The sequence below is a fragment of the Pseudorhizobium xiangyangii genome (assembly GCF_020531965.1).
Lineage (GTDB): Bacteria > Pseudomonadota > Alphaproteobacteria > Rhizobiales > Rhizobiaceae > Neorhizobium > Neorhizobium xiangyangii.
In genome coordinates this window covers 57,672-115,342 of the sequence record NZ_JAJAWH010000015.1, presented here as the reverse complement: position 1 = coordinate 115,342, position 57,671 = coordinate 57,672, and the positions used below count along the sequence as shown (strand labels likewise).

52 protein-coding genes and 5 pseudogenes (1 of these 57 only partly in view) are annotated in these 57,671 nt (G+C 57.4%); 20 read left to right on the top strand and 37 right to left on the bottom strand.

What is annotated here, in order from left to right:
- From LH464_RS15140 to LH464_RS15130, 3 genes are all read right to left on the bottom strand, one after another.
- A protein-coding gene (locus tag LH464_RS15140; protein ID WP_226787232.1) for an SDR family oxidoreductase crosses the window boundary here: on the bottom strand, positions 1-572 show its 5' portion. 292 nt of this gene lie to the left of the window's left edge; only the first 572 of its 864 coding nucleotides appear in the window; it begins with the start codon at positions 570-572; the stop codon falls past the left edge of the window.
- A 1,379-nt stretch (positions 573-1,951) separates the two neighbouring features.
- Positions 1,952-3,025 carry an extracellular catalytic domain type 1 short-chain-length polyhydroxyalkanoate depolymerase gene (locus LH464_RS15135; RefSeq protein WP_226787231.1) on the bottom strand — a complete coding sequence of 358 codons (1,074 nt, stop codon included), beginning with the start codon at positions 3,023-3,025 and terminating at the stop codon, positions 1,952-1,954.
- Positions 3,026-3,393: 368 nt separating this feature from the next.
- Complete coding sequence (locus LH464_RS15130) at positions 3,394-3,768, bottom strand: BA14K family protein (RefSeq protein WP_226787230.1); 375 nt, start codon at positions 3,766-3,768, stop codon at positions 3,394-3,396.
- 393 nt (positions 3,769-4,161) lie between these two features.
- Here LH464_RS15130 and LH464_RS15125 point away from each other — a divergent pair, with 393 nt between their 5' ends.
- The 8 genes from LH464_RS15125 (at position 4,162) to LH464_RS15090 (ending at position 9,675) form a co-directional block, all read left to right on the top strand.
- Entirely contained in the window at positions 4,162-4,518 is a 357-nt protein-coding gene (locus LH464_RS15125) for a helix-turn-helix domain-containing protein (RefSeq protein ID WP_226787229.1), read from the top strand.
- 322 nt (positions 4,519-4,840) lie between these two features.
- The gene (locus tag LH464_RS15120) at positions 4,841-5,020 is read left to right on the top strand and encodes a hypothetical protein (RefSeq protein ID WP_226787228.1); all 180 of its coding nucleotides are present in this window, start codon (positions 4,841-4,843) and stop codon (positions 5,018-5,020) included.
- Positions 5,021-5,091: 71 nt separating this feature from the next.
- Positions 5,092-5,277 (top strand): hypothetical protein, encoded by a 186-nt coding sequence (locus LH464_RS15115; RefSeq protein WP_226787227.1) that lies wholly within the window; start codon positions 5,092-5,094, stop codon positions 5,275-5,277.
- A gap of 322 nt (positions 5,278-5,599) precedes the next feature.
- Positions 5,600-5,797: a hypothetical protein gene (locus LH464_RS15110; RefSeq protein ID WP_226787226.1), complete on the top strand. Its 198-nt coding sequence runs from the start codon at positions 5,600-5,602 to the stop codon at positions 5,795-5,797.
- Between the two features lie 485 nt (positions 5,798-6,282).
- On the top strand, positions 6,283-6,588 hold the full coding sequence (locus LH464_RS15105; RefSeq protein ID WP_226787225.1) for a DUF982 domain-containing protein: 306 nt from the start codon (positions 6,283-6,285) through the stop codon (positions 6,586-6,588).
- Between the two features lie 398 nt (positions 6,589-6,986).
- A complete protein-coding gene (locus LH464_RS15100; RefSeq protein WP_226787224.1) occupies positions 6,987-7,595 on the top strand; it encodes a DUF2026 family protein in 609 nt (202 codons plus the stop codon).
- Positions 7,596-7,613: 18 nt separating this feature from the next.
- Entirely contained in the window at positions 7,614-7,919 is a 306-nt protein-coding gene (locus LH464_RS15095) for a hypothetical protein (protein ID WP_226787223.1), read from the top strand.
- A 1,459-nt stretch (positions 7,920-9,378) separates the two neighbouring features.
- The gene (locus LH464_RS15090) at positions 9,379-9,675 is read left to right on the top strand and encodes a PRC-barrel domain-containing protein (RefSeq protein ID WP_226787222.1); all 297 of its coding nucleotides are present in this window, start codon (positions 9,379-9,381) and stop codon (positions 9,673-9,675) included.
- A gap of 440 nt (positions 9,676-10,115) precedes the next feature.
- Here LH464_RS15090 and paoC read toward each other — a convergent pair whose 3' ends face one another.
- The 5 genes from paoC to LH464_RS15065 form a co-directional block, all read right to left on the bottom strand.
- Positions 10,116-12,320: an aldehyde oxidoreductase molybdenum-binding subunit PaoC gene (gene paoC / locus LH464_RS15085; RefSeq protein ID WP_226787221.1), complete on the bottom strand. Its 2,205-nt coding sequence runs from the start codon at positions 12,318-12,320 to the stop codon at positions 10,116-10,118.
- Between the two features lie 3 nt (positions 12,321-12,323).
- On the bottom strand, positions 12,324-13,274 hold the full coding sequence (locus LH464_RS15080; protein WP_226787220.1) for an FAD binding domain-containing protein: 951 nt from the start codon (positions 13,272-13,274) through the stop codon (positions 12,324-12,326).
- The gene (gene paoA / locus LH464_RS15075) at positions 13,271-13,927 is read right to left on the bottom strand and encodes an aldehyde dehydrogenase iron-sulfur subunit PaoA (protein WP_226787219.1); all 657 of its coding nucleotides are present in this window, start codon (positions 13,925-13,927) and stop codon (positions 13,271-13,273) included. Before paoA ends, LH464_RS15080 begins: the two co-directional genes overlap by 4 nt.
- 606 nt (positions 13,928-14,533) lie before the next feature.
- Positions 14,534-14,758: a DUF378 domain-containing protein gene (locus LH464_RS15070; protein ID WP_226787218.1), complete on the bottom strand. Its 225-nt coding sequence runs from the start codon at positions 14,756-14,758 to the stop codon at positions 14,534-14,536.
- 65 nt (positions 14,759-14,823) lie between these two features.
- The gene (locus tag LH464_RS15065) at positions 14,824-15,303 is read right to left on the bottom strand and encodes a fasciclin domain-containing protein (protein WP_390624989.1); all 480 of its coding nucleotides are present in this window, start codon (positions 15,301-15,303) and stop codon (positions 14,824-14,826) included.
- Positions 15,304-15,475: 172 nt separating this feature from the next.
- Between LH464_RS15065 and LH464_RS15060 the strand changes: the two genes are divergently transcribed.
- From LH464_RS15060 to LH464_RS15045, 4 genes and pseudogenes are all read left to right on the top strand, one after another.
- Positions 15,476-16,054: a helix-turn-helix domain-containing protein gene (locus LH464_RS15060; protein ID WP_226787216.1), complete on the top strand. Its 579-nt coding sequence runs from the start codon at positions 15,476-15,478 to the stop codon at positions 16,052-16,054.
- A 604-nt stretch (positions 16,055-16,658) separates the two neighbouring features.
- Complete coding sequence (locus LH464_RS15055; RefSeq protein ID WP_226787252.1) at positions 16,659-19,793, top strand: response regulator; 3,135 nt, start codon at positions 16,659-16,661, stop codon at positions 19,791-19,793.
- A gap of 1,301 nt (positions 19,794-21,094) precedes the next feature.
- A pseudogene (locus tag LH464_RS15050) lies at positions 21,095-21,357 on the top strand (hypothetical protein).
- Positions 21,358-21,613: 256 nt separating this feature from the next.
- A complete protein-coding gene (locus LH464_RS15045) occupies positions 21,614-21,913 on the top strand; it encodes a DUF982 domain-containing protein (protein WP_226787215.1) in 300 nt (99 codons plus the stop codon).
- A 405-nt stretch (positions 21,914-22,318) separates the two neighbouring features.
- Here the strand turns inward: LH464_RS15045 and LH464_RS15040 are convergent, their stop codons facing one another.
- Genes LH464_RS15040 through LH464_RS15030 form a run of 3 tightly spaced genes read right to left on the bottom strand, consistent with a single transcriptional unit; the run spans position 22,319 to position 24,400 of the window.
- Positions 22,319-23,293 (bottom strand): DUF3618 domain-containing protein, encoded by a 975-nt coding sequence (locus LH464_RS15040; protein WP_226787214.1) that lies wholly within the window; start codon positions 23,291-23,293, stop codon positions 22,319-22,321.
- Positions 23,293-23,709: a phage holin family protein gene (locus LH464_RS15035; RefSeq protein ID WP_226787213.1), complete on the bottom strand. Its 417-nt coding sequence runs from the start codon at positions 23,707-23,709 to the stop codon at positions 23,293-23,295. Before LH464_RS15035 ends, LH464_RS15040 begins: the two co-directional genes overlap by 1 nt.
- Positions 23,702-24,400 carry a nutrient deprivation-induced protein gene (locus LH464_RS15030; RefSeq protein WP_226787212.1) on the bottom strand — a complete coding sequence of 233 codons (699 nt, stop codon included), beginning with the start codon at positions 24,398-24,400 and terminating at the stop codon, positions 23,702-23,704. The genes LH464_RS15035 and LH464_RS15030 overlap by 8 nt, the downstream gene beginning before the upstream one ends.
- 155 nt (positions 24,401-24,555) lie before the next feature.
- On the opposite strand from LH464_RS15030, the gene LH464_RS15025 reads away from it, so the two are divergent.
- Both LH464_RS15025 and LH464_RS15020 read left to right on the top strand, forming a co-directional pair.
- Positions 24,556-24,753, top strand: a complete 198-nt coding sequence (locus LH464_RS15025; RefSeq protein WP_226787211.1) for a hypothetical protein — start codon at positions 24,556-24,558, stop codon at positions 24,751-24,753.
- A gap of 230 nt (positions 24,754-24,983) precedes the next feature.
- Positions 24,984-25,793, top strand: a complete 810-nt coding sequence (locus tag LH464_RS15020; RefSeq protein ID WP_226787251.1) for a cyclase family protein — start codon at positions 24,984-24,986, stop codon at positions 25,791-25,793.
- Positions 25,794-25,998: 205 nt separating this feature from the next.
- On the opposite strand, the gene LH464_RS15015 is transcribed toward LH464_RS15020, so the two are convergent.
- The 13 genes and pseudogenes from LH464_RS15015 to LH464_RS14960 form a co-directional block, all read right to left on the bottom strand.
- Complete coding sequence (locus LH464_RS15015) at positions 25,999-26,193, bottom strand: hypothetical protein (RefSeq protein WP_226787210.1); 195 nt, start codon at positions 26,191-26,193, stop codon at positions 25,999-26,001.
- Positions 26,194-26,583: 390 nt separating this feature from the next.
- Positions 26,584-26,820, bottom strand: coding sequence for a DUF6894 family protein (locus LH464_RS15010; RefSeq protein ID WP_226787209.1), 237 nt, complete (start codon positions 26,818-26,820; stop codon positions 26,584-26,586).
- 941 nt (positions 26,821-27,761) lie between these two features.
- Positions 27,762-29,237, bottom strand: a complete 1,476-nt coding sequence (locus tag LH464_RS15005) for a tripartite tricarboxylate transporter permease (protein WP_226787208.1) — start codon at positions 29,235-29,237, stop codon at positions 27,762-27,764.
- Between the two features lie 4 nt (positions 29,238-29,241).
- Positions 29,242-29,703, bottom strand: a complete 462-nt coding sequence (locus LH464_RS15000; RefSeq protein WP_226787207.1) for a tripartite tricarboxylate transporter TctB family protein — start codon at positions 29,701-29,703, stop codon at positions 29,242-29,244.
- An 86-nt stretch (positions 29,704-29,789) separates the two neighbouring features.
- Entirely contained in the window at positions 29,790-30,746 is a 957-nt protein-coding gene (locus LH464_RS14995; RefSeq protein ID WP_226787206.1) for a Bug family tripartite tricarboxylate transporter substrate binding protein, read from the bottom strand.
- A 61-nt stretch (positions 30,747-30,807) separates the two neighbouring features.
- A complete protein-coding gene (locus tag LH464_RS14990; protein ID WP_226787205.1) occupies positions 30,808-31,749 on the bottom strand; it encodes an electron transfer flavoprotein subunit alpha/FixB family protein in 942 nt (313 codons plus the stop codon).
- Positions 31,750-31,774: 25 nt separating this feature from the next.
- Positions 31,775-32,524: an electron transfer flavoprotein subunit beta/FixA family protein gene (locus LH464_RS14985; RefSeq protein ID WP_226787204.1), complete on the bottom strand. Its 750-nt coding sequence runs from the start codon at positions 32,522-32,524 to the stop codon at positions 31,775-31,777.
- Positions 32,521-32,802, bottom strand: a complete 282-nt coding sequence (locus LH464_RS14980; protein WP_255648399.1) for a Zn-ribbon domain-containing OB-fold protein — start codon at positions 32,800-32,802, stop codon at positions 32,521-32,523. Before LH464_RS14980 ends, LH464_RS14985 begins: the two co-directional genes overlap by 4 nt.
- A 6-nt stretch (positions 32,803-32,808) precedes the next feature.
- Positions 32,809-32,940, bottom strand: a pseudogene (locus LH464_RS24865) (zinc ribbon domain-containing protein); the annotation flags it as partial.
- Positions 32,937-34,067: a thiolase family protein gene (locus LH464_RS14975; protein WP_226787202.1), complete on the bottom strand. Its 1,131-nt coding sequence runs from the start codon at positions 34,065-34,067 to the stop codon at positions 32,937-32,939. The gene LH464_RS14975 and the pseudogene LH464_RS24865, both read right to left, overlap by 4 nt.
- On the bottom strand, positions 34,067-35,278 hold the full coding sequence (locus tag LH464_RS14970; protein ID WP_226787201.1) for a CaiB/BaiF CoA transferase family protein: 1,212 nt from the start codon (positions 35,276-35,278) through the stop codon (positions 34,067-34,069). The genes LH464_RS14975 and LH464_RS14970 overlap by 1 nt, the downstream gene beginning before the upstream one ends.
- Before the next feature lies 1 nt (position 35,279).
- Entirely contained in the window at positions 35,280-36,053 is a 774-nt protein-coding gene (locus LH464_RS14965) for an enoyl-CoA hydratase/isomerase family protein (RefSeq protein WP_226787200.1), read from the bottom strand.
- 3 nt (positions 36,054-36,056) lie between these two features.
- Positions 36,057-37,196, bottom strand: coding sequence for an acyl-CoA dehydrogenase family protein (locus LH464_RS14960; protein WP_255648409.1), 1,140 nt, complete (start codon positions 37,194-37,196; stop codon positions 36,057-36,059).
- 162 nt (positions 37,197-37,358) lie between these two features.
- Here LH464_RS14960 and LH464_RS14955 point away from each other — a divergent pair, with 162 nt between their 5' ends.
- Positions 37,359-38,138, top strand: coding sequence for an IclR family transcriptional regulator (locus tag LH464_RS14955; RefSeq protein ID WP_226787199.1), 780 nt, complete (start codon positions 37,359-37,361; stop codon positions 38,136-38,138).
- Here the strand turns inward: LH464_RS14955 and LH464_RS14950 are convergent.
- Positions 38,135-38,542: a PaaI family thioesterase gene (locus LH464_RS14950; protein ID WP_226787198.1), complete on the bottom strand. Its 408-nt coding sequence runs from the start codon at positions 38,540-38,542 to the stop codon at positions 38,135-38,137. The two genes, LH464_RS14955 and LH464_RS14950, sit on opposite strands and share 4 nt — an antisense overlap.
- Before the next feature lie 580 nt (positions 38,543-39,122).
- Here LH464_RS14950 and LH464_RS14945 point away from each other — a divergent pair.
- Together LH464_RS14945 and LH464_RS14940 are read left to right on the top strand one after the other, a co-directional pair.
- Complete coding sequence (locus LH464_RS14945; RefSeq protein ID WP_226787197.1) at positions 39,123-39,560, top strand: hypothetical protein; 438 nt, start codon at positions 39,123-39,125, stop codon at positions 39,558-39,560.
- Positions 39,561-39,568: 8 nt separating this feature from the next.
- Positions 39,569-40,084 (top strand): hypothetical protein, encoded by a 516-nt coding sequence (locus LH464_RS14940; RefSeq protein ID WP_226787196.1) that lies wholly within the window; start codon positions 39,569-39,571, stop codon positions 40,082-40,084.
- A 296-nt stretch (positions 40,085-40,380) separates the two neighbouring features.
- On the opposite strand, the pseudogene LH464_RS14935 reads toward LH464_RS14940, so the two are convergent.
- The 4 genes and pseudogenes from LH464_RS14935 to LH464_RS24860 form a co-directional block, all read right to left on the bottom strand.
- Positions 40,381-40,533 (bottom strand): annotated as a pseudogene (locus LH464_RS14935) (VapC toxin family PIN domain ribonuclease); the annotation flags it as partial.
- On the bottom strand, positions 40,533-40,763 hold the full coding sequence (gene vapB, locus LH464_RS14930) for a type II toxin-antitoxin system VapB family antitoxin (protein ID WP_226787249.1): 231 nt from the start codon (positions 40,761-40,763) through the stop codon (positions 40,533-40,535). The pseudogene LH464_RS14935 and the gene vapB, both read right to left, overlap by 1 nt.
- Before the next feature lie 129 nt (positions 40,764-40,892).
- Positions 40,893-41,356 (bottom strand): annotated as a pseudogene (locus tag LH464_RS14925) (TenA family protein); the annotation flags it as partial.
- Between the two features lies 1 nt (position 41,357).
- A pseudogene (locus tag LH464_RS24860) lies at positions 41,358-41,470 on the bottom strand (BtpA/SgcQ family protein); the annotation flags it as partial.
- Between the two features lie 123 nt (positions 41,471-41,593).
- Here LH464_RS24860 and LH464_RS14920 point away from each other — a divergent pair.
- The 3 genes from LH464_RS14920 to LH464_RS14910 all read left to right on the top strand — a co-directional run bounded on the left by LH464_RS14920 (position 41,594) and on the right by LH464_RS14910 (position 44,082).
- Positions 41,594-41,779, top strand: a complete 186-nt coding sequence (locus LH464_RS14920; RefSeq protein ID WP_226787195.1) for a hypothetical protein — start codon at positions 41,594-41,596, stop codon at positions 41,777-41,779.
- Positions 41,780-41,827: 48 nt separating this feature from the next.
- Positions 41,828-42,850: a ribosome small subunit-dependent GTPase A gene (rsgA, locus tag LH464_RS14915; RefSeq protein WP_226787194.1), complete on the top strand. Its 1,023-nt coding sequence runs from the start codon at positions 41,828-41,830 to the stop codon at positions 42,848-42,850.
- Between the two features lie 749 nt (positions 42,851-43,599).
- The gene (locus LH464_RS14910; protein WP_226787193.1) at positions 43,600-44,082 is read left to right on the top strand and encodes a pyridoxamine 5'-phosphate oxidase family protein; all 483 of its coding nucleotides are present in this window, start codon (positions 43,600-43,602) and stop codon (positions 44,080-44,082) included.
- Positions 44,083-44,259: 177 nt separating this feature from the next.
- Here the strand turns inward: LH464_RS14910 and LH464_RS14905 are convergent, their stop codons facing one another.
- The 8 genes from LH464_RS14905 to LH464_RS14870 all read right to left on the bottom strand — a co-directional run bounded on the left by LH464_RS14905 (position 44,260) and on the right by LH464_RS14870 (position 57,393).
- On the bottom strand, positions 44,260-44,481 hold the full coding sequence (locus LH464_RS14905; RefSeq protein WP_226787192.1) for a hypothetical protein: 222 nt from the start codon (positions 44,479-44,481) through the stop codon (positions 44,260-44,262).
- Between the two features lie 1,056 nt (positions 44,482-45,537).
- A complete protein-coding gene (locus LH464_RS14900) occupies positions 45,538-47,067 on the bottom strand; it encodes a SpoVR family protein (protein ID WP_226787191.1) in 1,530 nt (509 codons plus the stop codon).
- A 3-nt stretch (positions 47,068-47,070) separates the two neighbouring features.
- Complete coding sequence (locus LH464_RS14895; RefSeq protein WP_226787190.1) at positions 47,071-48,396, bottom strand: YeaH/YhbH family protein; 1,326 nt, start codon at positions 48,394-48,396, stop codon at positions 47,071-47,073.
- Positions 48,397-48,419: 23 nt separating this feature from the next.
- Complete coding sequence (locus LH464_RS14890) at positions 48,420-50,369, bottom strand: PrkA family serine protein kinase (RefSeq protein WP_226787189.1); 1,950 nt, start codon at positions 50,367-50,369, stop codon at positions 48,420-48,422.
- A gap of 1,036 nt (positions 50,370-51,405) precedes the next feature.
- On the bottom strand, positions 51,406-51,870 hold the full coding sequence (locus LH464_RS24855) for a GNAT family N-acetyltransferase (protein WP_226787188.1): 465 nt from the start codon (positions 51,868-51,870) through the stop codon (positions 51,406-51,408).
- Positions 51,871-51,948: 78 nt separating this feature from the next.
- The gene (locus LH464_RS14880; protein WP_226787187.1) at positions 51,949-55,206 is read right to left on the bottom strand and encodes an error-prone DNA polymerase; all 3,258 of its coding nucleotides are present in this window, start codon (positions 55,204-55,206) and stop codon (positions 51,949-51,951) included.
- Complete coding sequence (locus tag LH464_RS14875) at positions 55,203-56,717, bottom strand: Y-family DNA polymerase (RefSeq protein ID WP_226787186.1); 1,515 nt, start codon at positions 56,715-56,717, stop codon at positions 55,203-55,205. The genes LH464_RS14880 and LH464_RS14875 overlap by 4 nt, the downstream gene beginning before the upstream one ends.
- On the bottom strand, positions 56,635-57,393 hold the full coding sequence (locus LH464_RS14870; protein WP_226787185.1) for an ImuA family protein: 759 nt from the start codon (positions 57,391-57,393) through the stop codon (positions 56,635-56,637). Before LH464_RS14870 ends, LH464_RS14875 begins: the two co-directional genes overlap by 83 nt.
- Between the last annotated feature and the right edge of the window lie 278 nt (positions 57,394-57,671).

The window sequence follows — 57,671 nt, the reverse complement described above, 5'->3', positions numbered from 1 at the left end:
AGAAGCTGCGGCGAAGGTTGCCGTGACTGGATCGAGGTAGTGTTGATGATAGAGCTACCGGCCTTCATGTGCGGAGCCGCGGCCTTTGAAAGGAAGAACGGTGCGTATATGTTGGTGCGGAAGGTCTCGTCCCACTCGTCGGCAGTGATATCGCTGATATCCGCGTAGGTACGTTGGAAAGCAGCGTTGTTCACGAGGATGTCAATGCCACCGAACTCGTCTACTGTGCGCTGCACAATAGTCTTGCAATGATCCTCCGACTTGATATCGCCAGGCACTACCATGGCCTTGCGGCCGGCCTCTTCAACCCACTTGGCGGTATCGCGCGCGTCCTCGTCCTCATTCAGATAAGAAATGACGATGTCGGCCCCTTCTCGCGCGAAGGCGATAGCGACCGCTTTTCCAATACCGGAATCAGCTCCCGTAATAAGGGCGACTTTGCCCTCCAGCTTGCGATCGCCCTTGTACGAGTTCTCGCCGTGATCCGGAACTGGTTGCATCAACGCTGTTTTGCCCGGCGGTTCCTGTTGCTGTTCCGGCTGCGGGGGCTCAGGGCGGCGGATCTTGGTCATAGTCTATCTTCTCCCATTCCGTGGTAGCATGCTAACCACCCCAGCGCAGGGAGAGTTCCGACAGCTCGGATGATTTTCGCGCGAACCCCTACATCAACGGCGCCGCCGCAATTTCCGTCACACTCGGCACCACTACAGGCATCATCTGCCCTGCGGGAGGCTGGCGAGTGCTTTAAGGATAATCAAGGCGTTATCCGTCCGTTGGTCATCCAAAATAAAAGGGCGTTGCCCCGACCGGTCATGAATGCGCCTTTGCCTCACAAAATTCGGTTGTTATGGAGTATCCGAAACTCGGCCCCGCCTAACCGGCTCGCCGAGCTTTTTGATTGCTGCTCCAGGGGTTTCGCCCATCGCAATAGTCGTGCCAAGCGGATTTTAACAGCTCCGAGTTTGTAGGACAAAAGGAGCTTGCGTACCTGGAAGCTGGAAGTCGCGGACTGACCATATGCGCGGCAATCCGCGCATGTGTGAGCCGACAAGTGGCTGGACCAGATTTCGCCTCATACTGCTCTGAAGCGACTCAGATAGCCCGGCCCTCAGCACTTCTGGGCAACAGCACCGGCTGTCTTCTCGCCCTGCTGCTGTGCTTCAGCGTCCTGGCCAGACGTGGCAAGATCGGGGGTTTCCCCCAAGGGCATGTTACTACCATCCTTTTGGGGTGATTTATCCGCTGTATCTGAGCTCGTGGTCGTGGTTCCTGTCGCCGGCCCCGGTTGCGCCTGGGTTTCGGCCTTACCTTCCATGGGAGCATGACTCCCGTCTTTTGATATCCCGGTTTTATCGACGGACGTAGTGACATCCACACAGTCGGCATTGCTAGGGGGCGGGGTAAGAAGAACTAGACCAACGGCCATCGCAAATGCATGAATCGCCTTCATCGCTTTTCCTCCTGAAAACCACCGAACTGCTCGCTCCTACTTATGTTCCTCGATTGCCCGGGAGCTATCCTAAAGGCGCGATCTGAATGCATGCTCTCTCAACACATAAGCGGAAATGGAAGTGGACGGTTCGACCGGACCATTCGGGACAACCAACTGATGGTGATCAATGGGTGCCCACCTGTGACTTAGCTGTTCAAGCCGTATGAACATCGAGGATTCCTTCAGATCCGAACCGAAGGCGACCTTAAGTTCCATATGTAATCCTAACGAAGGCCTCATTCCGACGTTGACGACGGCTCACACCCTCCTTGGAAAGGAATTCCTCGGAAAACAGCTGAACCATGTCTAGTTCCACCGGCTGGATGTGCAGGCGGGCGCTTGCTGGCTACGGTTCATCGTGGGCGACGGCATTCCGCTCTTCAGCGTCGATACAATGAAACCGAGAAAAGGCAGATTAGAAGCCAACCCGAGGGGTGCCGCATTTCTCACCACCCTGAATCACCTCATCAGGCCGGCGGTGCGTAACGCGTCTTCTATGATATTCTGAATCCCACCTTTGTCGGCGGGACGGGCTCGGTCGGGGCCACGTGTGCCGATACTAGGCGACTTCGCCTTTCGGGCGAACGAGGGCGTCAAGCCCCATCCACGGGCGATGTGTTCCGTCGAGGATATGCCAACGTCCAACATATGCGGTGCAGCCTGCCCGTATCCGCTCGTTGCATCAAGGGGTGTCCCGTGGCCTAGTCCGGTCACGCAGTATAACTCGATGACATCGCGGCCCGAGCCATCCGTCCACACGGAATGTTCCAGCCCATCGAGATAATTAGTCTGGTTCGGCCTTTTGCCAACACCGTGCACCTCGCTCCATTGACTGACGATCGCCTGCGCATTGGCTTTGTCGACCGTCTTGTCTTCTGTTCCATGCCAAACGGAAACCAAAGGCCATGGGCCGGTGTGGGGGGATGCGGTGCGAAGCTTTTCCTGAAGGGATCTCCCAGACGGTAGCGCGTGGCCCCGCATCCGGTCAAACGCCTGCGGGATAGTCGAGGCTGCGCCGTAGGGGAGGCCCGCAATGATCGCTCCGCCGGCAAACACCTCAGGGTAAACGACGAGCATGGCGTTTGCCATGGCGCCGCCCGCCGACAATCCCGTTACGAAGATCCGCTTGGGATCAATACCGTGATTGGAAACCATGGTGCCAATCATTTCGCGGATGGATAGGACTTCGCCCTGATCACGCTCGATGTCGCCATCGTAGAACCAATTGAAGCAGAGGTTCGGGTTATTCTGTCGTGACTGCTCGGGAAAGAGAACGGCGAACCCAAAATCCTTAGCCAGTGCCGACCACCCCGACCCATAGTCATAATCTGAAGCGGTCTGAGTGCATCCATGCAAAACCACCACAAGAGCAGGTGAGGAGTCCAGGTTGTCAGGGATGTAATGCCAGCCCGTCAGTTCGCCGGGATTGCAACCCAGGCTTTGTAGCTCCATAAGCCTGCCTCTCGGTGAGCCGTTATGAAAGAAGCTCTGGTGACGCGAGAGGCGTTTAATCGTGTCTGAAATTCTTCTCATATCGATTCCTCGGCGGGTCACGGAAAGCCGGCCGACTCCCGAGTGGAGAAGATAATGCTGCAGCGCACAATTTCAAGTAACCAAGCATGTCTTGCCACGCTTCGCATCACGAGCACATGGGAAGCACGGGATCCACCCTCCAAAAAGGCTCCTCTTATACGCCGGCGGGGGGGACAGTTTCTTCACTAGAGAAGCAGCCTCAAAGCGAGTGACAGATATCAGCCCTGGACAGTTTTAAACGAGCTCATCGCATACTCAGGGCCCTCTTTAGAAAGCTGGGCACGGACCTCCCCTTGGCCCCGCCTCACGGTGGCGGGGCCATTTTTAAGGTCTAAAATGTAGAAAAAACACGTGACGCCATTTTACGTCTAGTTACGCGAGTAGGGCGAGGAACACTGAGCCCTTTCACCCGCCCGTGGCACGTAGGTGTTATCCAATGCGCGATAGGTACGATAGCGATCCATGCACCATTCTACGTGGCGACTGGACGAGGCCTGGCCTGGTCGAGGCTGGTTCGAGATGGCGCCGCCAATGATTGCGCCAGCCCCGAAAGCCGCCAGCGGATACCACCAGCCATCACTGTGGCGTCTATAACCCCTACGATATTCCCGCGAACCGCGGTGGCCCCGATAACTTCCGCCCCGGTCGTCACGGTCTCTGTCGAAGCGGCTGCGGTCGCGGTTATCTCCTCGAAACTGTATCTGTTCCACGGGCGCTGCCTGTGGAACCTGAGCCTGGGGCATACCGAAAGCGCCGGCTGGATTAGTGCCAATGGAAGCGGAGAAAATAAGGGCACTCACAGCTGCCGCGGTGATAGACTTTAGGTATGTTTGCAATTCTAGATTCCTTTTCTGCAGAGAATTTAGAACGTTAGGAAATGATTTCGGTTCCGAGTTACGAAACGTATGGAGCGAGATCACGGCGAGCGATGGGCCACGAGCTCCTTGACAAATACGAACAGAGTTCGTACCTCGTAACCACAATGCATTCAAGTCTACAGGACCAGGTGAGCGCACGGTCAACCTCCAAGTCTGGTTCGGCAGGGGGATTGACACTCTTCATAGCCTCGTCACTGGCGGCCCGGGGGAGTGCAACTCTCTCCAGTCCTAAGATCATACCCCTGGAAGGTTAAATCGATGGAATCCGAAGAAGCTTCGATCAACATGACTGCTGCAGAACTCGCTCATCTACGTAGAATGTCTAAGATGACGCAGGCCCACATGGCGGAGGCTCTTGGTATCACTGTTCGCGGGTATCAAAAGCTTGAAGGGGGCGAGAGCCCGATCAAGCACCACTATTCGAGAGCAGCCCAGTTCACTGTCATTGAGCGCATCGCTGCGGGTTTTCCCAGCGACGATGCCGCGATCAACGATCTAGTACTTAGGGCATGGAAAGCTCTCGAAGCGAGCAAGCCAAACCCGGCAGCACCAGGGACAGCTTCCAGCGCACCGTTGGGGTGTGAAGCAGTCTTGATTGGTACTGTAAGGACATAGGTTATTTATAACTAGATCCGCCCTTCCATCATCGATCGGCGGGTCACACCTCCTTCCCAATAGTCGGGGCTCTCACCCCGTGACCACCGATCCACAGCCTTGGCCTCTTGAATTGGCTCCGCGAGGAACTTTGATCTCCCTCCGCTGTTAGCTCAAATATGAATAACTCAGACCGTGACACCAGGGTGGGTATGGCTAGGCTCGTCCTGACAGTGCTAGGGCTCGCCGCCATTTTCGCTGTCGCCTACCTCGTGTTTCTCAATCCGGGAGAACCTGAGCTAAGTCAGGCATCGCCGCATGCGATAGATTAAGAGAGCCAGTGATGGAAACGAAGGATAAAAGAACCCCGACAGGGTTGTCACCATCCGCAGATTCGCCCGAAAAAAAGAAGCGAAAGATTGTTGCTGGACGCGGCCTTGCGCTATTCATCGCAGGCTTCGGCCTAATGGCGTTTGCCTTATACCTCTTCATCGTCGTCTACGGTGTAACGACCAGCGAGTAGGTACTTGCCGACTTTCCCGGTTGTGGTCTAGGTAGAGCTCGACTACAGTCTCCCCAACAAGGGAAACAGTTATGCCGGACACCAACAAGACGCTGTGCGTCGTCGTACGTTCAGATGATCACGGCCACTGGGTGGAATGGAGCAACGATGGCGATACAGGATCGCTCGGGCCTTACCAAGATGCCGAAATGGCCAAGAAGGTGAGGACCGCCAAAGAGCGGGAATTTGCTGTTAATCAGACTCGCACCATTCAGTGAACAAGGCCCACGTCAGCCTTTTGCGGCATCCAGCGCGCTCTTACTAGGACCTCGTGGGCATCGCCTCGCTTATCGTCCGGCCATCGTCGAGGACGTCAAAGACGTCTTCAGACTGGCTCGCCCTTAAATATCGTGAGCCTCCCTCACGAACAGACGTCTTTCAAACAGGGTGTTCGCCGGTAACCTCCTTCCTTCAGAGCGCTTTGGCAAGTATTTGGGGAGGCCTGGCTTTGAAAGCTCTTGATGAGAAGCTTTGACATGGAACCGAGGAACCAAAATCGTTGTTAGGAATTATATCCCGCGAAAAATCGTGGAGGTGCCAATGCCCGAGACACGCGCATCGACATCAAAGCCCAGGTTTACAGCGATCGAATACGGCCTCGAAGAGTTTCGTGCCGCTTATGATTTACCTCGTGAGAAGGCTCAAGACCTTTTCGATCGGTTCGGTCCGTCTAAAGCCGAACTGGACGCCATGATGAAAGCCATCATCAACCGCGGCTCGGTCAAGTATTGGCTATAACGACGAGCGAGGAGGACATTATGAAGATTGCGCTGATTTCGACATCTTTGATTGTGTTCCTAGCCGCTTTGGGAGCAACGCAGTTACTTCCCACAAACAAGGAACGCACCTACGCCCTTAGTGACGCTGCCACTTTGACGCGATAGCCGCGGGAAACCTCGGGCCCAACTGGTATGTTTGCTACAGCCCATGGCTAGGATCGCCCCCATATACCAAGGAAGGGCAGATCTCGCCATGAGTGGTAACCTGGCGCAGTGCGGATAGTAAATGTGTCCGGGAGCTGGCCAGACATGGTTCGTCACCCTTGTCATTCTTACTGTCTGTCTGTTTGGGATGTCGCTGCTCTCAAGGGCGGGTGACCGGTGTTTGAAACACAAATAACACGTCGTCACGCGCCTTCCACACATCGTTAAAGATACCAGGGAACCAGCGCGGCCTAATCTGAGTTTTGCTTAAACAAAGATCGGCGTGATTGGAGAGGAGATATGACTAGTCCTAAGGCGTATTGGAGTGCCTCAGTCGACATCGACTTTGTCTCGACGGGGCGTCAGGAAGTTCGCGGACCTTTCGAGGCACTCGTTTGGCTCACCGATCACTGGCCATACCGTCAGGGTATTCGGTTTGTCAGAGCGAGAAGCGCTTGCCGCGGAGCCCTGGCAGGACACACTTCCTTAGAAGAAGCTAGGGCCGCCTTTGCCGTGGCTGTTGAGGAAGCACAAGATCACATGAACCAACCGCGGCCACTTGGACGGAAGCATGTATTCGGTACGCCGATAGTTCCGAGGGTTTGAGTTCATTCCGCCTGGCCCACATCGGATAGGCTTCATAGCGTGTCTGGCAGGTTGCCGGCAGAGGATGGAATACGTGGGTCATCAGCCAAGCTATCAATGGCTGAAATCCACGGCTACTATCGCGACGGCTGGCCTCACCCGCCGAACCTTCCCGAAGCCTCACCCGCCGAACCTTCCCGAAAGAGCGTGAAGCAAGTGGCAAAACCGGACGTTTGACGTGGCGTGGAAAATCATCACTTTCCCTTCAAATTACCGCATACCAGCTGGCGACATAAGGCAAACTCCTCGCGGACCTAAATACTGATCTGCAGATCGCAGTCTGCAGTCGTATCGTTTACATCCTGCGGGCCATCGCCTATTGGACGGCGCAGACGCATCCGAACCAAAAGCACAGACCCATGTTGATCAAGCAGAGCGACTATCACCGGATCTACAGGGTCATCAACAGCCTGCTCGTCAACGAGAGCGCAGACCCGGCCACGGCGTCCATGTTCTTCAGTACATTCGGCGCCTTCATCCTCAACCAGCACTTCAATTGCGGAGCTGCGCCAAGAGGTGGTCTGGCCTCATACAATCTAGGAGGCACGGTCATCCTGTTCGCGGATCATCGCGAAGACGGCTTTGTCACAGGAACCGGCGAAAACTTCCATTGCTGGGTCGAAACCGACAGCTGGGCGCTCGACTTCATGGCGCCGGCCTTCCCGCAGAGCACGCAAGAACTGTCGATGCCTGCACGTATGTTCCAGAAGCCGCTATCCGCGATGGCGGCATCGATCAACGATCTGAGCCAATCAGGGGAATTCTTCTTGCGCCACGAGCAAGACGCAACGGCGCGCCGCTTTGCCGACTGGCAGAAGCACGCAGCTCTCGGTGATCTTGCAGCCGTTGCTGCGAAATGGTTTCGCAAGTCTCCAAAGCAGATGCCGGCGTCGCTTTCAGTCGAACGACAGAATGGTGGGGTGACTATCGTACCGCTTGCGGGCAATATGCTGTCCGGGGCCTGGTAATAACAAGGTGGAGTTTCGGTGTCCCAGGCGACGGACTGCATCGCGGAACTTGGTCGTGCGGCCAACACGCTCGATGCCGTGACACCATTTGAGCGTGGGCGTCTTCTAGACAGGGGCATTAGTATCGTCCGGGCGCAGCGGGAACTGCTGCAACTTCAGGGGAACATCGTGCCCGTGAGGCCGGGCTTCATGCAGGACATGGGAACCTTGGCCGAGATGGCCGGCCGGGAAGACGGGATCGATGTCTTGATCGGCGCCGGCATGCTCATGCTGGCCGACGAGATCCAGCGGCTTAGGATGCTTTGCCGCGACCGCGATCTCTGAACCCCTCCCCTTTAAAGACCGCCCCTTGCGGCACGACTACCGACGGTCGGGAAATCGCGCATCTGCAATCTACACCGCGTGGAAGCCATTCGATGCCTGAGCAAGGTGCGCACCCTAGCCCTATCGCATTGAAAGCGCTGGTCTGGCGTCAAATGCCGGAACCCTCCGCCCCGTCACCAATTCCGCCGAGCTCCCGTAAAAATCCGGGTTGCTGACGGCAACGTGGCGAATGCCTGGCTAGCGCGGGAGGGAGAGAAGCCTCGCTGATGTCCTTTGCCGGGCCAGTCGCGGTGGACCCGCGTGCGAAAAGTGAAGGAGCCCAACATAAGCGTTCTTGACGACGGATCCGCCGGCGCTGTGAAGCCAATTCACACAAAGCTGCTGCCAGTGCTGTCAAAATCCAGGGAGGAGACCGAAGTCTGGACGCAGGCGCTTTGGGAGGATGCGAATGATCTGCCCCGTGGCCTATACACTAATAGTCGCGCGAGCCCTATGGAACAATTGTCATCTCGACAGTCGGCGAACCTGTGAAGGGCACAGACACTGCTCCATTTTCTTCAACAGTCCGTATACTTCTACCACGGGACAGCCGGAAACGAAAAAGCCTGCCGCGGGAGGAGGTGCGGCAGGCTTTTCGAAAGGACTGAACAGCGGCTGGGAGGAGGAGTGCCGTTGTTCCTCAGGCGTCCCTTGGGAGGAGGAGTGGGTCGCCTGAAACTCGAAGCTCTGCGGGAGGAGGTGCATTGCTTCGATGGGATAAACCTACCAGCTGGGCTTCGGACCACCAGCGTTCAAATCGCAGCTCAGCCATGCGTATGTTGCAATGCCGGATGAGACGAATGCTCATGTTTCCGCCACTGTGCTCACACCACCATCAGGATCGAACAAGCAGCACAGACTCAAAGCCGAGGGCCAATCGCTCGCCTTCGCAGATGAGCTGGACCAGCCACAAACAACTTGTAGATTTAAAGCTGAAGGATATCCGAGCCTCCAAGGGCCTCCGAGAAAAGCCATGTTCGCTCGCCATCCGGCGACCGCTGATGGTCACGCTCAAGGGAAGAAAGTGACCTTCGTTAGGCGTCACGAAGCTCGGCAAGAACTTGCTCGAACGTCGAGGAGCCCAGCGATCATGGGGCCAAGCACTCGTCACAAATTCCGCAACCATCATCATCCATGCTGGACGCGGGTCGCACCTTGCGACAGCACGGGCACGTGATCGCATCCACTGAGGACGCGCTTTCGCGCACGGGCTGAAGTATCTCTATTTTGCGTTCGGACAGCAAGTCGGCCGTGCGTCGGTCCATTGCAATGCTCCTTGTGGGATTAACCAGAGATAAGAAGCCTCAAATGCTGCGCAAGACGGCAAGCCGCAAGGATCCCTGCTGGAGAGCAGATTTGTCATGGAACAGGTGGCCTGTAACCGTGTCTCTCTGTCTCCATCAGAAGAGAAGGAACGACTATGGATCACAGCAATCACGTCCGTCTCACCACGACCGAATTAACGGCCTCCATTTTAGAAGGCGCGACTGTTTACGGCGCCGATGACCATAAGGTCGGCAAGGTAGATTACATTCACGGTGCAGGCGCTGGAAGCCAGGCCATTGTCGATGTCGGTGGATTTCTCGGCATCGGTGCCAAGCCGGTGGCCGTTCCCCTCACTGACCTCGATTTCATGCGTGATGAGGACGGCGACGTCCATGCCGTCACGTCCTGGACGAAGGATCAACTCATGAGCATGCCTGAGCATAGCCACTAGAGCGATGCAAAAGCCCGGCCATCGGGTCGGGCTTCTTCTTTTCCGGAAGCAGCAAAGAACCGGACAATTCCCCCCTAATGTCTTCCGGAATTATTGCGACGTCTAACCTGCGTTTGGACCAATCGGACGCGCGTAGACCTTTAGGCACGGACACTTACCTCGCCCAAAGGGCCGGCTCTTTCCGAGACTGCCAATCAGGATAACGGAAAATCGCGGCCACCAGCGATGCACCGACACGTGTCCAGTATTCTGACAGCGCCGACAACAGTTTGGGATCGTCCGGCGCGTACGTCATACCGATCTCCTTGGCTACACCCTCGACGAGAGTATGACTTTTCAACGCACAGTAGCGCTCTACGACGACGACCGGACCGGCGTCGGCATCGATACTTCATCCCTAAAAGCGCGATAAAGTTCACCTGTGGCCGTGATCTTCCCATTTATGCAACCTCCGGGAGATCTCCGATTACCTTGTCGAGCGTGATCGGATAATCCCTGACGCGCACACCGGTTGCGTTGTAAATCGCGTTGGCAATCGCAGCAGACACGCCGCATAGCCCCAGTTCACCGACACCCTTGGCCTTCATCGGGGAGGACATCGGATCCGTCTCATCCAGAAAAATCACCTCCTGATATGGAATGTCGGCATGAACGGGCACTTCATAGCTGGCCAGATCATGGTTGACGAAAAAGCCGCGGCGCGTGTCTACTGCCAGCTCTTCGAAAAGAGCGAGACCCACGCCCATCGTCATCGCACCGATCACCTGGCTGCGCGCCGTGATCGGATTGATGATGCGCCCTGCTGCGCAGACGGCCAGCATGCGCCGAACACGCGTTTCCCCGGTTGCGAGATCGACACCAACTTCAACGAAATGAGCGCCGAAGGTCGACTGCTGATGGGTATCGGTGAGATCACCCCATTCCATCGTATCCTCGCCGACGAGACCCTCGGCGCCGGCCGCTGCAGCCAGAGGAACAGACCGGTTGCCCGATCGTACCTCACCGTTTTCGAACACCACATCATCGGAGTTGAAGCCCAGCCTCATCGCGACCGCCTCCCGCAGCTTGACGCATGCAGCATAGACACCCGATGTCGCTGAATTGGCACCGAACTGGCCGCCAGAGCCTGCTGAAATCGGAAAGCGGGAATCGCCAAGATGCACGCCGACCTTATCCACGGCCACACCCATCATCTCTGCCGCCGTCTGCGCTATGATCGTGTAGCTGCCTGTCCCGATATCCGTCATATCGGTCTCAACGTTCACGACGCCGTCATTTCCAAGGCGAACACGGGCACCCGACGGCATGACGAGGTTGTTGCGAAAGCCGGCCGCCACACCCAGACCAATCAACCAGTTGCCCTCGCGACGTGCTCCGGGCTTTTTACGGTCGTTCCAGCCGAAACGTTCTGCACCAAGCTTGAGACAGCCGACAAGATTGCGGTGCGAGAACGGACGCTCCGGCTTTTCCGGGTCGACCTGGGTATCGTTGAGTATTCGAAATTCGATCGGATCGAGCCCGAGCTTTTCAGCCATTTCGTCAATTGCAATTTCCAGCGCCATCAGGCCCGGCGCTTCTCCGGGAGCGCGCATTGCATTGCCTTCGGGAAGGTTAAGCTCAGCCAGGCGCATGGCCGTCATACGGTTCTCGCCTGCGTAGAGCAGTCGGGTTTGCATCACAGCCGTCTCAGGGCCGCCCCCTGGCAGATCACCGGACCAGCTTTCGTGTCCGATTGCTGTGATCATCCCGCTCTTATCGGCGCCGATGCGGATCCGCTGGATGGTTGCCGGGCGATGGGTGGTATTGTTGACGAGGAGGGGCCGTGGCAGCGCCACCTTGACCGGACGGCCGGTTGCCTTGGCAGCAATTGCTGCGAGCACCGCGTCGGATCGCAAAAAGAGTTTGCCACCGAAGCCGCCGCCGATGAAGGGCGACATCATATGGATCTTTTCCTTGTCAATTCCCAAAGTGGTCGCGAGATCCGAACGCCACCAATCGATCATCTGGCTTGACGTCCACACTGTCAGTTCATCGCCGTGCCACAACGCAATCGAGGCGTGAGGCTCCATCATCGAATGCGACTGGTCTGGCGTCGTGTAGGTTTCATCCATCGAAACGGCCGCCGCGTAGAAGGCACCATCGAAGTCGCCGACCGCAGTATCCGGCGGGGCGCCATCGGTATCCTTCGGCTTGACGGCGCTCATCTTGGCTTCCGCCAGATCGAAAGTGCCGCTCTCTTCCTGGTACTCAACCTTGATCAGACTTGCTGCAGCACGAGCCTGCTCGAACGTTTCGGCAACGACGACGGCGATCGCCTGATGATAGTGCTGGATCTCATCGCCGCCGAAGAGCTTTGCCGTGTTGAGCTTGCCTTTGCCCAATTCGCCAACGGACAGAGTTGTCACGACCGACATAACCCCAGGTGCTGCTTCAGCAGCTGCCACATCCATCGACTTGATCCGCCCTTTCGCGATAGACGAACCAAGTGGATAGCCGTAGGCATAGTGTAGGTTCGGGTCATGCCACTCATACGCGTACATTGCCCTGCCCGTCGTCTTCAGTTCGCCGTCAATGCGGTGAATAGGCTGGCCAACAACTTTGAGATTATCGATCGGATTCGTTTTTGCTGGGGTCTCGAACTTCATAGCTCAACCTCTTGCTTCGGAGATCACGGCGCCGAGCGTGCGCTCGACGAGATCGATCTTGAACTTGTTTTGTTCGGTTGGACGTGAACCGGCAAGAAGCGCGCCGCTCGCAGCCTTTGCCCCCTTGGGTAGCTCCACATCCGCAGCCTCGAGACGCCAAGGCTTATGGGCGACACCGCCGACCGCCACGCGTCCCTTCCCATCCGACTGGATGATGGCGCCAACGGAAACGAGCGCGAAGGCATAGGATGCTCGGTCGCGGACCTTTCGATAGATGTGCCGACCACCGACCGGCGGCGGTAACGAGACAGCCGTGATGAATTCGCCTCGCTCCAGCACCGTCTCGATATGGGGAGTGTCACCCGGGAGGCGGTGAAAGTCCTCGATCTTGACCGACCTGATGGTCCCATCCGGTTTCACTGTCTCAACAACCGCATCGAGCGCCCGCATGGCGACTGCCATATCGCTTGGATGTGTAGCGATGCAGGCCTCGCTGACCCCCATCACACCGAGTTGACGGCTGATGCCACCAAGGGCGGAGCAGCCGCTGCCTGGCTGACGCTTGTTACACGGCTGATTGGTGTCATAGAAATAAGGACATCGCGTGCGCTGCAAAAGATTGCCGGATGTCGTCGCCTTGTTGCGCAGCTGTCCGGAGGCGCCCGCGACCAGTGCGCGCGAAAGCAGACCGTAGTCACGCCGCACCGTTTCATGGGCGGCAAGATCAGTATTGCGGACCAGCGCACCGATGCGAAGTCCGCCATCGGTGGTAGCCTCGATCTTGTCCAGTCCGAGGCCGTTCACGTCTATCAGGTGCGTCGGGGTCTCGATTTCGAGCTTCATCAGGTCCAAAAGGTTTGTGCCGCCGGCGATGAACCTAGCATCGGGATTGGACGCGACCGACTTGGCGGCCGCTTCAACCGAGGAAGCGCGTTCAAAGGTGAAGGCTCTCATGCTCGTGTCCCCGCAGCTTCAACAATGGCTTCAACGATGTTGGAATAGGCGCCGCAACGACAGATGTTGCCGCTCATGCGCTCGCGGATTTCCGCCTCTGAAATCCGCGTCCGTTCGGTCAGACTGACTGTGACGTGGCTCGGGAGGTTAGCCTTGATTTCCTCGAGAACGGCGACAGAGGAACAGATCTGTCCAGGCGTGCAATAACCGCATTGAAATCCGTCGTGCTTGACGAAAGCCGCCTGCATCGGATGCAAGTTATCCGGCTGTCCAAGACCCTCAATTGTCGTCACCTCGTCGCCATCGTGCATGACGGCGAGCGTCAGACAGGAATTGATACGAACCCCATTGACCAGCACCGTGCAAGCGCCGCATTGGCCATGGTCACAACCTTTCTTGGTGCCGGTGAGATGCAAATGCTCGCGAAGAGCGTCAAGGAGGCTCGTTCGATTGTCGACCTCAAGATCCCTGCGCTCGCCATTGACCTTCATCGATACGGTGGATGCATACGTCATTGAACTACTCGCAGTCCTTGCTGCCGCGACACCAGACGCGGCTCCTGTCACCGCAACTGTCGCGGCAGGCGAGATAAGCAAGCCTCTCCTGGAGATTTCGGGTTGATTGTTGGTAGGGCTTGTAGTGATCGGCAGCATCTGACCAATCGGGATTTCGCCCTATGTCGGATGTTTATGCTGCCAGCGTTCACCGGTGTGCGGTCGATCTGTCGCGACAATGCGGAAGCGGAGATCGATGCCGCACATATCGACCACGGCGTCTGTTAGACCCGGATGAAAAAATCCAGGAAGCGTAGATGCGCGCTCGCACCCCGAATGGGAGCATGGGAGCTGTCGATCGAAGCGAGTTCAGGCTAACGCTCCCTCCCCTCCCCCCATCTGACGCGCAGGCCTTCCCCTTGGATCGCCGGCCGAGATCCAGGCTCAGTCAATGAACAATATCGGGGAAACCAACATAGGGGCGGCAAGGGGCGCGGTTTCGGGAATTCTCGTCGCGTCAATCGTAGAAGATGGACAGCCGCAGGAGGTTCAGCATAGCGCCGGGCTAAAGTCCGGGAAGCGGGCCCGACTGTCCCTGCGAGGGACGTCCGCTTGAATGCGCGTTGGCGTTCCTTTCGACAATCATCCGCTCCCGCGGAGATCGTCCACCCCTCAGCCCGGCCTGAGGGGTGACAGATGCGTTGCTGCGGGACCAAGTGCAGCTCCAATCAGAGATCTTCGCCGCCAAGCGGCCGATAGCATGCTCTAGTGTCCGCTCTGATAGGTGACTTTACTGGAGTTCAGGGCGGCAACCAGCGGCATGATCTGCAGAGCGGCGGCAATACCTACCAGAATGTAGACAGTGCGGGACAACATCGATCCCGAACCAAAAATTGCCGCAACCAGATCGAAGCTGAAGAGACCCACCAAGCCCCAGTTCAGACCCCCGATTATGACGAGGACCAGTGTAACGACGTTAAGCGTCTTCATAACGTTCTCCTATGAATAGGCATTGGGAGCCCGCGCCTGCTTGGCGCGGGCCCCTGTCGACTGCCTCAACCTTCCGGGGGCATAATAACCTGATCAATCACGTGGATGACGCCGTTGCTGGCGGCCACGTCGGTAGCTGTGACGTTGGCTTCATTGACTTTGACAGCCCCGCCATCGACCTGGACATCAATCATCTTGCCGTTGACAGTCTTTGCCTCGTCGAGAGCCACCACGTCCGTTGCCATCACCTTTCCAGGGACAACGTGGTAGGTGAGGATATCGACCAATTGCTGCTTGTTCTCGGGCTTCAACAAATTATCGACCGTACCAGTAGGAAGCTTGGCGAAGGCTGCGTCCGTCGGAGCAAATACAGTGAACGGCCCATCGCCCTTCAGCGTGGATACGAGGTCTGCTGCCTCGAGCGCTGCGGCCAGTGTGGCGAAGTTACCGGCTCCAACCGCCGTGTCGACGATGTCCTTGTCGGCTGCGTGAGCCGGAAGAGCGGAAGCTATGCCCATCAGGGCGGCAGCGACGATGTGGTTCATCTTCATTTCCAAGAACTCCTTGTTTTGAACTATCCCTCATGCGAGCGGATGCGTTTTCATATGGAGCGAATGTTTTTTCATTCCAATCAAGTTTTCGTCATGGGAAACATGTTTATCTTGACATGACAATTACGTTCTGTTCCTTTTCCTAACGTGAAAAGGATGTTTGGATGTGACTTCGGAAACCCTGACGACGGAGCTCGAGAGGTACAGAATTGGACCTCGCATCAAGGCTCTGAGGCTGAAAAAGAAGCTGGGCCTTGTTCAGCTTAGCCAACATACGGGGCTCTCCACGGCCATGCTGTCGAAGATCGAGCGGGGGCAACTTTTCCCAACGCTTCCGACCTTGCTCAGGATAGCGCTGGTCTTCGGCGTCGATCTCGATCACTTCTTCAACAAAGGTGGGCCGCGCATTGCGGTAACGCGAAAGAGCGAGCGGGTGCGGCTGCCGATACCCGCCGGCACGACGCCCCCTTCCTACGTTTTCGAAAGCCTCGACTACCCCTTGCCGGAACGCAAGATGGAGGGATTTCTGGCGGATTTCCCTGAGGGCGCATCGTCCTCGGAGCCGCACCAGCATGGTGTGGAAGAGATTGTCTACGTACTTGTCGGAACGTTGTGTGTGACCGTCGACGGCGAGGTCACGACCCTACAGGAAGGCGACGCCATTTCATTCGACTCAGGCGCGGTGCACAGCTACGAGCGAGAGGGCGAAGGGCCCTGCAAGGCAATCGTGGTGACTGTTAGCTAATCGGCTTTTCACCCACCGTTTTAAAGACCGATGGCGTGAAGGGCCTGGCGCAGAGACCCACCTTGAGAATGATCGCCCGCAGCCCAAAGGAATGCGACACCGAGGCTCTGTTTCGGTATCGCCAGAGGCGGGTTGACACGATGGATGACAGCGTGTGCACCCGTAGCAACGTCATCCTCCAGATATCATCGATCGCCATTCGAGCTTACGGAAAAGGCAAGCGTTCCTGCTGGGTGGATCGCTCCTCAGTCCTGGGAAAGCCCATTCGCTACTATCCGGCATCTCTCCAGGTGGCCAATCGCCGGTTTGTTGATCGCCGGGTCCCCGCAATGGTGGGCGGTCTGCGATGTGGCGCACAGCTGTTTGCCGATCGAAGATCGCGCATCAGCGGCCCCAGACACGGGGGGCTGAGAACTGAGTGGATGTTTTTCAGTCCCTCTCGGCAGCAGGGCAAGCTCGGTCGTAGGTAAATGCTGCAATCCCTGTGACAAGGGGTGGACTTGGAAATTTCAAAGCCTATGTGAGGCCCGCTGAAATTGGTGGGAATGTCATGGGCACAGCAGCTTCCGAACGATATCAAGAGATCTTCATCGGGGATGGCGAAATGGCGCAGATGATGCGTCAGCACGACTGGTCAAATACCAGCCTCGGCATGCCCGAAGTCTGGCCGGTCTCTCTCAAAGTCGCCCTACGGCTGCTGTTAACCTCCCGCTTCGAAATGTGGCTCGGGTGGGGTCCGGATATCAATTTCTTTTACAATGACGCTTATCGTCCGACCCTAGGGAGTAAGCATCCCAACGCTCTGGCCGTCCCGACAGAAGTGCTCTGGGCGGAGATCTGGAATGACATCCGGGAGCGTCTTACCACGGTCTACGAGACTGGCCAGGCCACCTGGGACCGAGCGCTCCTTCTGCTGCTTGAGCGCGACGGTTATCCGGAGGAAACCTACCACACCTTTTCCTACAGCCCGCTGATCGGCGACAGCGGCAAAGTCGAGGGCGTTTTTTGCGCTGTGTCCGAGGAAACGGAAAGGGTCATCAGTGAACGGCGCATGGATACGATGCGCCAACTCGCGTCGGCGCTTTCAGCTTCGGACTGCACCGCAGAAGTCTACGAGGCCTCACAGGCCGTTTTAGGCGCTTGCCAGCGGGATGTCCCGTTCAGCTTGCTCTACATTTTCAACGAGGATGGCAGCGCCAGACGGGTGTGGGAAAATGGCATCCCGGGAAACCATCCCCTTGCGCCGACAACAATCGAAACCTCTGATGCACTGTGGAACCTAAGCAGCATTTGGAACCGTCAGGCACCCGAGCTGATCGATATAAGCGACCGCAGCGATCTTCCAACGGGCGCATGGCAGAGGGCTGCCAAGCAAGCGGCAGTCTTACCGGTCGTTGGTCAGGGGCGCGAAAGGCCGATCGGAGCTATCATCTGCGGGCTGAATCCTCACCGACGTGCCAGCGATGACTATCTGGACTTCCTCAAACTGATCGCCGGGCAAATCGCGTCACGACTCGCAAGCGCCGAAGCGTTTGAGACCGAGCGGCGGCGGGGCGCAGCGTTAGCAGAGGCCGCCCAATTGAGGGAAGCAGCAGCCCTCGCGCTTGAGCAACTCAATCGCCAGCTCGTTAGCGAAGTCGAAAAACGCACAGCCGAACGCGACCGCATGCGCGAGCTGTTTCAGCAGGCTCCCAGTTTCATGTGTATCCTGCGCGGGCCGCAGCACGTCTTCGAACTAACCAACGACGCATATTTGCAGCTCGTTGGACACCGGGAATTGCAGGGCATGACCGTTAAGGATGCTCTGCCCGACATCGCTGGTCAGGGCTTTTTCGAGCTGCTCGACGAGGTTTATCGATCTGGGAAAGCATATATTGGGCGGAATCTGCCGGTGTCGCTTCAGCGAACGCTTGAAGGCACCGCAGAAGAGCGGTTCGTTAATTTGATTTATCAGCCCATCTTCGATGGGGATGGACAAATCACTGGGATCTTCGTTGATGGTTTCGACGTGACTGACCAAAAACGTGCTGAGGACCAGTTGCAAGCTTTGAACCATACTCTTGAGCACAGGGTAGACCAGCGGACTGGCGAGCTGCGCGCGGCACTGCTGCAGCTGGAAAGAGAGTCGATTGATCGCGAGGCCGCACAGCTCGCACTCCGTCAGGCTCAAAAGATGGAGGCGCTTGGAAAACTGACTGGCGGCGTTGCGCACGATTTCAACAACCTTCTGCAGGTCGTCAGCGGCAATCTTCAGCTTCTGTCGAAGGACGTTACAGGCAACGCCCGGGCGGAGAATCGTGTCAAGAATGCGCTCGCTGGAGTATCACGCGGTTCGAAGCTCGCTTCCCAACTTCTGGCGTTCGGGCGCCGACAGCCACTCGAGCCCAAAGTCATCAATGTGCGCAAGCTCATCCAGAATATGGATGACATGCTCCGTCGGGCACTTGGGGAGGAGATCGAGCTCGAGACTGTCATTTCAGGCGGTTTGTGGAACACATTGATTGATCCGAGCCAGCTCGAAAATGCCATTCTTAATCTTGCAATAAATGCAAGAGATGCGATGGAGGGTATCGGTCGGCTCACGATCGAAACCGGCAACGCGGTGCTCGACGATGATTACGCTCGCTCTCACGACGATGTGCGGCCCGGGCAATACGTCATGGTCGCGGTCACGGACACCGGATCCGGCATAGCGGCCGAGATTGTCGAACACGTCCTTGAGCCGTTTTTCAGCACTAAAGGGGAAGGCAAAGGGAGCGGCCTTGGGCTCTCGATGGTTTATGGCTTCCTGAAGCAGTCAGGTGGACATCTCAAGATCTACACCGAAGTCGGCCTAGGAACGACGATGAAGCTTTACCTTCCTCGCACCACGCAGGTGGAGGACGCTTTGGTCGATCTAAACACGGTGCCGGCGAAAGGGGGTACCGAAACCGTTCTGGTGGTTGAGGACGACGATGGCGTCCGGGAGACATCCGTCGCGCTGCTGACCGATCTCGGATATCGGGTACTGAAAGCAGGGGATGCCCTCTCTGCCTTTGCGATTATAGAGAGCGGGGCACAAATCGACCTTCTCTTCACAGACGTGGTGATGCCGGGACCGATGCGCAGTACCGAGCTTTCCCGCAACGCAAAAGCTCTCTTTCCCGATATGGGCATCCTGTTCACCTCGGGTTATACGGAAAATTCGATTGTACATGGTGGTCGGCTGGATACTGGCGTGGAACTGCTTTCCAAGCCGTATACGCGCGAGGCACTTGCCCGAAAGGTTCGTCACGTACTGGGAAACGCGGCGCAACAGAAACTGGCTAAGGAGCGTACTGCGGCAAAACACCGCTCACCAGGCCAGACCTCCCGGGGGGATGTGCCAGTTCGGATTCTCGTGGTCGAAGATGAGCCTCTCATTTTGATGTCCACCGCCGACATGCTCGACGAACTTGGCCACTTAGTCCTTGAAGCCGGTTCTGCCGAGGATGCTCTTCTTGTGCTCAGCCGGGAACCGGCTGACGTGCTGCTGACAGACGTCAGCCTTCCCGGGATGTCAGGAACTGAGCTCGCCAACCAGGTGAGGGATCGGTGGCCGGCTATCACGATCGTCTTTGCAAGCGGTGACGACACCGCGCGAGCCCAATCCGGTATTGCGGACGCGCTTCACCTATCCAAGCCGTTTAACCAAAAGGACCTCGCGTCAGTGATGCTTCAAGCAATGGCCCACCTCGTTCCTAACTTCGGGGGCGCATAAACCGTGCCGTCGGAGCATTCGTGCCGACAGCTCCCGTTTCTCGAATGCGATCGTGACCTCCAACCCTGCTGGGGCGTGGATTCGATGTCGGGATTATTTTTTGCTGGTAAGCACCCTCTTGGACAAGTCTCCTCCAGGGCCAGTCAGCCTCGCGCAAGGCTCGCGGAGGATTGGATCGTCGCTACTTTTACCCGCCGCTTTGTGAGGCGGCTCGATCATGAGGATCATGCGATGCAGTACGATTGGACCGGGGTTAGAACTCGCAGGTATCAAAGGATGAGGGCGACCATGTACCTGGTGGGAGGTATGGTTGCCTTCGTGGGCCCGATCTTCCTTTTGCCGGGCATCGATCTCGATCCGCTTCTGAAATTTGTACGGTGAGGCTTCGACGGCACCGCGTGCTGGACTTCGCATTTGAACACGAACGCCACCAAAAGAGACAAGTATCCGATTCGGCTCCCCCGTCGTTTCCCGCCCCCGAGGGGATAATTCAGTCAGAGCCTCAGCAAGGGTGCAGCGATGAAGTCCTCCATCTCGAGCGTTCCAAGGGATTTCCACCCAGACAGGCGTGACTGGAGCGAGGTCGCCGCAATGGGAGCATCAGCCGCGATCCACCGGACTGACCCCGTGCCCAACTGAACGCCTCTGGCGCGACCGCTCCAAGCCACGTCCGGCCTTACCGCCAAGTCGGCAGGGCCGGGGCCATTGCACCGAGCGGCATCAGCCTTCCAGCGACGCGCCGCCCATATTGTCGATATTACGGCCCCAACAGAACAACACCGCCCCCGTCGGAACTATCCTGACTCATTGGGGTTATTGGCGCAGTCTTTTGGAGAAAAATGATGAGTGATCGCAAGGTAGTGGAGACGGCCACCGATGCCAGGCAGGGCCGCCGCGGTGGTCCCGTGCTATTGGTCCTGGTTGGTGGCTTGGCCTTGGCAGTTATTGCTTGGGTCGGTGCTGAAATTTGGGGCGAGTCGAGTGACGCTCCTGCCGAGCAGACCGCGACTCCACCCACTCAAGGTAATTCTCCTGCGACGCCGGCCCACCCAAGCAGCGACGTCTCCGCCTCTGCTCCGACCAATCAGACGCCACATGCGGATGGTGGAACCGGTGGCCAATCCCAGACAAATCAGCCAGCCGGCAGTACGAACCGGCCCTAGTGCCTGTCATTGCTTGTTGGGAAGCATACCAACCCCGCCCCGACGAAAATCTGCGGATGTCTGTACTCACCAGGCTAGCAAAATTGGCGTGATCTTCATTTCAAACTTCAGGCAAGCACGACGGCATGGCAGATCACGATGCAGGAGATGCTCCGCATGGTCGTCCACGACCTCTATCAATCCCAAGGAGAAGTCGAGAAGTCGCCTTCAAGACACATATCAGGCGCATCGAGGAGGGTGCGGTAGACAGCATCTACAGCGACCTAAGGCTGAGAGGAACGAATGAATGGACCGAAACTCTGGTGAAGGAAAAGGCGACAAATATTGTCACAACACTGCTGACGTCTTTCCTTTGGAGCAATCTGACCCGCGACCACATTCACTCTCGCGCGACACATTAGAGGTGACGGCCCAACCCTGCTGACGGGCGGTCGCGGCATATCATAGGTCCATGTCGCACAACCCTACTGGGTTGTGTGGGGCTAAATAGCGTAGCACCCGTCGAAAATTCAGCCGGTTTGATCAGTCCATCCCTCGCACAAAGCGGGAAACGCGCGCCGGCGCTTCTCCCTCGAGTTCGCACTTCTTGACACGTCCACCGTGAATTCTAATATTGTTGGCTGTCTCTTTTGTCTGATTGTCAGGAAGGAGGTAGCCATGAACAATCAGGATTTGCCTTGGAGAGCCCCAGTCAAAGTCCGCCTGCAAAGCGGTCTGGAGCGCATTTTTCTAACCGTCCCTGACGCACTAGATTTTCTGGAACATGAATGGCCTCTTAGACGAGGGCAGCGATATGAGCGCGCACTTCGGAAATGCCGCGCAGCCCTCAACTTCATGACGCCCACGGAGGTTGCTCGTGAAGCCTTCATCGCAGCCTGTCTCGAGGCCGGCATGCCCATGGTTATGACTGGGTCCATAAGCTTTTCCACTCAAAAGCCAGCATCAGCGGTGGCGTAGCCTACGGATCATCCCCGCCACCGGGGCGCTGCCGTCGGCGAGAAGTTTCCCTCCAAATTGACCGGCCTTCGGGCCGGCTTTTTCCCGTCCCCAGGAACACTTTTGCGCATCGGATCTAATGACGCCCTTCCCGTCTGCGCAAAGGTGCGACCACTCCATCGTCCCTCTATCCCAACAGAATAACCCCACATTCCGTTTAGGCCTTAAGCGCCAGCGCTCTGCCCGTATCAAGTCGATCTGCTCATCTGTGAGGCCAGCCCCGCGGTCCCACCTGCGCAACGAACAGCTGGTCTCGCTCGAGCATTATCGTTCGAACGACATTCGATCGGGTGCTTTTGAAAGCCATAATGACGCAGAGGTCAGAACCAGTATGCCGATCCTGGTGTCGGCATCTGCCCACGTGACTTACGAGCGTCGACCAAGGTTAGTGCCGCTTTCGTCCTTGAGCGCACTCGCTTCTTCGACAACGCGGTCACGGGCAGTGTTGAGCACATCCGCAGCAACCGTCGTAGCTTTCCCGTATATGTCAAATGCAACACCTTCGGCCTTATCGACGCTTTTCAAGACCTCGTTTGAGACCTTCGACTTTAAATCGTCAGACGCTTCTCCGAGCGCTTCATCTTCCACTTGGGTATGCGGCAGGGCCGCTCCTATGGCGGCGCCGACGGCAAAAGCGAGTGCACCACCCACCAGAGGCTGATCCTTGAAATGCTTAAGGATCGTATTGTTCAACTGGGAGCCAACATCGATCGCACTACGGCCGGCGCTGGTGACCTGCATTCCAGCATTTCCGGCAGAGCGGGTCATATCTCGCCATGTTTTGGAAACCCAGCCCGACGCATCGTCAAACAATTTGCCTGCTTCATCTCGGATATCGTGAATCTGCTTTCCAGAAGCGTCAGCAAATCCGCGGAACGTCTTTCCGCTTTCGTCGATGAAATGCCCGGCGCGGCGGCCCGTCTCGTCCGTCAGCGCCTTGAAGCGGCCGCCCTCGCCGTCACTGAAATGAGTATAGCGGCGGCCGCCATCGATCTGTACCGGTCCGGTGCGCCGAAGCCCCCCTTTAATTTGAGCAAGTGGATACTCCTCCTCTGTCTTCTCCAGGGCTGACGATGTCCGAGCCTTCGACCCGGCCATCATCCATGCGACGCTGACGCCCATTAGCGCCATCGGGATAGGATTGTTCCTAACCGCCGCTCCCAGGTTGGACGCGTACTCGCCGCCGCCCGTGGATTTGGCATAGGCCAACACCTCGTCCACTAACTCTCCGGGAGACATGCGTTGCTGGATGGCGTCCAGACGCTCTTCGATGCGACGTCGATCGTCAGAAATCTCGCGTTCGATTTCCGCGGATCTCGGGTTATCGCTAGTATAGGCCATCACGTTCTATCCTTTATAACCTGCGCATCACGCTGCAACGAGGCTGAAGTGCGGTCGAGCTTGAGATTTTCGCCTTTAAGAGCCGTGAGACCACGGGAAATCAATCCCCAGGCAAAAAGGGCCACCGCAACGCCGACGACGACGGACGACAAGGCTCCCGCGCTTGGCTCAGTCATCCCTTGAGTTATAAGAAATGCAGCAAGTCCCTTCACCAAGGCAGCAAGAAGCACGCCCACTGCACAGATTGCCAAAACAATCCCCGCGGCGAACGCTTCTACGCCAACGAGCGCATGTGACATCTTTTCCGAGGCCTCGGCTTTCGCGAGATTGAGCTCTTTACGAAAAAGTCCAGAGATGTCGCCAACCAACCCTGTGACGAGTTCTGGCAGCGAACGGTTTTCGAGCGGACTAACCATTGAACCGGCCCTCCGTGTTGGATGTGGGGTGGGGCGCAATTGAGCGGTTGGAGCCTACATGCATATTGGTAGCGGAAGTCATTTCCGCCATCGGGGGTTTGTTGACACCTCTGTCTTGGTGTGGGGCTGACGCGGTCAAGAAGCGGCTTGCTGCAAGTCCGGCGATTGCAGCGATGCCAAGAAATGCCAGCGGTTGCTTACGCCCAAAATCCTCCGCCATGCCAGCAATCTCACTAAGGCTGCGATCCTGGATATCGGTGGAAAACTTCCGCATGCTCGAGCCCACTGTTCGGGTGATCCGTCCAATGTCGCGGTTATCGCCCTGCTCCAGCTCCGCGGCCACCTTCTCGATCGCTTGGGCGACGCCGCGGATTTTTTCGGTCAGGAAATTCTTTTGATCGTCCGCAGCGTCCTTTGCCTTGTCAGACAAGCCTGCAACTTCCTGCTTTGCAAAATTCGTCGCGGAGCGAACGTCGGCGACGACTTTGTCCTTGAGGTCGGTCGCCGTCGCCGTGGCTTTTTCATTTTCCTTCGGGGCCTTATGCTGCCCAAGCGACGAGGGTCCGGTTTGGGACCTATCCGCAAAGGACGATTGGCCGACGGAAGGAGCGTCCTTATTTCGATCGTCCATTGGTCTCTCCCGAATTGTTAGATTGACTGGCTCAGAGGCATGTCTAACTAACGCATTCATGGAATGTTCCCTGGCGCCCCGTATCAACAACCAAAGCGGATGAGAGAGTAGTTCGGCCAAAAAACCAATACCGTCTCGCAACAACCTCAGGGCAGATCGGTTTCGGAACAGATCCGGTGAAAGCCGGTTCTTTTAGAAAAACAAGGGGGAACTGGATGAACCTCGTACGCACACGTGTTGTCCACGAAGGCGCAGGCAGCTGGATTGTTGACTTCCTCGGAGATGACGGGGAATCCGTATCGATCAAGGTCGCCGATGATGTTGGCAGCGATGAGGCCGATATCGTCGAGCACGCCAAACGTATTATGATCCAACTCGCTGATCTCGCCGCGCGCCAGCGCCGATCAAGGTAAATGGGCAGAGGGTGGGAAGGTGCATCCGTTTCATCCGCAGCGCTCCAAAAATCGTCAGAAGGACTTTGAATGGTAACGCAGACATCTAGCTAAGATGGATATTTCAGCATCCGATCCCGCTGAGCAGTATACGGACGGTCATCGGACTGCGACAGCGGCCGAAAACTTGTTCTATCCGGATTTTGGAGTACCGTGTTCATAAGGTATTCATTATCGGAGGGACGGCCGGGATGTGCAATCAATGCGTGATTGAAGACGTGAAGCGAAACATGCTGTCGCGGCGCCTGCTGTTTAAAGGCGCGGTACTAACAGGCGCGGCGATGGCAGCGGGCAGCCTGCCTAACCCGGTGCTCGCGCAGACGGCCAGACGGGTCGTCGATCTCACCCACATATATGATTCAAAGTTTCCGACATTCGATGGCAAGCCGGGCATCGAACTCGAATGGGCGGCGGAAATCGCAAAGGACGGCTATCAACTCCATAAGCTCACTATCTTCGAGCATACCGGCACGCATATTGACGCGCCACTTCACTTCAGCGCCGATGGAGCGAGCGTCGACCAGCTGGAGCCGCAAAAGCTTGTCGCACCACTGGTCATCATCGACATAACAGATCGCGCCAGGGAGGAGGCAAATTCGACTGTTGAAGCGGTTGATATCGAGCGCTGGATCAGTGCAAATGGCGACATTCCGGCCGGTGCTATTGTGGCTCTCCGCTCCGGCTGGGGAACGAAAGTACAAGGCCCGGCCTTCCGCAATGACGAGGCCGGAAAATTCGCCTTCCCCGGCTTCGGAAAATCAGCGACCGACTTGTTGCTGGAACGCGACACCGTCGCCATCGGCGTCGATACACTTTCGCTCGATCCGGGCAATTCTGCCGATTTCGCCGTGCACAATTCTTGGCTGCCGGCTGGACGCTACGGCATCGAAGGGTTGAACAACCTCGAAGCCCTGCCGGTAAAAGGCGCAACGATCGTGGTCGGTGCACCAACACATCGCGGTGGAACAGGTGGCCCGGCTCGTATTTTGGCGCTTGTCTGATAGCGGTATTTTTTCCACTTATGGCGGAATTAGGGTGCGGCGGCCGCTGCCTTAAACGTGATCGCGAACGCCGTGGTACCGAATACACGGACAATCTCTGACGAGGGTGACCTCAGCTTTCTTCGTGACCGCGCTCCCAAACCCACCAAGACAAACTCAAACCTGCAGTTTTTCGTATCACCGAGCCACGAGATTTGGAGGTTTCCTACCGATGCAGGCCACGGTGTCGAGATCTTAGCAACTGGGCGTAGACCTCACGCAGTTCACCGATCTCAAGCGTGCCTTCGATCCACTCCTCCACCAGGGCGCGAAAGTCAGCGTCACTTTCGAACTGGAATCCCTGCGCTTCAACGCGAGCCAGCATCGTATCGAAGACTTTTCTACGGGACCCAGGTGTCATGACGCATACCAGCTTAAGGGAATCAATAAAGAAACACATATCTGCAGGATGGCTCATATTCAACCGCGGTCGTACGAAGACACCCATCCCGTTTCTCAGCAATATACCCCTGCAAAATATGGCTATGGTGGCGTGGGAGGAGGATGCCCCATACATGGGCACTGACTGGCAGTTCGCCGACGTGCTGCGCACGGTGGATACTTGGCTCGTCGCACTTCTAAGAATAGGAACGACCAGTACCTCAGTATTGGGGCAAATCCTCCCCGCAAAAACTTCCTGTCGACGCCGAAGCCTTATCGTTTGGCAAATTGCCTTGAAAGATCGCCTGCGCGGAAAGACTCTTCCCATCAAGGACAAGTTCAGTCAACGCCCTCCCACTTCTGGGAGTAGCTAGTAGAGCCGCAGAACATCTTTGAAGAGCAGCGTCCCTACAACATCGCCATCTTCTCTAACTATCACAAATGCCTCGCCGTCGATGCCATGTTCTTCAAGCACCCACTCCGCCACAATTTCTTTGGCTGCCTGCCGCGCCTCTGCCAGAGCTTCCTCATCAGAGGCACAATCCGCTCCAATCTGGTCGTTGTCGGTTATCTCAGGGGTCTTTATATGAAAAAAATACTTTGGCATTTCGCATAAACACCGCGTGGCGTCCTGATGTTCCCTTAGGCTAGTCTCCAATAGCAGAAAGGCGGTCCGCACCGGCCCATGGACGACGACAAGGTGTTCGTCTGGCCGCACGGAGCTTCTTATTCTGTTACGCCCACTTAGCGATGGGAGGCAGCGCCACGGCGCCGCCTCTGCTCCCTGGGGAACGCAACCACCGGGAGGCCTCCCCAGCCCTCCCACTAGCGACGATACGTTACCGACGGGCTTATGCAAGAAGGATTGAATATTGCGGTTAATTCGGGATCTTCCGCCGGATCGGAGCTGGGAGCCCCGCCCTTGCTAGGGGGAGGGAAGTAACGGGACTCCCGGCCGTTCCCTATGCGGTCGGGCAACCGCGTAGATAGGCGCCGACCAGATGGCAGCCAGTGCTAAATCTCGCATATACTCATTGAACGCAACCCGCTTCAGTTTCAAGAGACGGGATCGTCGATAGCGCGATGCGCTGCTATGTCGGGACTGCAATTTTCGTTTGGCTCACTCTGGTCCGTTAAGGTCCGTGACGGGCCTAGGATAGATCATAGAGCGCATCCCTTTTCGGGGGAGAAAGCGGAGGTTGTTCAGACCATTGTGCCTCCGATGTTCGACAGCCCGTGTGACCTCACGTCGTGCTCCCCATCGGAGCGGAGGAGAAATTTTGAAGAGACCACGGCTATAGCGTCGCATGGCCAATCCGCGGGCTGCCAGTTCCACTCCACTGCATGAGTTATAGATCCCACCTCTATAACTCATGATTATATAGCTGCCCTGTCGCTTAGCCCGAGTGGGAGCGCGTTTCGGCTCAACCAAAGCATGATATCGAGGCACACCCACAACACTGGACAGGTGTTATTCGTGGTGGACGAGATCATCGATCGAAGGGGCCGTCCCGCTCCGCCACCCCCCTGGAACCTAGCGTGGTTCGCTCAACGAGTGGCTCGAAAGCTATTCCACGCCATCCATACCGCCAGGACAACAGCCGTTGCAAGTAATCCGGCCGACAATCCCGTCGATACGAAGACCCTATAGTCGCCTCCGGAAAACAGCATCGCCCGTCGGAAGTTCTCTTCCATTATGGGACCCAGTACGAAACCCAGAACCAATGGTGCCGGCTCGAAGCGCAGATATCTCAGCACTACGCCGATGGTCCCGAATATTGCAGTTAGATAGAGATCAAATACGCTGAAGTTCGTTGAGTAGACACCAATGCAACTAAACATCAGAATTCCGGGGAAGATAAATTTGTATGGCACGGATAGAAGTTTAACCCAGACCCCCACCAGCGGCAGGTTAAGTAGGACCAACATCAAGTTGCCGATCCACATCGAAGCTATCAACCCCCAAAACAGTGTCGGGTTTGTCGAAATGACGTTGGGCCCAGGCTGGATGTCGTGCATTACCAGCGCACCCAAGATCAGCGCCATAGTTGGGCTGCCCGGGATACCAAGCGTCAAGGTCGGGATGAAGGCGGTTTGGGCTGCCGCATTATTGGCAGCTTCTGGCCCTGCGACGCCCTCGATTGCGCCCTGGCCAAACTCCTGCCCATGACCGGAAAAACGCTTCTCGATGCTGTAGCTCATGAAGGAGGACATGGACATCCCCGCCCCCGGCAACACGCCCAGGATCGACCCCAGTCCCGTTCCTCTTAGTATCGCAGGCGCCATTCGCCGAATGTCCTCCATATTTGGAAGCATCCTCGACAACGACGCGTGCTGTGTGAGCGGCGGTTCCCGGCTGGACAGCGTGGAGACTATCTCACCGAAGGCGAAGAGCCCAACCGCAAGTACAATGAAATCCACACCGTCCCACAGTTCCTGGACTCCAAACGTGAAACGCTGTGTCCCGCTGTTTACGTCAGTTCCCAGTAGTCCCAGTGCCAAGCCCAGCACAACCATGGCGATCGCCTTTGCGATCGAGCCACTGCTCATGGTGACAGCACCTAGCAGGCCAAGGACCATCAGCGAGAAATACTCAGCAGGCCCGAAATCAATCGCAATCTTGGTCAGCGGTGTGGCAAATGCTGCAATTACAAGTGTTCCGATGCAGCCAGCAACAAAGGAGCCAACCGCGGCAGTAGTGATAGCAACACCCGCACGCCCTCTGCGGGACATCTGGTAGCCGTCGATGACTGTCACCGCCGAGGCGGTTTCCCCAGGGAGGCTCATCAAAATCGCAGTGGTCGATCCGCCGTAGGCCGACCCGTAGTAGATGCCGGCCAACATGATCAATGCAGACAGAGGATCCAAACCGTAGGTAAACGGCAAGAGAAGTGAGATGGTTGCCAGTGGCCCGAGACCAGGAAGGATGCCGATAAGCGTGCCGAGAAGAGCGCCCATCAAAGCGTAGCCAAGATTGGGAATGGTTCCCGCGGCCGAAAAGCCGAGCAGTATATTCTCTAGCATAGGATCACCACGGCCAGGCGCGGATCTGGAGGTCGAGTACGTACACGAACAAGATCACGCTGATTGAGGATAGGACGAAGGCGGTGAGGAAGGCTTCAAGCGGCCGCAGAAGACGAGACGTCATTCCCGCAGCAGACAGGACGACAAAGCATGTCAGGGCCAGGCCGCAAGTCTCCAGCAAGGCCGCAAAGCCCACGAACGTTGCCGCAACAACCACCAACGCCCAGAGGCTCCGGCGATCAAAAGACGTGGTCGTTTTTGCTGTACCCACCCTCCAGGATACGGCACCAGCTGCAATGAATATCCCTGTCACAAGCAGGACAATCCCGAGCAGCAACGGAAAGTATCCCGGGCCCATGTTGAAGGCCGTGCCGAGCTCATAGCCAAGCGACATTACGATGATACTGATGCCTGTCAGCACACAGACGAGCGAGGACAGCACCTCGCGAATGTCCCTAATATACATTCGTCTCCTCCTGTTTTCTTTGGCGGGCCGCTTACATCGGCGGTTCGACCACGACAGGTGTCCCAGTCGAACTCAAATGTCAGCGATTACTGAGCGATGCCCAGTTCATTCGCCAGCGCGGTCCATGTGTCGATTTCTTTGTGAACGAATGTACCGAATTCAGCGACGTTCATTGCTTTCACCGTGGCTCCGAACTTATGAGCGATCTCCTGCCCGGCCACAGTGGACATGGCTTCGTTCACATCGGCATTGATCTTTTCCACGATCTCCATGGGGGTGCCTTTGGGGACAAACACACCGAACCACTGGAACGCCGATGCGTCGAGCCCCAGTTCTTGCGTCGTAGGAACGTCGGCCAGCGCTTCGGAACGCGTTGCGCCAAGGATTGCAAGACCCCTGACCTGCCCGGCCTTGATGTTTTCGACTGCTGCGCTGACAGATCCGACGTAGATGTCGGAGCGCCCCGCAACCATATCAAGCATGGCTTCCGATGATCCTTTATAATGGATGGCCTTGGATTTAGCGCCCAGTGCTTTCAGGAAGAGTTCACCCGCAAAATGTGCAGAGCTGCCTAATCCTGCCGTGGCAAGAAAAAGCTCCCGGCTGCTTGCCAATTCTTTCAGATCATCCGAGGTGTTCGCCTGGAGCTTGGAGCTGCCCACGACAACATAAGGAGAGGAAGAGGTGATGGCGACGGGGATCAGATCCGTTTTCGAGTCGTAGTTGAGCGACTTGAACGTCGCTGCCGCTGTCGTAAAGGCGGCAGTTGTGAAGAGGATTGTGTACCCATCTCCTTTTGCCTTTGCCACTTCTGCGTTGCCGATGGTGGAACCGGCTCCCGGCTTATTGGAGACCACCACGGGCTGTCCCCATTTTTCCTGCAGCGCATTCGCCAGAAAACGTCCCACCGGATCGGTCGAGCCTCCTGGAACGAACGGGATTACCATAGTCACCGGCTTGGTCGGGAAGTCCTCTGCGGCCGCTGTCGCGGAAATGCACGCTAGTGCTGCAAATGCGGCGATTGCTGTTTTGATCATGTTCATGGTCTCCTCCATTGAATTCACGATTTACGGGCTGCCCTGGCAGCACGTGATTGGTTGAGCGTCAGGCTATCTTCTCGAGCTCCGGCAGTATCTCGAAGAGGTCGCCGACGAGGCCGTAGTCTGCGACCTGGAAGATCGGCGCTTCCTCGTCCTTGTTGATCGCGACGATGACCTTGGAATCCTTCATGCCGGCGAGATGCTGGATGGCGCCGGAAATGCCGACTGCGATATAGAGCGCAGGCGCGACGACCTTGCCGGTCTGGCCGACCTGCCAGTCGTTCGGCGCATAGCCAGCGTCAACCGCAGCGCGCGACGCACCGACGGCGGCACCCAGCTTGTCGGCCACCGGCAGGATCACCGCGTTGAACTTCTCCGCCGAGCCCAGCGCACGGCCACCGGAGATGATGATCTTGGCCGACGTCAGTTCCGGACGCTCGGACGAAGCGATCGCATCGGAAACAAAGCTGGACAGGCCGGAACCTGCCGGTGCCGAAACAGCCTCGACCGAAGCCGAACCACCGTCGCCTGCCGCAGCAAACGCGGCGGTGCGCACGGTGATGACCTTCTTCGCATCGGTCGACTGCACCGTCTGGATGGCATTGCCGGCATAGATCGGACGCTTGAACGTATCAGGGCTCAGAACCTCGATGATTTCCGAGACCTGCGCGACGTCGAGCAAGGCCGCCACGCGCGGCATGACATTCTTGGCCGATGCCGTGGCCGCCGCGATGATCGTGTCGTAGCTGCCGGCGATCGAAACGATCAGGTCGGCGAGCGGCTCGGCGAGGTTGTTGGCAAGCTCTGTGCTATCGGCAGCCAAGACCTTGGAGACGCCCTCGAGCCTGGCGGCGGCATCGGCGGCACCCTTGGCGCCCGAACCGGCGACCAGCACGTGGATATCGTCGCCGCCCCCCTTGGCAATTGCCTTGGCCGCAGTCAGCGCCTTGGCGGTCTGATCGGAAACGGTGGTGTTGTCGTGTTCTGCCAGAAGAAGAATGGCCATATCGTAATCTCCCTGTTCTTCCGACTTAAAGCACGCCGGCTTCGGTCTTGAGCTTCTCGACCAGCTCGGCAACGGTCTTGACCTTGATGCCGGCCTTGCGGCCGCCCGGCTCCTCGGTCTTCAGCACCTTGAGGCGCGGCGCGGTATCGACGCCGAAATCGGCCGGCGACGTCTTGTCGAGCGGCTTCTTCTTCGCCTTCATGATGTTGGGCAGCGATGCGTAGCGCGGCTCGTTGAGGCGAAGGTCGGTGGTGACGATCGCCGGCAGCTTGACCTCGACGGTCTGCAATCCGCCATCGACTTCGCGCGTGACCTTGGCAGAGCCGGCGCCGATCTCGACCTTGGAAGCGAACGTCGCCTGGCCCCACTTCAGGAGTGCGGCAAGCATCTGGCCGGTCTGGTTGCTGTCGTCGTCGATTGCCTGCTTGCCGAGGATCACCAGGCCCGGGGCTTCGGCTTCAGCGACACCCTTGAGGATCTTGGCCACAGTGAGCGGCTCGAGCGCCTCTTCGGTCTCGACGAGGATCGCACGATCGGCACCCATGGCCAGCGCGGTGCGCAGCGTCTCTTCCGCCTTTGCAGGGCCGATCGACACCACGACCACCTCTTCCGCCTTGCCGGCTTCCTTCAGTCGCAGAGCCTCTTCCACGGAGATCTCGTCGAACGGGTTCATCGACATCTTGACGTTGGCCAGCTCGACGCCGGAACCATCCGGCTTCACGCGGATCTTCACGTTGTAATCGACCACGCGCTTGACAGGCACCAGGATCTTCATTCGACGACCTCCTCATTCACCTCGGACAGCACAAAGTATGGAAGCGGGATCCCGTCCTCCGCGGTAATCTTCAGTTGGATCCTGGCATCGACAAGAAGCGCGTCAGAGCGGCAACCAACTATCGATGTCAGCATCCTTGGCCCCTCATCGAGTTCCACCACAGCTACGTTGTACGGTATGCGGGCCGCCAGATGGTCGGCATAGGCGGTGTGATAGACCACCCAGGACACGACCTTGGCAGTACCCGCTGCCGGGACGCGCTCCCAGTGGATCGACAAACAATTTGGACAGGCTTCACGAGCCGGAAGCCAAGCCTGATCACACTCTTCACACTTTTGAAAAGTGAGCTGACCCGCGTGGAGAGCCTCCCAATATGGCTGGGTCAGGGGCGAGAGAGTGGGCTGCGGTGCGCTCATTGTGGCTGTCCCAAAATTAGGGTTGCGTGCGTATGCATGGAGCCACCTTGGTTGGACACCAGCCCAAATCGAGGCGATGATACCTGCAGCCGTGCTTCCCCACGCATCTGGCGCACAGCCTCGATTATGAGTTGCAGTCCAGGGGTACCCGATTCCGATAAAAGTCCCCCGGCCGTATTGAGTGGCAACCAACCATCAACCCCTATGCCTTCAGACAAAGCGCGTGCACCGGCAGTGCCTCGCGGTGCGAGACCATAATCTTCGAGCGTCTGGAGGACGGTCACCGTAAAACAGTCATAGAGCTGCGCGAACGAAACGTCTTCCCGGCGGATACCCGCCATCCGGAATGCCGTTTCAGCCGAGTCGGCAGCCTTCGTGTGAAGCAGATCGGGGCGAAGGTGAACTTCCCAACTCTCCTGTGCCTGCCCCAGACCAATAATCGGGACAGCGCGGCTGCGCCCCAGCTGTCGAGCTCTCTTATTACTCATCAGGATGATGGCCGCGCCGCCGTCGGAAACCAGACAGCAGTCATCGCGACGCAAGGGCTCAACGACATACGAGCCCTGAAGATATTGCCCCATCGACAGGGGAACCCGCAGGTGAGCGTCTGGGTTGTTCGCCCCGTGCCTCCGCGCCGTCACCGCGACTATTCCAAAATGCTCGTCCGGCGTCCCGTAGCGTTGTCGATACGCCTGATGGATCATCGCATATCCGGCAGCGGTAGAATACCAGCCCATGACAGCGTCGTCGCCTCTCGGGCGGTGATAGACGGCACGCGAACCCGTGCGAGCGGTGTCGCCATAACAGACCAACGCTATGTCAATCATTCCGGCCTGAATGGCGAGCGCGGCGTAGGTGATGAGACTAATATTGGCCGCCCCGCCCTGGTCCAGCGCACAGCCGATCTTCGGCTGCAACCCCAGTGCCTCCGAGACTTTCTGACCATAGAGCACGGAGGGTGCGGCATTGGCGATCTTCACAAAGACGCCATCGACCATGTCTTTTGAGAGACCGGCGTCAGCCAGTGCCGTTCGTGCGGCCGCTACTATCAGATCGATCTTATCGCGATCAGGGTGCTTTCCGTAACGGGTATTTCCAACGCCTGCGATAACGGTTTGGCCTCGCATCAGATCACCCCTTCCTCTGCGAGCTTGGCAAGTTCTTGGGGGCCGATATCAATCGAGCCATAAATCCTTGCGTTGTCGGCAGCATATTTGGGGGAGCAGACATAGTCTCGCGTTTCGGTATCGCTGAACCTGAGCGCAGAGCGCGGCAGCGTCAGTCTTCCAAAGGTTGGGTGATCGACATCAAGCAGAGACCCGCGCTCGTGCAGTACCGGGTCTTTGATGACTTCGGTCAGGTCACGTACTGGGGCGTTGGGCACCTTGTGATCTTGCAGGTGCCGTGAAAGCTGCTCTTTTGGACGTTGCTGAGTGTATTGCGCTACCAGATCGTCGACGAACTCCATATGACTGACGCGATCACGCATCGTCCGAACCCGCTGATCGGAGGAAAGATCGGCACGACCCATAGCCTCCAGGAGGCTTTTCCAATGCTTGTCGTTGTTACAGATGATCGCGATGTAGCCATCCGACGTGGGGTAGACATTGTATGGACATAGAGAAAGCCCGCCGTGGCGATTCCCTGTACGCAACGGGATGTCATCGCGCGCGCCATGGATCATTCCAATATTGGATGCCATCGTCGGGTAAACAGCCTCGAGCATTGAAACCTCGACCCGCGCACCCACGCCTTCCACCGCACGACGGTAAAGAGCCGTGACGATCGCTCCGTAAAGGTGAACGCCACCAAAGAAGTCACACAGTGCGGCGCCAGATTTGGTAGGTGGACCGTCGGGATACCCGGTTACGCTCATGACTCCGGACATCGCCTGCACGGTCAAATCCATTGCCATGAGGTCTCGATAACCCCCGTCTTGGCCATAGCCCGAACCCGAAGCGAATACGATCTGCGGATTGCGTTCACGGAGAGTTTCCCAACCAATACCGAGACGATCCATAACGCCAGGTGAGTAGTTCTCAACCACCACGTCCACTTGCTCGACAAGCTTGAGAAACAGTTCGCGTCCTTTCGCGGACTTCAGGTTCAACGAAACCGAATCCTTGCAAGCATTCAGCATCGCGAAAGGCATGAACGCGCCCGAGCTCGCATCGCGTCGACGTAGGTACTCGCCGCCGATAGGTTCCACCTTTACAACCTCGGCTCCACCCATGGCCATGAGAAAGGTCGCATAAGGCCCGTTGTAGATCTGGGTCAAATCGAGAACTTTGACACCCTTCAGTGGCAACGCAGCCGGGGCCAATCGCTTCTCCTCCATGTCAATTTCCCTTAAACTGGGGCTGGCGTTTCTCGGCAAACGCTTCCCGGGCGAGGCGTGTGTCTTCGGAATGGTGGAGAATTCGATTGACGAACTGCTCCATCCGCAATCCGTCTGCGAGGCTCATGTCTTGCGACCGTATTGCCAATTCTTTTGCTGCCTGAACTGCAAGAGGTGCGTTTCGCTGGATTTTTCGAGCCATTTCCATTGCAGTGGATAGAAGGTCTTCTGGCTCAACGACGCGGTTAATCAGACCCCACCTTGCAGCGGTGTCGGCGTCGATCGATTCTCCCAGCAGCAGGATCTCCATGGCAATCGCATATGGGAGTTGCTTCATCACTCTCTGGGTCCCACCATTCGCGGCAATGATCCCGCGCTTCACTTCTGCCAGGGAAAACGTCGCACCAGATACGGCAACGCGAAGATCCGTGCCGAGGAGGAGGGTCATTCCACCGGCGACGCATGCACCGTTCACGGCAGCGATAACGGGCTTCCAGACTTCCAGTCCACGATTCAGCAGACTGTCTTTCTGAGTGAGCCACAGCTCGGAAAGAGGATTGTCGCGACCGACCCAGGACTTGAGGTCGGCTCCGGCACAGAAAGCCCTATCTCCCGCGCCGGTCACTACAGCCACCTGAATCCCTGCGTCATCACGCACCCTGCACCACGCATCAGAAAGAGCGGCGTAGTGATCCGCATCCAAGGCATTCCGCCGCTCGGGACGATTGATCGTGATCAGTGCAATGCAATCCTGAACGTCAAATTCTATCGACATCGCTCAACCCCGCAGAAGATGGCGTGCCAAGACCATCCGATGGACCTCGGAGGGACCTTCGCCGATCCGCTTGATGCGTAATTCGCGATACCAGCGCTCAAGCGGCAGTTCCCGCGCCACACCCATGGCCCCCAGTATCTGCACACAACGATCGATGACCCGGCCGGCAGTTTCCGTCGCAACCACCTTCGCAATCGACGCGTCAATCTTGATGTCTCGACCAAGATCGCCGTTCCAGGCAGCTTGGTAGACGAGAAGTCGAGCAGCACGCAGCTCCATGTCGCTGTCCGCTATCATCCATTGAATCGCCTGCTTGTCCGAGAGCCGGGACTTGTGGACGTGGCGCTCGCAGGCCCAATCAATGGCGATTTTCAAAGCCTCCTGCGCAATTCCTATGACGCCTGCGGCGTAAGGAACGCGGGCATGTACAAGCCATTTCTGGCAGATCGCGAACCCTTGGCCTTCTTCTCCAAGGCAGTTGGACGCAGGTACCCGCACATTATCAAAGTTGACTTCATAGGGAGCATAGGAGCGAATGACGCCGATCTCCTTGCACGTGATCCCCGGCGTATCACGATCGACAATGAATGCCGTGATACCCTCGCCTTTGCCGGCTTCCCCCGTACGCGCAAAGACTATGCCCCAGTCCGCCTTATCAGCGGCTGTGATCCACATCTTTGTACCGTTGATGATATAATCATCACCGTCCCGCTCTGCGCGAGTCTGAATCTTGTGGCCCGGGTCGGAGCCTCCGGATGCTTCCGAAATTGCGACGAAGTTTTTCTTCCCGCCTTTTATGCCCATCACGCCGTATTTCTGGCGCTGCTCTTCCGAGCCAAGCCATATGACCGACGGCGGGTCGATGCCGAATGCACCGCAGGCTGGAACGTAGGCGCCCATTCGGCATTTGGCTGCTTCTTCCGCTACGATGACCTGGCCCAGCAAACCGAGGCCGCCACCGCCATATTCCTCAGGCGAAGCCATGCACCACAATCCGGCCTCCCGTGCCTTCTGCTGTAACCGCGCCAGTTCCTCGGCAGGGAGGGCGTAGCTGTCGTGGGCCAGCTTCTCTTCAACGGGTCGTACCTCTGTTGTCATAAACCGAACGACGGTCCCCCGAAGCATATTGAGATGCTCAGGCATTTCCCAAGCGCCAGTCATTTCCCGATCCAGCAAAGACGCCTCCTTATCGAATAGTGATACTTGTTATCTAATATTGATCTTACATATCGAAGAGCGCCATGCAAGGGTATTTTAATATCTGACGTTGTATGTCACTATTCGACATTCTAAGGAGCTTCGTTCATGAGTTTGACGGCCAAGAAAGCACTGCGACTTCTGGAAGCTCTGTGTGCAGCGTCAGAGCCGCTGGGTATTACAGAGCTTGCCCGCCAGATGGAGCTCAACCTCAGCGCGGTACAAAGGCTCTTGGGAACACTGGTCGAGATGGGCTATGCAGAGCAAGATTCCGGATCCCGGAAGTACCGCGCAACCTTGCTTATGTGGGAAGTGGGATCACGGGTCCTCGCTGAGAACCACACGCGCCGCAACCTTCACCCTATTCTCCGCCAGGCAGCCCACCAAACAGGGTTTAATGCGTTCTTCGTCCTCAACAATTGCCCCTTCATTACATACTTCGACAGGGTCGAGGGCCACATTGGGCTGACATATTCCGCAGAAATGGGAAGCTCGCTGCCGATGACTCAGACGGCCGGCGGCATCGCGATTTCAGCCTTTCTCCCACCACTGGACCTTGAGAGGCTCTTTGCCCCTGCACATCGGGGAACCGTAGGCTTTCAACCAGCAGATCGCAGCAAGCTGATGGAGCGGATCGGGCCGGTCCGCGAGCGTCGCTTTGCGACGTCGGAAAGCGGTGTCAGACGAGGCGTCAACTCGATTGCCGCTCCTGTTTGGCAAAAAGACGGCTCAGTCTGCGGTTCCATCACGCTGACTGCAGACGAAAGCGATCTACCTGCGAGCCGTTTTGCCGATTTTGGTCAAAAGGTTGTCCGATGGGCGGAAGAGGCGACGGCGACCCTCGGCGGACAGCCGTTTCCGGCCTCATTTTATGAGCTAAGCAACTAGCAGGCGCTCGCCCTGTTTGCCGAAAAGACCTTGAAAGTTGCGACTGCAGTTGCAACCACTTCGCCGTCCTTGTCAGTAATCTGGCCTTCTACAAACCGGATAGAACGACCTTTCCGGACGCAGCGCGCGCTGCATAGAAGCTCTCCTCGGGCCGGGCTGAGAAAGTTCACGGTCAGGCTCAGCGTCGAACTTGCTGCTTGCTGATCCATTTCTCCTCGAGCTGCCATGCCAAGGGTGGTATCGAGAAGGGTAGCGATGACACCACCATGGATGTCCCCTTTGCGATTCTGCAGCACAGGCTGGGATGGAAGAGATGTCTGAACCTGGTCCTCACCCTGGTGAACGATCGTAACCCCGAGGAATTCCACGAATGGGGAAAAGTTCTCGTACTGCACTAATGACATGGCCGCTCCTTCAGCATCTGCAACCAAGCAAGTCGCATGGCAAACTGATTCTATGCCATAGGCAATGTGGGCTGTAGACGATTCAGCTGGAGCGGGACTTTTTGTTTCATGTTAAGAATGTAGAAACGTCGGACCGATATTGCCGCGTCGCCTTCAATGTAATGATTTCAAACGTCGACGACCACCCGCGAAACCACAGTTTGGCATGACCGGGATTCACGGGTTGTATCTCTCTGGGCTGCAATTAGGCACCTTGTGCCACACGATGGTCCGCGAACCAACTCCCGCTCGAGATTTCCACCGCTTTCACCCGACTCCGAGTGGTGCCTCGCAGTGCTTAAGATGTAAGAGCCGTACGGACGGCACCAGGGATTCCTCAACGCTCCGACACGCACCTGTCTCGCATGCAAGGTTCTGCCCCGATTGGATCAACCGTGCCGCGGGGGCCTTGTGCAGTGCAAAGATCGTTGCACGCATTGCCTCCACACTACCGTTTTAGTAAGGGCACATATTCATATGTGGCAACCGCCACGAAACCACCATAATCTTGAAAACTCAAGAGCACATCAAGGAGTAGGACTTGTCTGGGTCCCATCTCATATCCGAGCGGACGCTTTATGTCGCTTCGCTCGTCGTCGCCGCCCTTTTTCTAACCAATATCTATTACCAGCTTCACATCGCCCCCGGCTGGCAATGGGGACCCGCCCTGGACAAAATGCCCAAGCAGATGCTGAGCGACTTCCGCGAGGAAGTCTACGTCAACGCCAAGGGGGGATATGCCGCGGGCGAATACATCGCGCCCGATGCCGATTTCGACAAAGCGATCTTCCCCGAATTCGCTGATGGCGCAGAGGTGAAATCCGAACTGCTCCAGCCGCTCGTCGGTGATGGACGCACGGTCGTCACGGTCCACAAGCTAACGCAAGCCGGTGCCGAAAAGACGGTCGTGGACGTATACCATATCGGCCCGCGCGGCGGCCGTATCGACAGCATCAAGCGCCACGTGTCGCAGGAGTAAGGGAAATCATGTCCAAGGAAATCACTTACAACTGGAGCGTCGGAACCATCGTGAAGATCCTGCTGTCACTCGGCCGGCTCTATATCGGGGGCTGGATGCTCGTCTCGGGCGCATCTTACTGGCTGACCCAGGCGGGCTTGCCGGCCATTTTCCCGCAACCGGTTGGAAACACGCCGCTTTCCTCGCAGATGCTCATCACGATGATCGAAGTCGGCTTGTTTGACATCGTCAAGACGCTCGAAATCGTCTGCGGGCTGATGCTGATCTTCAACCGCTTCGTGCCGCTCGGCCTGCTGATTGCAATGCCGATCTCTGCCATCGTCTGGTATAATGCAATCATCCTTAACGGCCGCACCGACCGCTTGTTCAACCCGACGTATATGGGCGTGATGTGCTTCTATATTTCGGTCGCCCTGATGCTCGCCTATCTGCGCTTCTACGCGCCACTTCTAACCTGGAAGGCGAAAATGGGTGGCTTCGGCGATGCACGGAAACTGGTGGAAGCCGCCACAACCGAGGCTTAACCTCCTAGCCCTCCACAAAAGAACAGATCACTCCGGTATCCCGCTTTGGCATGCCGGGGTTTTCGTTTCGGGGTGCTCACCCCGGTTAGCTGAGGCGCGGCTTTCCGATAGTCTACTTTCCTTCCAGCGACCGCGGGAGCATGCAGGAGACAAGATTTCATTCGCACCTATCTCGAACGAGATATTCCGTTTCTGGAGCCGCCCATCCTCGGCGAGACGTTAAGAGGCTTCTGGACCATGCCGGCACACCACCAATCCGGGCTCCTCAACGCAGCCGAGCTCGCCCGCTCGGCGAAAGCTGATTTTTCCGCGCCGTAGATCAATTTCATCAAGCTGACAGAGCTGATGCACAATTGACCATGATGGCGGTTGAAAGCCTCGCGCACCTGCTGCGGCCGGTTCTTCACCGTAAATATGCAGATATTGGTATCCAGCATGTACTTCAGCATCAAAGCGCCTCGCGCTCCTGCAACGCTGGCTGATCACGCTCGCTCATAAAATCCGATGTCGCCGCCTGGCCATCGAACCAGCTGTCCCAAACTTCACCGGCGGGGGCGATAACCCTGGCGCGTCCGACCGCAACGATATCGACGCGCTTTACATCGTCCGGTAAAGCTACGGCCTTCGGCAGCCGAACGGCTTGGCTACGATTATTTCGAAAGACTGCACCCTGCTCCACCGGTAATCCTATCAAAATTCCATATATTAAATACTGCGGCGGTTGGGATATGTCATGGGATATGCCATTTTCAAGGCCACGCCGTGGCCTTATGCCTATGCTACTGCTCTCCAACCAAACCAAACCGCCGAGCGGATCGCTCACTGAATGCCGGGCTGCCTCACTCGAACACGTCCAATACATCCGCTCGGCGGCGAACATCGCGGCAACCGTGTCGAGATACCGTCCGTCACGGGAGATCGCCAGCATGCCGTCGCGGAAGGCTGAGACCTCGGGAATGGATGTGTCGAAGGCTGTGTGATCGATGCAACGTTCAGCAAAGGCCTTATCGAAATAAGCGATCTGCTGGTTGGCAAGCACATCCAGCACGCCGATCAGCCGGCGGTTCTGGGCGATCGTCCCGGCCTTCGACGCGGCGAAGGCGAATATCGAAATAGCGGTGTCCACGAAGGCGCCCTCGGATACGAGGTAGCACTCGAAGACCTCTTTCGGAGGCGGTCCGCCTTGATGTCCTCGACGAAACGGTGGCCCACCATCGCATCGAAAACGACCTTGTTTTCGTTCAGGATCTGCTCGGAAAGTGCCCCGTTCATCTCAAGCACCCACTGCCGGGCGTGCGGCTTCGACAAACGCCGTCACCCTGAGGGCTCGACGGGGTTCCACCAGACGCCATCTTCCTTGAGCGAGGAGGCGACGATGACGCCGTGATCGTGGCTAGTTCGTCTTTAGTCTTTTGTGAAAACACCTGATAGAGGACGAGTCTACTGAGCATCGTGCTGGACATCATGTTCGAAAATTACCGAAACGTTGGACCGAAACTGGAGCACTTAATGGGTTGGAAAACACCAAAGTTTGAACATGTGAATGGCTACAAGGTCGTCGAAGTCGACGGGCCTGCCTTTAAAGTTTACGATGGCGACCTTCAGCTAGGGGAAGATTTCCCCTACTCCGGCGAGGCTGCTGCCTACGCAAACTCTTTGCCAAAGAGAGAACATCAGCGCGCCACTAGGTGGTAAGCCTCCGAAAGCCACCGACAAACTCCGCCAACGAATGCGAAGCAAAAATTGACTAACTCCCATCTTCACTCAGCGTTGGAATTGCTTGGCTGGTCTGACTTCTTCGCGGATCAGGTCAAGCCAACCGAAGTGGACCTTGTGCCCAGGCGCGTCGCTTCGGTTCACCGGGCTCGCATTGAGGCGATCGACGTCACAGGGCAGGTGAAGCTGGAGCTTCCAGCCAATGCCAACACGGCTGACTTCGCAGTAGGAGACTGGGTGCTTGCCGATCCCCGGTCCGACATGCTGGTCAGCCGCCTCGACCGAAAAACTCTTTTTCAGCGCCGCCCGGAAGTCGGACGTGGCCAGCAACTTGTTGCCGCCAATATCGATACTCTGTTGATCGTGACATCGTGCAACGCCAATTTCAGTACTGACCGGCTAGAGCGTTATCTGATCATGGCCAACCAGGCAGGCAGCAATCCGGTGATCGTGTTGACGAAGGCTGACACCGCCGACGACGTTGGGCGATTTCAGGCCCAAGCGGAGGTTTTGCAGCGTGACCTACCTGTCGTTGCCTTGAATGGGCGCTCTGCCGATGCAAGCTTTGCTTTAAGGCTCTGGTGCGGCGTTGGGCAAACGGTCGCGCTCGTGGGCTCCTCCGGAGTTGGAAAGTCGACGCTGGTGAACACGTTGGCTGGACCTGCATCTCACGCAAAGCAGAAAACCGGGACTATCCGCGAATATGACGCCCAAGGCCGGCACACCACGACCGCGCGATCGCTGCATGCTATTCCAGGTGGCGGTTGGGTTATCGATACGCCAGGAATAAGAACACTCTACGTCAGCGATGTCACAGACGGGATCGACACGCTCTTTGCTAATATAACGGAACTGGCACCGCTTTGCCGATTTCGTGATTGTACCCATGCGCATGAACCGGGCTGTGCAGTACAGGCAGCCGTCAAAGGCGGCACTTTAGCCGCCGACCGCCTTGAACGCTGGCGAAGCCTGCTTGCTGAGAACCGCAATCGAACACCGGTCATCAGCGGACCACGCGGAAACAAGACCGTTCGCAAGAAGAAGTATTAAAGATCCGCAGCCGTGATGAGTTGAACTTGTCGCCACCACTTCCAAGATCGTTACTCGGCGACGACAGGTCCAGAGCGCTTAGTCCCAACCGGACAGGCCGCTACCCCAAGATTACGCCAGCGCTCAATTCCACCCATTGCAGTGGCTCTAATCTGTCTCCCTTCCGGCGATGGGAGTGCCTTCGTCCAATCCGCTCATATCCAATCCGCTCATATAACGACCCGGCGTAATGGAGCCTCTAGTTTAACTCTAGGCCCCACTTCAACAATAAAGTCGATAACCGCGCCGAGGCGGTCACGGCGATAACACAGTTTGGGCCGGCGTAGCAGCGGCTTGAGCAGATCGAAACCGAGTATTCTGTTTTCGAAGTTCGTTTTTGATACTTGATTGCGCACGGCCACTGCAAAACGAAAACTAAAATCGTGGGTGCTTAGCCGCGATGAACCCACCGGTAAGGCTTTGCTCCGGCGAGCGCAGCATCCAGCATCGCAAAAGGCGAGGTTCAAGCGGAGGGGATCGCCGCGACCCTTCTTCGCCTTTTCTGGAAGGGTCCTTGATGAGAGCTAGCTCGAGGGAAGCCGGCCGCCATGGGCTCTCTGTTGATTCTCACGCCCGAACTCTTGCGTAAACTTGATCTAGCTTCAGTCCCAAGTCGGTATTTTCTACTGCTACGGAGCTTCCTGCTGTGGGAGTGACCGGAACAACAACGAGAGCCCATCGTTACCCGATCACTCAACAAGGAGATGATTATGGCCCATCAAGAAGACGATCAAGCTAAGGTTTGGGATCTCGCTGAAGACATCGGCTTTTGCATGCTGACGACGCAGTCCGGCAACGACCTTCGCGCTCGCCCGATGTCGGCCCACGCCGAACGCGACACGAACGCGTTCTATTTCTTGACCGACGTCGCCAGCCATAAGGATGAAGAGATCGCGCTACATTCGGCCGTATGCCTCGCCTTCGCCAACCCGAAGGGCCAGAAATATGTATCGATTTCGGGCAAGGCTGAGATTCAGAACGATCGAGACAAAATCCGCGAGCTTTTTGCTATTCCCGCAAAGGCCTGGTGGGATAGCCCCGAAGATCCGTCGATCCGAATTCTCAAGGTAACTCCTTCCTTTGCGGAATACTGGGACAGCCCCGGGACTGTCGTTAGCTACATCAAGATGGCAGCGGCTGCCGTCAGCGATACGAAGCCAGATCTGGGTAAGAGCGCAACAGTCAAGATGTAGCCACGACGTTTTCGTGAACAGGCGGGCATGCGGCAGTGTCGGGTTACCGTCGCTTCTGCAATTGCATTCGGGACGCCGCCCATCGATCCGGGTGTTTAAGAGCTTTAAAACCGATGATCGGCTTCCCTTCTCCCGCCACCGAGTAAGAGACCCCCTGAAAAAGCGCCTTGGACGGCGTTACCATTCATGGCTGGGGTTCTCCAAGAACACGATTCTCGGATCTTCCGGTCCCAGTGCGGCGTGCATTAACTCGACGCACCGAGCACGCTCAATGACGAGAGCGTCGGCTATCATCTTGGTGACGTCTTTTTGCCCGCGCGTCAAATGCCTCGCCGCGATCGCCCAGGCGGTCGTCTGAATATCTTCGGGAAACCCATCACTCTCGGCGGTTGATCGCATCGAACGTTCTCCATTTCATGTCCGATTTATGACAGCAATTGTTGCGCGAAGCTGGAGTGGCTTCAAGCGTTCAAAGGGCAGGAGCGACACTGCTGCCAGCAACTGAGGGAAGACAATCAGCCCCCGCCACGACCCATTCTCCCACGAGAACGTAATAAGAACCCATGCGCCGCATGCGGTAGCGACCACATGAAATTAGACCACTGTCAAAGGCGCCCGGCGCGGAGGAGAAGCCGTGCCCGCAATTCCGATGCCGGGGGTTTACCGCCCGGTCGGCTGCTGCGCTTCCATCATCCTCTTAGATACACCGTACCACCTGTAGGCCGCTGGCCTGCTTGTTTCCGACTCCTGACGTCTCAATTGACGGGGATCGATTGGCGAACTGCTCAATGATAGTGCTACTACGCCCGGATATCTGATTGCGGTCGAGCTCGTTGCCCCGGACCTCCCGGCTCGGATCCGTTCGTTGTAAGCTCTGCCGGACGCCCCTGGTGGTGGTAAGTCTCATCCCCATGCTCTGCGGTATTGATTTCAAGAGAGCAACAGGCGTCCCCACCCGCCGCGGCGGTCCTCAGCGCTTGATCAGCATCATGACATCCGCCAAGATGAGGGGATGAAGCAGTGCGACAATTGCGAAGGAACCGAATGGGTTTGCGAAGTACATCCTCGCAAGCCGTGGGCAGGGCCAAGATGGTGCGGCTGTGGCGCTGCTGGCATGCCCTGTCTGCAATTCATCGAAGAGCCCAGATCATGACCCGGATGTATCTGTCGTGACTGATGCCCTGATGCGGAAGAAGCGATGAGCGCCTCATCCTGGTGACCGGTACCGGTTTTTTGCACCTCGACCGTGACTGCCTTTTCAATGATGGGCTGACCTTCGGCGTGGCGCTTATTTTCCCGCGCGAGGACAGACCGAACCTTGGCAGGCTTAACCAGCGTACGGGTTGCCGTAGTGGCCCACGCCCTCTGTCGTTGGCAGAGAGACCCACTCCTGCGCTAGATTGTTGATCATACCATCTTCCGACAGCGGACCGGCGAGCTACTTATCTATTCCGCTCAAGCCAAGGAGATAGTGTGGAGCTCCGCGCCGTTGGAGGCATCAATTCCCGTTAAGCACAAACCATAGCCCCAGAGACGGCGGATGTGGACTAGCGTCGCGTCGCGTTGGCTCTCCTCCAGGAGGATGCCATTCTTGACGATGTGGTGGAGCTGTAGGCGCCGGTCGCCCAAAAGGTCAACGTCAACCACCTGAATATCCGGCCGTTGGGCAGCGGGATCATAGCTGCGCGCAAGGCCCGAGCGAATGGAGGAATAGCCGCGCTCGTCATGGATGGAGCCGACCTCGCAGAAGCCATCGACAGCTCGGTCGCTAAGGTGAAAGAGACGAAATTTTCGGATCAACGCTGGACTTAGATATTGCAGAATGAAGGATTCGTCGCGGTGGTTTTCCCACGCATTCATGAGCGTGCTCATCCCATCGCCGTTGCCGGCGATGTCAGGAAACCATTCGCGGTCCTCTGCGGTCGGCTGGGTCGCGATGCGCTCGATGTCTCCCATCATCGCAAAGCCGAGCGCATAGGGGTTGATGCCGAAAAAGCGCGGATCGTCGAAACTCGGTTGAAAGACTACATTTGCGTGGCTCGCGAGCAGTTCCAGCATGGAGCCCTCGCTCATCCGGCCTTGGTCGAAGAGCCGATTGACGATCTTGTAATGCACGAAAGTCGCGCAGCCCTCGTTCATTACCTTTGTCTGGCCCTGCGGGTAGAAGTATTGTGCGATCACGCGGACTATCCTGAGGATTTCGCGCTGCCAAGGCTCGAGTATCAGGCTATGCTTTTCGAGAAAGTAGAGCAGATTTTCTTCCGGGAGGTGGAGAGACTTCTTGCGCTCCAACGCCTCCCGCTCAGCCTCCTCGATCTCGACAGCCCCGACCGGCGCCGGTAGGGTGCGCCACAGGTCGCTGTGGGCCTGCTCCTCATATTCCAGCCGTTCACGCGCCCGTTCCGTTACTTTGGCCGGAGAAAGCCGCGGCGGTCGGCGAAAGTGGAAGAGACCCTGGTCCATCAGTGCATGGGCTGAATCGAGTATCTCCTCCACCGCCGCAAGGCCATGCCTTTCCTCGCATTTTGCGATGTACTTCTTGGCAAAGTCCATGTAGCCGAGGATCGCGCTGGCGTCCGTCCACTGGCGGAACAGATAGTTGTTTTTGAAGAAATGGTTGTGGCCAAAGGCGGCATGCGCGGTTACCAGCGCCTGCATCGCCATGGTGTTTTCCTCCATAAGATAGGTGATGCAAGGATCGGAATTAATCACCAGCTCATAGGCGAGTCCCGCTCGCCCCTTGCGATAGCGATGGCTTTCGGATGCAAAACGCTTGCCAAACGACCAGTGTTGGTACATCAACGGCAACCCGATTGAGGAATAGGCGTCTAGCATTTGCTCTGAGGAGATGATCTCTATCTGGTTGGGATAGACATCCAGCCCCAGCTCGCCGACAGCGATCTTTTCGATGGCCTCATAGGTCCGCGAAAGCGTGGCGAAATTCCATTCGGAACCGTCGAATAGCAGGGTGGCGCGGCGTGCCATGGCCTACCCCTTCAGCTGCTGGCCAGAGGCTGAGGTTTGCTTGACAAAGAGTTTGCGGAAAACCGGATAGATATCGGCCGGTTTCGCGATACGTGTCATCTGAAAGCTCGCAACCGCGCCATTGACGGTACGATAAGCGCGCCACAGCGCAGTACCGTTGTCCGTCGTTCCGAAGATTTCGCTTTCCCGCTCATCGATGATTTCGACATAGGCATAATACTGGATGAGCTTCATCAACTCATTGCGAAGAAGTCGAGCGCAGCGCTCGGAATCACCCGTTGCGTTGTCACCGTCGGAGGCCTGCGCGACATAGATATTCCAGGTGCTCGAGGGATAACGGTCAAGGATGATGCGCTGCATTTCCTCCAAAGCCGAAGAGACGACCGTTCCACCGCTCTGCTTGCTGAAGAAGAAAGTCTCCTCGTCCACTTCCCTGGCTTCATCCGTATGACGGATGAAGACGACATTGATCCGGTCATAGCGCCGCTTAAGAAAGAGGTGCAGAAGAACGAAAAAGCGTTTCGCCAAGTCTTTTTCCCGCTCTCCCATCGATGCCGAGACATCCATCAGGCAGAACATGACGGCGTTGGCATTATGGAGGGGCAGACGTTCGAAGCGGTTGAAGCGCACGTCAACCGGATCAAGAAAGGCAATACGTTTGCGACGCCGTTCTAGGACCTCCAATTCGACACGCAACGCGGTAAGCCGCCGGCGGTGCGGCGGCGAGAGTCGAGGTTCCGCCTCCAGGGCGGTGACCTCGTTTGCGATTGCCTGGTATTCCTTTTCGCTGGGGCGCCTCAGCGCTATTCGCCTCCCCAAGCTGTTACCCAAGGTGCGCGCGACATTGATATGGCTTGGTGTACCCGATGTGGCGAAACCGGCACGATGAGGCTTGTAGGTCACGGTCTCCCTCAGACTGAGCTTGACCATGTCGGGAAGCTCGAGGTCTTCAAAGAAGAGATCGAGCACTTCATCGCGTGAGAGTACGAAGAGAAAGTCGTCTTCATCCTCTCCGCGTCCCGCGGCCCGATCGGCACCCTGGCCGCCGCCGGGGCGCTTGGCAATACGGTCGCCGGCCGAAAAGCTATGGTTGCCGGGCAGGATGTAGTGCCTCTCACCGCTGGCGGCGGAATTGCGAAACTTTGGCTCGTCGGCACCGCGCTTCGGCACCGGCACGCTGTGTGACGCATCGACATCACAAATCCTACCTTCCTTGACCTGTTCGCCGATCGAACGTTTCAGGTCATCATGAACGCGCTTCAAGAAGCGTTGCCTATTGCTGAGGCTACGGTCCTTGGGGTTTAGCCGGCGATCAATGAAAATCGGCATGGGCGAGCCCCCACAAAGGCACTTCATCCGGCCTTATTGACACGCATGTACCAGTCAACCAACCGCCTAACCTGCCGCACTGTGTAGCCCCGTGCGGTCATGCGATCCACGAAATCAGCATGCTGCTTCTCGATGGCACTATCCTTCTTCGAGCCAAAGCTGATGATCGGCAGAAGGTCTTCGACCTGGCCGAACATGCGTTTCTCAATAACCTCGCGCAGCTTTTCGTAGCTCGTCCATGAGGGGTTGCGTCCACCGTTGCGGGCGCGAGATCGCAGGGTGAACTTGACCACCTCGTTGCGAAAATCCTTTGGATTAGCAATACCGGCGGGCTTTTCGATTTGCGATAGCTCGCTGTCAAGCACCTCGCGATTGAGCATCTGGCCTGTGTCCGGATCCTTGAAATCCTGATCTTCCAGCCACGCATCCGCATAGGCAATGTAGCGGTCGAATAGATTTTGACCATATTCGCTGTAAGATTCCAGATAGGCCTTCTGAATCTCATGGCCGATGAATTCGGCATAGCGGGCACCGATTTCAGAGCGGACGAAATCCAGATAGTTCACTTCGATATCTTTGGGAAATTGCTCACGGCGGATTGCTTGTTCGAGGATGTACATAAGGTGAACCGGATCGGCTGCCACCTCCTTGGTGTCGTAGTTGAACGTCTCTGACAGTACTTTGAAGGCAAAGCGCGTGCTGACACCGTTCATGCCTTCATCGACTCCACCGGCATCCCGGTATTCCTGGAGGGATCTGGCCTTGGGATCAGTATCCTTCAGATTCTCGCCATCGTAGACGCGCATCTTCGTATAGATCGGAGAATTCTCGTGAGGGGTAAGGCGCGTCGCCACCGTAAAGCGGCTGAGATTTTCCAGCACTTCGGGCGCGCACGGACTGTCGGAAAGCTCGCTCTCCCGCAGGAGCTTTTCGTATATCATTCGCTCCTCGGTGACGCGCAGACAATAGGGTACCTTGACGACGAGGATGCGGTCCAGGAAGGCCTCGTTGTTCTTGTTGTGCTTGAAATTCACCCATTCCGACTCGTTGGAATGGGCAAGCACGATCCCCTGATAGGGAAAGGCGCCGAAATTTTCGGTACCGTTGTAGCTGCCCTCTTGCGTGGCGGTCAGTAGTGGATGCAGCACCTTGATCGGCGCCTTGAACATCTCGACAAACTCGAGAAGGCCTTGTGTCGTACGATTGAGGCCACCACTGTATGAATAAGCGTCGGGATCCGCCTGGCTAAAGTTCTCGAGTTGGCGGATATCGACCTTGCCGACAAGCGCTGAGACATCCTGATTGTTCTCGTCGCCCGGTTCGGTCTTCGCAATTGCAACCTGGCGCAGCCCGGAGGGCATCAGCTTAACAACGCCGAACTTTGAGATGTCGCCACCGACCTCATCGAGCCGCTTCGTGACCCATGGCGAGATAAGGCCCGTGAGCCGCCGTTTCGCGATGCCGTATTTTTCCTCTAGCAGATCGCCCATGCGTTCACGGCTGAAGAGCCCTAGGGGCGATTCAAAGACCGGGCTCATCTTTCCGTCGATGGCGAGTGTATAGATCGGATGCTCCTCCATCAGCCTTTTCAGCCGTTCAGCGAGTGAGGACTTACCACCACCGACCGGCCCCAAGAGATAGAGGATCTGCTTGCGCTCCTCGAGGCCTTGGGCAGCGTAGCGGAAATAGCCAACGATCCGCTCGATCGTATCTTCCATGCCAAAGAAATCGGAAAAGGACGGGTAGAGCTTGATCGTGCGATTAGCGAAGACCCGGCCCAAACGCTCGTCTCTGCTTGTGTCTACAAGTCGAGGCTCACCTATGGCCGTTATCATACGCTCCGGTGCAGTGGCGTACATGCTTGGATTGTCGCGGCAGCTGAGCAAGTACTCCTGTAGACTCAGCGTCTCTCGAGCTTCGCTGGAATAAGACTTTGAAAAGAGGTCGAAAACGTCACTGCTGTCGGTCCGCACGGAACACTCCCACAGTCGTTGGACCAGCCCGCCGCATGGTTTGGCGGCCTCTTATCAGTATACGGAGGAAGCACGCGTTTGTTCCCCTCATTGAAAAAGAAATCAGAATGTCCACGCTGCGGGGCATCTGCACGGCCACGCTGGTTCCGATACGACACGGGGCTCGGCAGCTGGTCAATGATGAACTGGACTACGGGCCTTAGTGCGCATCGTGGCATCACGTGCTTCGACATGCCGTCTCTCATCGTGCTGCAGCAAAGAGGCCGTCCTTAGAACCGCCTACGAATTATCGAGCAATGGGCCCAGGGCACCGACCTAAAATGGTGCCGGTGACAGAGGCGACTTTACGTCGCGACCCCGCCAGATGGGCGGCTCATCGCTCTCCCGGGTGACCTTTTCGGTTGGTACAACCTTCGGTTAACGGTCCCATATCGTCATCCCGTACTTTATCAGGCAATCGGCTAGGTTCTCCTGGCGGTTCGGTTATCAGCGGGGCGACACCTTCCCAGAGACGAAACCGTGCTATCATCATAATGTGAAACAGAGAAAGGCTCATTATGGTTGGCAGATGGGACTTCACTTACGAGGAATGGAGCGTCCTCTTGCGGCTCTACCGACACGAAGGCGCTGCGCTCACGGACGAGATTGATCAACGACTTCGTAAGCTCGGCTTGAGTGAGGGGGCGGAACTGACCGACACAGGAAGGCGACTTGTTGAGAATGAGCTTTTGATGGAACGTCGGGACCGTCTTCAGCTATGAAGTCGTTGGTCGCGCACCTGCCGCTGCCCTGAAGTAGGCTCGGTGGCATGCGACGAGCCTTCAACAACGTCTCGTCCCCGGGATCTACAACGGGCCTCCGAGCCTTGACCCAGTGCTTGATTATGATTGCGTATAAGGAGCGTATTTGTGCTCGTTCCAGCAGTGATCAAACTGGCGCAGGTGCGCCACAAGGATACAAAGCGTCTTGATGCGACCTCAATTGGAGCGCACGGCGCCACATCTTCCCCTCGCCGCTTTGCGCCAAAAAGCGGTCGTCAAGGCAGAACGCTATACGGCCGACGCAAATACCGTTGGCGGACTACATCACCCTCTCTCCAAATGTCCGCGGGGAAGAAGCCACAGCACTCATACAGCCGCCTGGCGGCGTCCGCTCCGGGACTACCGGCAACGAAGGTATCCACATATACAGAAGACTCGGGGGGGGTAGTCGAAATGGCAGCCTCGAGAAGTAACTTGCCGATGCCGAGCCGATGAAAGTCGCAAAATACGGCGAGCCAGCGGATGGCATACTCCTTACCATTTCCACCTACAATAACGCCTCCTAAAAAGCTGCTATTTTCAGCATCCCTCCTTGCGCAGTGAGCCTGCCGCTGAGAGATCTTCCGGGTAAGAACTTCCTCGAAGCCGGGCACGGGGCCGAACAACGGCGCCACTTCCTCAGCCAGCCGAAGCCAAGGTGCTATATCATCATGCTGTGCCAAGCTGATCCGAAATCGCATTCACCGCCTCGTCATGGCCTGAACCACACTCCCTAGCAGGGAAATGTTGGTTTGTCCGCTTTGGGCCGAAAGCTGCCTTCAATGAAAATTGCGCGACTTCACCTTCAACGTGTCGATGTGGAGGTCCGGAATGTATATGTCTCGTGTCTGCACCGCTGGCTTCGCGCTATCGCGTGGATCAGGCCCTCCACCATGCTTAACCTGGTCGCCACGCCCGTGCGGTAGCGGGAAGTCGCCCCCGCGCTCGCCCAGGTTCGAGAGATCGCTTGAGAAATCGAACAGCTTCTGGGCGACGAGATGCACAACCTCGCCTTCTCGCTGTATCTTTCCGTGAATGCCCATCATGCTGGCCGTCATGAGAACACGACGCTGCTTCTCGAATAGCGACGGCCACACGACGGCATTGACGATCCCCGTCTCGTCTTCCAGGGTCAGGAACATGACACCCTTGGCCGATCCAGGGCGTTGTCTGACGAGAACCAACCCCGCCGTCCATAGCCACTTCCCATCGCGCTCACCCATCGCCTCGGAACAGGTAACGATCCTCTTTGCCTTGAGATCCTGGCGAAGGAAGGACATCGGATGCGCTCGCAGGGTCAGCCCCGTGTTCGTGTAGTCCTCGACGACCTCCCTGCCCTCGGTCATCGACTTGAGTTCGACTTTGGGCTCCTGCATCTCGGGCACGGTGTTAGCTTCGCGCTCGGCCGCGGCCGCCCATAGTTCGAGCGGCTCGTCACGCAGCGCCTTGATGTCCCAGAGCGCCTGACGACGCTCCAAACCCAAAGACGACAGGAATACGTCAGCATTGGCGAGCTTCACCAGAGAGGCGGTCGGTACGCCAGAGCGTCGCCACATGTCATCGGCGGTTTCAAACGGCTCATCCGCACGGGCAAGAACAATGCGGGCGGCATCGATCTCGGGGAGACCTTTGACGACACGCATGCCAAGACGGACGGCAAAGCGATCCGAACCCCCGATCCTTTCCATGGTGCAGTCCCACCGGGAGGCGTTCACGCAGACGGGCCGAACCTCGACGCCATGTTGGCGTGCGTCTGTGACGATTTGGGCGACCGAGTAAAAGCCCATCGGCTGACTGTTGATGAGAGCAGCGCAAAAGACGTCGGGGTGGTGGCATTTCACCCATGACGAAGCGTAGGCGATCAATGCGAACGAGGCCGCATGGCTCTCAGGGAAACCGTAAGAGCCGAACCCTTCAAGCTGGCTGAAAGTCCGCTCGGCGAACTCGGCCGTGTATCCGTTTTTCACCATGCCACTGACGAGCTTGTCCTTGAACTTCGAAACGCCTCCCGTGAACTTGAACGTCGCCATGGCGCGCCGCAGCTGGTCGGCCTCGCCTGCGGAGAAGCCCGCGCAGACCATGGCCACTTTCATAGCGCTCTCCTGGAAAAGTGGGACACCAAGCGTTTTACCGAGGACGGCCTCCAGTTCTGGCGTCGGGTACTCGACCTTCTCCTTCCCTTCACGACGGCGAAGATAAGGATGCACCATGTCGCCTTGAATAGGCCCGGGCCGGACAATCGCCACCTGGACCACGAGGTCGTAGAACGTCCTCGGCTTCAGTCGTGGCAGCATGGCCATCTGGGCGCGGCTCTCGATTTGAAACGTTCCCAGCGTGTCCGCTCGGCGGATCATTGCGTAGGTCTTGGTGTCTTCCTGCGGGACGTCAGCCAGCCCCATCGGCACGTTCTTGTGCTCGGCCAGCAACTCGAATGACCGCGCCATGCAGGACAGCATTCCGAGCGCCAGGACGTCGACTTTCATAAACTTGAGAGCTTCGATGTCATCCTTGTCCCACTCGACGACTTGACGATCCTTCATGCTCGCCGGCTCGATAGGAACCAGGTCGTCGAGACGATCCTGAGTGAGCACGAAACCACCTGGATGCTGGCCGAGATGTCGCGGCGCGCCCATGAGCTGACCAGCGAGATCGAGCGCTAATCGCAGTCGGTAGTCCGACGTGTTCATGTTGTTTTCGCGGAGTTGCTTCTCACCGACACCTTCGGACCATCCCCAGACGCCTGACGACAGCTGTGTGATCAGGTCTTCTGGAAGCCCCAGTGCCTTGCCGACGTCGCGTAGAGCGCCTTTGGCACGATATCGGAGAACGGTCGAACAAAGAGCGGACCTAGACCGTCCGTAGGTCTCGTATATCCACTGAATGACCTCCTCGCGGCGAGAGTGTTCAAAGTCCACATCGATGTCGGGTGGTTCGTCTCGCTCCCTGGAGACGAAGCGTTCGAACAGGAGGTCCGAGGTCTCGGGATTGATGCTTGTGATCCCAAGGCAGTAGCAGACGGCTGAGTTGGCAGCCGACCCGCGCCCCTGGCACAGAATGTCCTTCGATCGCGCGAACCTCACGATCGAGTAGACGGTCAAAAAATACGGGGCGTACTTCATGACCCGTATCAGCTCGAGTTCATGGAGGATTGCCTTGCGGACCTTGTCCGGGATGCCCTCGGGATAGCGGTCGGCCGCGCCTTCCCAAGCGAACTTGGTCAATGACTGCTGGGCGTCCAGCCCTGGGACGATGGCTTCATCGGGATACTGGTACTGGAGTTCGGACATGTCGAACTTGCAGCGATCGACGATCTCCCGGGTCCGCGCCAACGCTTCCGGATACTCGGCGAACAGGCGGTGCATCTCCTCGGGAGCCTTGAGGAAACGGTCTGCGTGCCTTTCCCTGTCGAAGCCAACGCTATCGATGGTCGTTCGATTGCGGATACACGTCACAATGTCCTGCAACTGTCGGCGTGAAGGGTCGTGGAAGAGGACGTCGTTGGTGACGACGGTCTTGACCTTATGGCGGGCGGCCATATTCGAGAGGTTGTGAAGGCGGAGCCTGTCGTTTGGTCGACGGCGGAGGCACAGAGATACGTATGCCCTGTCACCAAAAATGGCGGCTACCTTTCGGAGCTGGCCAGCGCAGATATCATCGGCCTCGTCCGGGATCAGAAGCGCGATCAGGCCTTCGCTGTAAGCTTCGAGGTCGTTGATATCGAGGATGCACTTTCCCTTGCCGCCCCGGCCCTTGCCCAACGACAGCATGCGGGTGAGCCTTGAATACGCTGGACGATCCATCGGGTAGACAAGGATCGACATCCCGTCGGCAAGATCGAGACGGCAGCCTACGACAAGGCGGACGCGCATGGTCTTGGCCGCCTCCCAGGCACGGACTATGCCCGCCAAGCTGTTCCGATCCACGACGCCAAGGGCGTCGATGCCCATCGCGGCCGCCATGGCGAACAGTTCGTCGGCGCTGGATGCTCCCCGAAGAAAACTAAAGTGGCTCGTGACTTGGAGCTCAGCGTATCTCATCCGAAGACTCCATGGAGGAACCATCGGTGCGAGCCGGTCCCAGCGTCGACGCCGTCGCCCGAGCGATACACCCAGAGCCGCTCGCCCTGTTCGTCCTCTACGACGAAATAATCACGGACGGCTTCCATTTCGATAGGCCTCTTCCACCATTCACCAAAGATGCGTTCCGGCCCGTCGGCGCGGACGATCCGCCTGCGCTTGCCCCGCCAGGTAATGACGACGGGCGGCTGGTCCGGAAGGACGGCCATTGTCTCGATCTCTTCCGGGCGGGGCAGCATGCGTGACGGCCGAGGCCACTTCACGCCCCAGTCGACCCCGGTCTCGTCCGCTGTGGCTGCGATCCTTCCGACCGAGCGTTCCGGGACATCCGACGCGACCGGGGTGCTGCGATAGAGGCGCTGACCTCGGTTGCCCAAGATGTCGATGAGAGGCGTGACATCGACGACCTGTTCCTCGATCAGGGAGGACGCTACCTGCCGCTCTTCCAGCGGCTCCGCCATCACCGCGACGAGGACCATCTTTTCGATTCCAAAACCGGGATCGACCTTTTCGATCTGATCGCACAAAAGCTTTGACAGGCGAGCGGGATCGCGGACGGGCTTCTGGAGGCCAGCGCGGATCGACTGCCTCGTGTTGTCAACGCGATATATGAACAAGTCCGACCGACGGACCCCGAGGCCTCGCTCCTCTAGCTTGGCCGTCAGCTCGCCGACCAGGCGACGAAGGTATTTCGCGATGGTCTCGGCCGCCCCAATCGGCTCCTGGAAATTCTTCGATACCCCCACGAGTTCCGGCGTCCGCAAAGGCTCTATCGGTTCTGCGATCCGACCGAACAGCTGGTCGAGCCGCCGACCGACCTGCGGCCCAAAACGCAAAGTCAGCGGGGCGCGGGGCATCGCCGAAAGCTCGCCGACAGTTTCCACACCGAGGACACGCAATCCCTGGATCGTCTCTGGTGGAAGGCGCAGACAATGAATTGGGAGACCAACAACGGCCTTGGTCGTCCCCCGGGCAGGAACGACGGTCGTCTCCGCCCCCGTCAGCCTCGTCAGCGCATGCGCAGCTCCCCACGTGTCCGCAACGGCGGCCCGTGCCGTCAGACCGCGCCCGCGGAGCGAGTTCACGAGACCGGAAATCATCATCTCCTCGCCGCCGCGGAGATGCTCGGCCCCTTCGGTATCCATCACCACGCCGTCCGTGCCGTCTACCGCGACGACGGGGCTGTATTGCCGGAGCGCCCAGATGGCCAGCCGCTCAAGCGCAGCCGCATCCGCTGCGGGGTCGGCATCGACCATGGTCAGGTTCGCGACCACGGCCTGCGCCTTGCTGGCAGCCATCCCGACACGCAGACCCACCTTGCGAGCCGCCGTATCGGCCGCTGACACCCAGCGCTTCGCGCCGGATCGAGAAATCACGACAAGAGGTTGATCAGCTGGCACGGCTCCCTCGCCATGACGTCTGATCCTGTCCGTCGCGAGAAATGGGAAGTAGACACACACCACCCTTGGCATCACAGGCTCCTATTTCGAACTCAGCACTCTCGCCTGCTTTCACTCTCATCAACTCCGCCAGCCATCTCGCTCGTCCTACGCCTGCCGTTGGTAATGGCTCTGACGGCAGCACGCTGATCCGCCACCTTGTCGTTGAGGCCGTCGGATTGCCGAAATCAGACGCTTCTGTCTGCCTCCGCCATCGCCTGACGACGAGTCCCATCGTCCCCGTCTTTTCGGCCGCAAGTTGAAGGCGGCGGGATGCCGTCATTGGCAACCTGACCAGTTCACCTACGACTGCCGCGAGGCCGCCGAACGACAGCCCCTCTTCCATGGAAGCCAGAACATCTTCTTCACGATCGCTTTCGCAAAAGATCACCCGGTCAGGATGCAGTCCGGCTTGCGACAGGGCGGGCGCGAAGAGGTCCGGTCTGGTCAGGCACCAAAGCACCTTCCCCTTTGATCGCGCCGCCACACCAGCCGCGAACAATGTCGCAGCTGCCCCGTCCACCGTGCCCGATCCGCCTCCCGCAAACTCATGGACCGCCCCGTAAGCAAGGCCGCCTCCGGGCAGTCGCTCGTCCATCCCCGCAACGCCAAACGGGAGTACGACGGTCTTACGAGCTATCGAGCCCTCAAGGTGGGCTATCCGTTCGCGTAGATCGTCTATGACCTTGGAAGTCTGGGCGTGCGTCATCGTCCGCGGACCTCCTGGCTCGCGCTGAAAAGTGGACTTCATGTCCTGAATATGATGTTCTACATCTGTTCCCTATGGTATTCAGAGTCAAGCCAGCCAGAATCATCTTTTTTAGACGGCGCTAATGGGCAATCGGCGGAATCGCGAGACGAATCAGAGACCTAACCCCGATCTTCTAAGTTGCCGGCTCGATTGGTATTTTTGGGTTGCAATATTCCAGCTTACCGGGACCGGTTCCGGCCCAAGGTGCGAACCCCAAGATAAAGGAACAGCGATGC

Excerpts from the sequence above, each read along its gene's own strand:
- LH464_RS14880 (WP_226787187.1), bottom strand. The coding sequence starts at position 55,206 with ATGAGATACGCTGAGCTCCAAGTCACGAGCCACTTTAGTTTTCTTCGG.
- LH464_RS14895 (WP_226787190.1), bottom strand. The coding sequence starts at position 48,396 with ATGCCGATTTTCATTGATCGCCGGCTAAACCCCAAGGACCGTAGCCTC.
- LH464_RS15025 (WP_226787211.1), top strand. The coding sequence starts at position 24,556 with ATGAACCTCGTACGCACACGTGTTGTCCACGAAGGCGCAGGCAGCTGG.
- LH464_RS14905 (WP_226787192.1), bottom strand. The coding sequence starts at position 44,481 with ATGCGATCAACCGCCGAGAGTGATGGGTTTCCCGAAGATATTCAGACG.
- LH464_RS14900 (WP_226787191.1), bottom strand. The coding sequence starts at position 47,067 with ATGGCACGCCGCGCCACCCTGCTATTCGACGGTTCCGAATGGAATTTC.
- LH464_RS15080 (WP_226787220.1), bottom strand. The coding sequence starts at position 13,274 with ATGAGAGCCTTCACCTTTGAACGCGCTTCCTCGGTTGAAGCGGCCGCC.
- LH464_RS15035 (WP_226787213.1), bottom strand. The coding sequence starts at position 23,709 with ATGGTTAGTCCGCTCGAAAACCGTTCGCTGCCAGAACTCGTCACAGGG.
- LH464_RS24855 (WP_226787188.1), bottom strand. The coding sequence starts at position 51,870 with ATGCGATTTCGGATCAGCTTGGCACAGCATGATGATATAGCACCTTGG.
- LH464_RS15090 (WP_226787222.1), top strand. The coding sequence starts at position 9,379 with ATGGATCACAGCAATCACGTCCGTCTCACCACGACCGAATTAACGGCC.
- LH464_RS15045 (WP_226787215.1), top strand. The coding sequence starts at position 21,614 with ATGAACAATCAGGATTTGCCTTGGAGAGCCCCAGTCAAAGTCCGCCTG.
- LH464_RS15130 (WP_226787230.1), bottom strand. The coding sequence starts at position 3,768 with ATGCCCCAGGCTCAGGTTCCACAGGCAGCGCCCGTGGAACAGATACAG.
- LH464_RS14975 (WP_226787202.1), bottom strand. The coding sequence starts at position 34,067 with ATGCGAGGCCAAACCGTTATCGCAGGCGTTGGAAATACCCGTTACGGA.
- LH464_RS15070 (WP_226787218.1), bottom strand. The coding sequence starts at position 14,758 with ATGAAGACGCTTAACGTCGTTACACTGGTCCTCGTCATAATCGGGGGT.
- LH464_RS14970 (WP_226787201.1), bottom strand. The coding sequence starts at position 35,278 with ATGGAGGAGAAGCGATTGGCCCCGGCTGCGTTGCCACTGAAGGGTGTC.
- LH464_RS15030 (WP_226787212.1), bottom strand. The coding sequence starts at position 24,400 with ATGAATGCGTTAGTTAGACATGCCTCTGAGCCAGTCAATCTAACAATT.
- LH464_RS14910 (WP_226787193.1), top strand. The coding sequence starts at position 43,600 with ATGGCCCATCAAGAAGACGATCAAGCTAAGGTTTGGGATCTCGCTGAA.
- LH464_RS14995 (WP_226787206.1), bottom strand. The coding sequence starts at position 30,746 with ATGAACATGATCAAAACAGCAATCGCCGCATTTGCAGCACTAGCGTGC.
- LH464_RS15135 (WP_226787231.1), bottom strand. The coding sequence starts at position 3,025 with ATGAGAAGAATTTCAGACACGATTAAACGCCTCTCGCGTCACCAGAGC.
- paoC (WP_226787221.1), bottom strand. The coding sequence starts at position 12,320 with ATGAAGTTCGAGACCCCAGCAAAAACGAATCCGATCGATAATCTCAAA.
- LH464_RS15100 (WP_226787224.1), top strand. The coding sequence starts at position 6,987 with ATGTTGATCAAGCAGAGCGACTATCACCGGATCTACAGGGTCATCAAC.
- LH464_RS14875 (WP_226787186.1), bottom strand. The coding sequence starts at position 56,717 with ATGCCAAGGGTGGTGTGTGTCTACTTCCCATTTCTCGCGACGGACAGG.
- LH464_RS14950 (WP_226787198.1), bottom strand. The coding sequence starts at position 38,542 with ATGTCATTAGTGCAGTACGAGAACTTTTCCCCATTCGTGGAATTCCTC.
- LH464_RS15005 (WP_226787208.1), bottom strand. The coding sequence starts at position 29,237 with ATGCTAGAGAATATACTGCTCGGCTTTTCGGCCGCGGGAACCATTCCC.
- LH464_RS15125 (WP_226787229.1), top strand. The coding sequence starts at position 4,162 with ATGGAATCCGAAGAAGCTTCGATCAACATGACTGCTGCAGAACTCGCT.
- LH464_RS15020 (WP_226787251.1), top strand. The coding sequence starts at position 24,984 with ATGTGCAATCAATGCGTGATTGAAGACGTGAAGCGAAACATGCTGTCG.
- LH464_RS14955 (WP_226787199.1), top strand. The coding sequence starts at position 37,359 with ATGAGTTTGACGGCCAAGAAAGCACTGCGACTTCTGGAAGCTCTGTGT.
- LH464_RS15115 (WP_226787227.1), top strand. The coding sequence starts at position 5,092 with ATGCCGGACACCAACAAGACGCTGTGCGTCGTCGTACGTTCAGATGAT.
- LH464_RS15000 (WP_226787207.1), bottom strand. The coding sequence starts at position 29,703 with ATGTATATTAGGGACATTCGCGAGGTGCTGTCCTCGCTCGTCTGTGTG.
- LH464_RS14940 (WP_226787196.1), top strand. The coding sequence starts at position 39,569 with ATGTCCAAGGAAATCACTTACAACTGGAGCGTCGGAACCATCGTGAAG.
- paoA (WP_226787219.1), bottom strand. The coding sequence starts at position 13,927 with ATGCTGCCGATCACTACAAGCCCTACCAACAATCAACCCGAAATCTCC.
- LH464_RS15015 (WP_226787210.1), bottom strand. The coding sequence starts at position 26,193 with ATGACACCTGGGTCCCGTAGAAAAGTCTTCGATACGATGCTGGCTCGC.
- LH464_RS15110 (WP_226787226.1), top strand. The coding sequence starts at position 5,600 with ATGCCCGAGACACGCGCATCGACATCAAAGCCCAGGTTTACAGCGATC.
- LH464_RS15040 (WP_226787214.1), bottom strand. The coding sequence starts at position 23,293 with ATGGCCTATACTAGCGATAACCCGAGATCCGCGGAAATCGAACGCGAG.
- LH464_RS15120 (WP_226787228.1), top strand. The coding sequence starts at position 4,841 with ATGGAAACGAAGGATAAAAGAACCCCGACAGGGTTGTCACCATCCGCA.
- LH464_RS15010 (WP_226787209.1), bottom strand. The coding sequence starts at position 26,820 with ATGCCAAAGTATTTTTTTCATATAAAGACCCCTGAGATAACCGACAAC.
- LH464_RS14870 (WP_226787185.1), bottom strand. The coding sequence starts at position 57,393 with ATGACGCACGCCCAGACTTCCAAGGTCATAGACGATCTACGCGAACGG.
- LH464_RS14920 (WP_226787195.1), top strand. The coding sequence starts at position 41,594 with ATGGGTTGGAAAACACCAAAGTTTGAACATGTGAATGGCTACAAGGTC.
- LH464_RS15065 (WP_390624989.1), bottom strand. The coding sequence starts at position 15,303 with ATGAACCACATCGTCGCTGCCGCCCTGATGGGCATAGCTTCCGCTCTT.
- LH464_RS14990 (WP_226787205.1), bottom strand. The coding sequence starts at position 31,749 with ATGGCCATTCTTCTTCTGGCAGAACACGACAACACCACCGTTTCCGAT.
- LH464_RS14965 (WP_226787200.1), bottom strand. The coding sequence starts at position 36,053 with ATGTCGATAGAATTTGACGTTCAGGATTGCATTGCACTGATCACGATC.
- LH464_RS15105 (WP_226787225.1), top strand. The coding sequence starts at position 6,283 with ATGACTAGTCCTAAGGCGTATTGGAGTGCCTCAGTCGACATCGACTTT.
- LH464_RS14985 (WP_226787204.1), bottom strand. The coding sequence starts at position 32,524 with ATGAAGATCCTGGTGCCTGTCAAGCGCGTGGTCGATTACAACGTGAAG.
- LH464_RS15055 (WP_226787252.1), top strand. The coding sequence starts at position 16,659 with ATGGCGCAGATGATGCGTCAGCACGACTGGTCAAATACCAGCCTCGGC.
- LH464_RS14960 (WP_255648409.1), bottom strand. The coding sequence starts at position 37,196 with ATGCCTGAGCATCTCAATATGCTTCGGGGGACCGTCGTTCGGTTTATG.